This window comes from Methylobacterium sp. NPDC097929 (genome assembly GCF_049543375.1).
In the GTDB taxonomy this organism is placed as follows: domain Bacteria; phylum Pseudomonadota; class Alphaproteobacteria; order Rhizobiales; family Beijerinckiaceae; genus Methylobacterium.
In genome coordinates, this window is record NZ_JBMVEP010000014.1 from 57378 (window position 1) to 99535 (window position 42158).

Sequence of the window (42158 nt, forward strand, 5' to 3'; positions counted from 1 at the left end):
CGCGGCGGGCGCGGCCAACATCGACCCGGACGAACTGACTCCGATCGGCCCGCAGATCGCCGAGGCACGCGGCCCCCGCCTCGTGCTCGGACCCGGCACCGGCTTCGGCGCCGCCGCCCTGATTCCCTACGAGGACCGCCTCGCCATCGTCTCGACCGAGGCCGGGCACACCGATCTCGGCCCCATCGACGCGGAGGAGGCCGCGTTCTGGTCCGCCGTGGAGCGCGTGGAGGGCCGGGTGACGGTGGAGACGCTGCTCTCCGGCTCGGGGCTCGCGCGGCTGCACGCGGCGATCCGGCGAGGAGCGGGCGACGACGGCGCGCTGCACGACCCGGCCGAGATCACCGGCAACGGGCTGTCCGGCGCCGACCCGCACGCGCGGACGGCGCTGACCCTGTTCGGCAAGCTGCTGGGCCGCGTCTGCGGGGATCTGGCCCTGACGTTTCTGGCCACCGGCGGCGTCTATATCGGCGGCGGCATCGCCCCGCGCATCGTGCCGGTGTTGCGGGAGGGCGCCTTCCGCGAGGCCTTCGAACGCAAGGCCCCCTTCGCCGCGCAGATGCGCGACATCCCCACCAGCGTCATCACCGTGAAGGACCCGGCCTTCGGCGGCCTCGCGGCGCTGGCGAGCGAGGGCGTGCGCTTCGTCTATCACGGGCAGACTTGGACGCCGTGAGGGCGGGACCGAGGCGACGCCCCCCTGGCGCGGGCCGAACGGTCTGTTAACCATGGCAGGCGCTAAGCTTCCCCGTCCCGTCCGCCTCGTCCCGAGCGGCGCGGGAGCGTGGAGCCTCCCAGAGTCCAGACCATGCGCGCCAAGCCCCTTCTTCGCGCCCGCCCCCTCCTCGCCGGGACCGCCGCCGGCACCGTGGCCGGCCTCCTGGCTCTGACAGCCGCTCAGGCCGGGCCGCGGGCCCACAGGGTCAAGGCGGCGCCCGCGGGCGTGGCGGTCGATTACAGCGTCAATCTCGCCGGCATCCCGATCGGCACCGCCCAGCTCACGGGCGCCTTCGAGGGCGCGCGCTACCGCATGGACGTCTCGGCGGTGCTGACCGGCCTCGTCGGCGCGGTGACCGGCGGACAGGGCTCGGCCCGCTCCTCGGGCAACCTCGCCGCGAGCCCGGTGCCGAGCGCCTTCGCCATCGCCACCCGCACCAGCAATTCCGGCATCGCCGTGCGCATGGCGCTGGCGGGCGGCAACGTCACCCAATCCGAGGTCACCCCGCCGCTCCTCGACACCGGCGACCGAGTGCCGGTCACGGCCGCGGCCAAGCGCGGCGTGATCGATCCGGCCAGCGCCCTGATGATGCCGGCCCGCGCCCGGGCCGATCTCACCGATCCGGAGAATTGCAACCGCACGCTTCCCGTCTTCGACGGCGCGACCCGCTTCAACGTGGTCCTGAGCTACGGCGAGACACGGGCTGTGGAGAAGCCCGGCTATAGCGGTCCGGTGCTGGTCTGCAACGCCCGCTACGTCGCCATCGCCGGCCACCGGCCCGACCGGCCCGGGGTGAAGTTCATGGAAGACAACCGCGACATGTCGGTCTGGCTCGCGCCCGTCGAGGGCACGCGGGTTCTGGTGCCGATGCGGATCGCCGTGCGCACGACTTTGGGCACCAACATCATCGAGGCGACCCGCTGGACCCGGACCGGAACCGCGACCGCCACGAGCGGCGAGGCGCAGCCGGGTGCCACCGCGACGGTTGCCGAGGCGAGCCTTTCGGGGCGGTAGTTTTCCGGACCGGGATTCGGCTCGTCCATCCCGCCCCCGCCCTCATCCTGAGGTGCCGACGCGAAGCGGCGGCCTCGAAGGATCCTCCAGAGATCGTGCGGGATCTGGAGGATCCTTCGAGGCCCGCTGGCGCGGGCACCTCAGGATGAGGATTTTGGGCTGGACACATGAATCCGAGCGGGTCCGAAGGTGGTCAGAGGGTTTTCCATGCTTCGATGCACGCCTCCCACGACCCGCAAGCCCCCCTTCCGCCTCCTCTGCCTCGCCCTGGCGCTCCTCACGCCCGTCCACGCTTGGGCCGGCGAATCCCTCTCGACCGGCCCCGATTGCGGCGGGGACGCGTTCTCCTCCGCACAGGTGATCGAGCGCCGCCCGCCCCGGCGCGGCCCGCTGACGGCGATGCCCGACACCCTCTGCACCGATCTCGTGCCGCAGCAGCCTCAGCCCCGGATCGACATCTTCGCCTATCCGAGCCTGGGCGCGCCCGCTGGCACAGCGCCCGCCGACAACCCATATGGAGGAAGGCCGCCGCGGATCGCCCCGTCCCGCTAGCGGCTCTTCCCGATGCAGGGCCTGCCGGCCCGGCTGCCTTTTCCCCTCCGACGGCCCGCAGCGCCGAAGGGATCGCCGCCCCCGCATGACGCTCCGCACCCTTCACCGCGAGGCCCGCGCGCGCGGGGTCATGGCGGTGCTCGGCCCGACCAACACGGGCAAGACGCATCTGGCCATCGAGCGGATGCTCCTGCACCCGACCGGCATGATCGGCCTGCCCCTGCGGCTCCTCGCCCGCGAGGTGTATCTGCGCGTCGTCGCCAAGGTCGGCTCCGAGAACGTCGCCCTCGTCACGGGCGAGGAGAAGATCAAGCCGGACCGGCCGCGCTACTGGATCTGCACCATCGAGGCGATGCCGCGCGACCTCGAGGTGGCCTTCGTGGCGATCGACGAGATCCAGCTCGCCGCCGACATGGATCGCGGCCACGTCTTCACCGACCGCCTGCTCTACCGGCGCGGGCGCGAGGAGACGCTGCTGATCGGCTCCTCGACCATGCTGCCGCTGGTGCAGGCGCTGATCCCCGGCGTGCAGACCACGACGCGCCCCCGCCTCTCCAGCCTGACCTTCGCGGGCGAGAAGAAGATCTCGCGGCTGCCGCACCGCACCGCCATCGTCGCCTTCTCGGCGGAGGAGGTCTACGCCATCGCCGAGTTGATCCGGCGCCAGCGCGGCGGGGCGGCGGTGGTGCTCGGCGCGCTCTCGCCCCGCACCCGCAACGCCCAGGTCGAACTCTACCAGTCCGGCGAGGTCGATTACCTGGTGGCCACCGATGCGGTCGGCATGGGGCTCAACCTCGACGTCGATCACGTGGCCTTCGCCGCCAACTGGAAATACGACGGCACCCGCTTCCGCAAGCTGACGCCCGCCGAGATGGGCCAGATCGCGGGACGCGCCGGGCGCCACGTCGCCGACGGCACCTTCGGCTCCACCGGGCGCTGCCCGCCCTTCGAGCCCGAGATGGTGGAGGCGCTGGAGACGCACGATTTCGAGCCCGTGCGCATGCTGCAATGGCGCAACCCCGATCTCGACTTCGCCTCCCTGGAAAAGCTGCAGGCGAGCCTCGACGAGCACCCGCACGAGCAGGGACTCACCCGCGCGCCCATGGGCGAGGACCAGCAGGCGCTGGAAATCCTGATGCGCGAGGAGGACATCCGCGACATGGCCAAGGGCCCGGCCGCGGTCCGGCGCCTCTGGGACACCTGCGGCGTGCCGGATTACCGCAAGGTCCATCCCCAGACCCATGCCGACCTCGTGGCCCAGCTCTACCGTTTCCTGATGCGCGGCATGGCGGGGCGCATCCCCAACGACTGGTTCGCCCGCCACGTGGCGATGATCGACCGCACCGACGGCGACATCGACGCCCTGTCCCAGCGGATCGCCCAAGGGAGGACCTGGACCTTCGTGGCGAACAGGCCGGACTGGTTGCTCGATCCTCTGCATTGGCAGGGCGAGACGCGTCGGGTAGAGGACAGACTGTCCGACGCCCTGCACGAGCGCCTCGCGAGCCGCTTCGTCGACAGGCGCACCAGCGTCCTGATGCGGCGCCTGAGAGAGAAGACGATGCTGGAAGCCGAAATCACCCCCGGCGGTGACGTCACCGTCGAGGGTCAACATGTGGGCCGACTTCACGGCTTCCAATTCGTGCCCGACCCGCAAGCCGAGGGCCACGAAGCCAAGACCCTGCGCTCGGCCGCCGAGAAGGCGCTGGCCGGCGAGATCGAGGCGCGGGCCGACCGCTTCGCCTCGGCCGCCGACGCAGCCCTGGTGCTCTCGCATGACGGCATCATCCGCTGGACCGGCGACCCGGTCGCCAAGCTGACGCCGGGCGACAAGCTGTTCGAGCCCGGCATCCGCCTCATCGCCGACGACAGCCTCGCCGGCGCCTCGCGCGAGAAGGTCGAGACGCGGTTGGCCGCGTGGCTGCGCGCCCACGTGGTGCGCCTGCTCGGGCCGCTGATGGAGATCGAGTCGGCAGCCGACCTCACCGGGCTCGCCCGGGGCATCGGCTACCAGGTGGTCGAGGCGCTCGGCGTGCTGGAGCGGGCCAAGGTGGCGCACGAGATGCGCAGCCTCGATCAGGACGGCCGGGCGAATCTCCGCCGCCACGGCGTCCGCTTCGGCGCCTACCACATCTTCCTGCCGGCCCTGCTGAAGCCGGCGCCGCGCACCCTCGCCGCCCAGCTCTGGGCGCTCAAGAGCGGCGGGCTCGAGCAGCCGGGCCTCGACGAGATCGCGCATCTGGCCGGCTCCGGCCGCACCTCGATCAAGGTCGATCCGGCCATCGCCAAGGGCCTCTACCGGGCCGCGGGGTTTCGCGTCTGCGGCGAGCGGGCGGTGCGCGTCGACATCCTGGAGCGGCTCGCGGATCTCATCCGCCCGGCCATCGCCTACCGCCCCGGCACGACGCCGGGTGAGCCCCCGGCCGGCAGCGCCGACGGCGACGGCTTCGTGGCCACCGTCAACATGACCTCGCTGGTCGGCTGCTCGGGCGAGGATTTCGCCTCGATCCTGAAGTCGCTCGGCTACGTGGCGCAGACCCGCCCCGGCCCGGCCATCACCGTGCCGCTGGTCGCGGCCGCCCCGACCGTGCCCGCCGCCCGGCCCGCCGAGGCCGCGCCGCAGGACACGGTTCAGGACGCGACGCCTTCGGACGGCGCGACCGACGACGCGGCGCAGGAGACCGCGCCGGTATCGGCCGAGGCCGAGCCGGTCGCCGAGGACGCGGGCGAGACTCCCGCCGAGGCGACGCAGGACGGCAGCGCGGATGCGCCGGCCGAAGCGACGGCGTCCGAGGCCGAGCCCGCCGCGGTGGAAACCGCCGAGCCGGTCGCTGAAGAAACCGCCGAAGAGGCCGCCGAAGCCGCGCAGCCGGCCGAGGCTGCGACGGACGATGCGGCTCCCGAAGCCGCCGCCCCGATGCCGACGGCGACGGCGCAGGCCGCGCAGGCCGCTGCGGCGACCGGAGAGGTCGAGGCGGTGGACGCGGCCGATTCGGCCGTTCCCGCCGACGAGCCCGCGCCCGAGATGGCTTCCGAGACGGCTTCCGAGGAAGCCGGCGCCGAGCCGGCCGAGCCGGCGGCCCCCGAGACCGTCGAGGTCTGGCACCTGCACCGGCCTCAGCGCCACACCGGACCGCGCCAGGGCCGCGGTCAGGGACGGCAGGACGGGCGGCAGGAAGGCGGCCGGCAAGAGGGCGGTCGGCAGGAAGCCCGCCAGGATGGTCGTCCCGGCGAGCGGCGGAACGACGGCCCGCGCCGTCCCCGCGAGGATCGTCCGGAGGGCGGTCGTCCGCCGCGCCCCGAGGCGCGGGGCGAGGGACGCGGGGAGGGACGCGGCGACGGCGGTCCGCGCCGCGACCATCCGGGCAACCGCAACCGGCCCGATCGCCGCGACGAGAACCGGCGCCCGAACACCGAGCAGCGCCCGCCGCGCCGCGAGCGCCAGCCCGATCCCGACTCGCCCTTCGCCGCGCTCGCCGCGCTGAAGGCGAAGCTCGAATCCGACGGGGGCAAGCGCTGAGGGCGCCGCCCCCGAGAGCGGAATGAGCGCGGGGCGCCAGCGCCTCGACAAGTGGCTGTGGTTCGCGCGCTTCGCCCGGACCCGGTCGATGGCGGCCCGGCTCGTGACCGACGGGCATGTCCGCATCAACGGCACCCGCGCCGACGCGCCGGCCAAGGCGGTCCATTGCGGCGACGTTCTCACCGTCGCCGCCCCGCACGGGACCATGCTGGTGCGGGTGCTCGATCTCGGCGAGCGCCGCGGCGGCGCTCCCGAGGCGCAGCGGCTCTACGAGGCGGTCGGCGAGGACCCTTCGTGAGGCGCTAGGGGAGCGGGCAGAGCATTCGAAGGCAGAGCGCGAGGCCGGCCGAGGGCAGGCTTCGCCTCCCGCCGGTCCGCTGCCGCGGGCGGCAATCTTCCTTCCCGGCAAACCTGCCGCTTGATCATCGCCGCGCGAGCCTCTAAGCGGTCCGCGCCTTTACGTCCGGCATTGGCCGACGTGTCCGCGATAGGAATGCACGATGGGCAAGGAAAAGTTCTCCCGTACCAAGCCGCACTGCAACATCGGCACGATCGGGCACGTCGATCACGGCAAGACCTCGCTGACGGCGGCGATCACCAAGGTACTGGCCGAGTCGGGCGGCGCCACCTTCACCGCCTACGACCAGATCGACAAGGCGCCGGAAGAGAAGGCGCGCGGCATCACGATCTCGACCGCCCACGTCGAGTACGAGACCACCAACCGCCACTACGCCCACGTCGACTGCCCCGGCCACGCCGACTACGTGAAGAACATGATCACCGGGGCCGCCCAGATGGACGGCGCGATCCTGGTCGTGTCCGCCGCCGACGGCCCGATGCCCCAGACCCGCGAGCACATCCTGCTCGCCCGCCAGGTCGGCGTGCCGGCGCTGGTGGTGTTCCTCAACAAGGTCGACATGGTCGATGACGAGGAACTGCTCGAGCTAGTCGAGCTGGAGGTGCGCGAGCTGCTCTCCAAGTACGACTTCCCCGGCGACGACATCCCGATCACCAAGGGCTCGGCCCTGATGGCGCTCGAGGACAAGGAGCCCAAGATCGGCAAGGAGGCCGTCCTGGCGCTGATGGCGACCGTGGACAGCTACATCCCGCAGCCGGAGCGTCCGATCGACCTGCCGTTCCTGATGCCGATCGAGGACGTGTTCTCGATCTCGGGCCGCGGCACGGTGGTGACGGGTCGCGTCGAGCGCGGCATCGTCAAGGTGGGCGAGACGGTGGAGATCGTCGGCATCCGCCCGACCACGACGACGACGGTGACCGGCGTCGAGATGTTCCGCAAGCTGCTCGACCAGGGTCAGGCGGGCGACAACGTCGGCGTTCTTCTGCGCGGCACGAAGCGCGAGGACGTGGAGCGGGGCCAGGTGGTGTGCAAGCCGGGTTCGGTGAAGCCGCACTCGAAGTTCAAGGCCGAGGCCTACATCCTGACGAAGGAGGAGGGCGGGCGCCACACGCCGTTCTTCACCAACTACCGTCCGCAGTTCTACTTCCGCACGACCGACGTGACGGGCGTGTGCACGCTGCCCGAGGGCACCGAGATGGTGATGCCGGGCGACAACGTGACCATGGACGTGGTGCTGATCGTGCCGGTGGCCATGGAAGAGAAGCTGCGCTTCGCCATCCGCGAGGGCGGACGCACCGTCGGTGCCGGCGTCGTCGCTGCCATCAACGACTGATTTTTTCCGGAGGCCGCCGCCCGGGTTTGCCCGGGCGGCGGTTCTCGACAGGCGACACAAAAAGGGCCGGCGCGCTGCGCCGGCCCTTTTCGCATTCCTGTTTCCCGCTCATCGCGAGCGGACGCGAAGCGATCCCGCGCGTGCCCTCTCCTCCGAAGACGGACGTGCCCCGGACGGCTCCGCCTCGCCATGACGCGCCAGCGCCATCGAGCGGACGCCGTACGCAGCGGTTTCATACCGACTTCGGTCGATTGCCTCGACCTTTGCCCCGCTCCGTCATCGCGAGGCGGAGCCGAAGCGACCCAGGGCACGACCGATCCGGACAATGCGGAGCCCTGGATTGCTTTCGCTGAGCCTCGCAAGGACGAAGGAAGAGACCGCGGCGAGCAACCCGAAGCCATGTTGGAATGGCCCAGAGCCTGTCCCGGTTTCCGGGACCCGGCTCCGCGTCAGGCCCGAACGGCGCGCGCGCGGGCCAGCGCCCGGACGGCGGTGAAGGGGAGAAGCAGCGTCTTCACCGTCGCGGTGAAGGCGAGGACGGCAAGGATCGGCAGGATCGCGACGCAGATACCGCTCACACGCATCGGATGCTCCTTGAGGCTGCTGAATCGGCGGATTCGTTTCGCCGGGTTGAGGACAGTTCGCCACCCAATCGCGGCGAGACCAAGGTAAACGAGAGCCGGCCCGCCATTTACTGCGAGCCCGCGGACGCTTCATCCCGGAGATCACCCCCGGGCGCGTCGATAGAGACACCCCGCGGACCGAGCGCGGGAGGCCGCGCCGGAAGCGGTCGCACCCGGCCGGCGCGCGGATGGGCCTCCTCGAAGGCGCTCATCAGGCGGGCGGCATCGACCTTAGTGTAGATCTGCGTGGTCGAGAGCGAGGCGTGACCCAGCAATTCCTGGATCGCCCGCAGTTCGCCCCGGCGCGCGAGCAGGTGCGTCGCGAAAGAGTGGCGCAGGGCGTGGGGCGTCGCGCTCTCGGGCAGGCCGAGGGCACCGCGCAGGGCGGCGACGGCGTACTGGACGACGCGCGGCGAGAGCGGACCGCCCTTCACGCCGACGAAGAGCGGTCCCTCCGGGTCGAGGGAATACGGACATTGCGCGAGATAAGTCGCGACCGCCTCGGCGACCGCGGGCAGAACCGGCACGGCGCGGACCTTGCCGCCCTTGCCCGTCACCCGCACCTCGTCGATGCCCGGCACGGGCGCGTCGCGGGCGGCGAGGCCCAGGGCTTCGGAGATGCGCAGGCCGGAGCCATAGAGCAAGGCGATCACCGCCGCATCCCGGGCGAGCACCCAGGGCTCGCGGGCATCGTCCGGGCGGCTCTCCGGCGCGGTCATGGCGATCGCCGAGGGCACGGGCAGGGGGCGGGGCAGGCGCCGCTCGACCTTGGGCGAGCGCACCGCGCCGAGCGCGGCCACGCTGGCGTGCCCCTCGCGTTCGAGGAAGCGGGCGAAGGAGCGCAGGCCCGCCAGCATCCGCATCAGGCTGCGCCCGCCGACGCCCTCGGCGCGGCGCCTCGCCATGAAGGCGCGCAGGTCCCGGGGTTTGAGCGCGATCAGCCCCGCGATGGTCGGCGTACCGGAGCGGGCGGTGCGATCCTTCAGGAATTGGCGCAGGTCGCGCTCGTAGGCCTCGACCGTGTTGCGGGCCATCCGGCGCTCCCGCAGCAGCGCCTCGCGCCAGCCGAGCACCGCCGCGCGCAGGGCGGCGTCGCCGGGCGGCAGAAGGGCGTCGGCGGCGTGCGGGTCGATGTCCTGGGGCGCGGCTCGCGTCATCGAGCGTCAGCAAGCATCGCTTAAGGTTGACGAAGACTTAACCGGCCGAGGCCTTTCCGGGCGGCGGGCGCCGCGCCAGATGGCGGGCGAGATCCGTCACCCGAGACAGCCGCGAGAGAGCCGATGGCCAAGCCCGTCCACACTATGATCCGCGTCCGCGACGAGGCGCGCTCGCGCGACTACTACGCCCGCGCCTTCGGCCTGGAGCCGGCCGACCGCTTCGACTTTCCGGACTTCACCCTGCTCTATCTGCGCGACCCGTCCTCGCCCTTCGAGCTGGAGCTGACGGTCAACAAGGAGCGCTCCGAGCCCTACGATCTCGGCGACGGCTACGGCCATCTCGCCTTCGTGGTGGAGGATGCGGAAGGTGAGCACGCCCGCTTCGAGCGCGAGGGCTTCCCGGTCACTCCGGTCAAGACGCTCAAGCACGGCGAGACCGCGCTCGCGACCTTCTTCTTCGCCACCGATCCGGACGGCTACAAGATCGAGGTGATCCAGCGCGGCGGCCGCTTCGCCTGAGCCGGCGCCTCCGGGTTACGGCGCCTTTTCCAGGCGTTCGAGGGCGGCCAGCGCCCGCTCGCAGGCGGCCGGGGAGGGCGCCGGCAGGCTCGTCTCCAGGCGCATGGCGTCGTCGAGCGCCAGGACGTAGCGCTCCTCCGTGAGCGCCCGGCCGACGGCGGCCAGCATGCGCGCGCGGCCCTCCCGCAGCACCCGTTCGACCCGCTCGCGCTCGGTGCCGCAGGCGAGCGCCCGGCCCAAGATCTTGCCCTGGCGCTCGCCCTCGACCTGGGGGATGACGAGCGGCCGGGCGCCAGGCATCTCGGCGGGGGCCTGCGCCCGCGCCCCGTCGGCGGCGAGGACGGCGAGCACGAGCCCGCAGATGCGGCTGGCCGCTGAACGCATCGAACCGTCTCCTCCCCGCTTCCCCGAAGCCGTCAGGGCGGCCGGCGCCGGCGAACCCGCCGCGCTTGGCGGGGCGCGTGCGCTGCCTCACGCTCTCGGGAGCGAATCTCGGTCACGGTCAAGCCCGAGGCGACAGGGGGCGACAATGAGTCCTTCGGAGATCGGTGCGGCGGCGGATTCCGCCGCGGCCGGGACGGCAGGTGGCGGGCGGATGGCCGGGAGCGGGCGTGTGCCCCTGGGCCTCAAGCTCGCCTACACGGCCTTCATGGCGGTGCTGGTCCCGGTCTATCTGACCTTCTACGGGCCGACGAACTTCCTGTATTTCTGCGATGTCGCCCTGATCCTGACCCTCGTCGGCATCTGGACGAACAGTGCCCTGCTCATCTCGATCTGCGCGGTCGGCATCCTCGCGCCCCAGCTGCTCTGGGCCGTCGATTTCGCGGCGCAGGCCGCGGGCTTTCCGCTCACGGGGATGACCGCCTACATGTTCAACGGGGAGACCTCGGCCTTCCTGCGGGGCCTGTCGCTGTTCCACGGCTGGCTGCCGTTCCTGCTCGTGTTCCTCGTCTGGCGCCTCGGCTACGACCGGCGTGCCTGGGCCGCTTGGTCGGCGCTGGCGGTCGTGATCCTGTTCGTCTGCTTCTTCCTGATGCCGGCGCCGCGGCCCGATCCGGGGCTGACGCCGGTCAACATCAACTACGTCTGGGGCATGAGCGACCACGCCGCCCAGACGCAGATGCCGGCCTGGGCGTGGTTCGCGGGCCTCGTCGTCGCCTTCCCGCTGCTGATCTGCTGGCCGACCCACCGGCTCCTGATCCGGCTGATGCCCGAGGTTCCCGCCACCTCGCCCGTCACGTCCCCCGCGGCTTGGCCCGCCGGGTCGGCGCCTCGCTGAGCGGGTCCTCCGGCCAGGGATGGCGCGGGTAGCGGCCCCGCATCTCCGAGCGGACCGCGGCCCAGGAGCCGCGCCAGAAGCCCGGCAGGTCGCGGGTGATCTGGATCGGCCGGTGGGCCGGCGAGAGCAGGTGGAGCACCAGCGGCACGCGCCCGCCGCCGAGGGTCGGGTGCCGGTCGAGGCCGAACAGCTCCTGCACCCGCACCGCCAGCACCGGCTCAGGGCCGGCCTCGTAGTCGACCGGGATGCGCGAGCCCGTCGGCACCTCGACATGGCTCGGCGCCTCCGCCTCCAGGCGATGGCGCAGGGTCCAGGGCAGGAGGCCGTGCAGGGCCTGCCCCAGGTCGTCGGCGGTGATCGCCGCGAGCGAGGCGCGCCCGACGAGGCTCGGCGCCAGCCATTCCTCGACGCTCTGCGCCAGCGCTTCGTCGGACAGGTCCGGCCATTCGCCGCCCTCCGCCGCACCGTCCGCTCCGTGAAGGAAGCGGATGCGGGCGCGCCACTGAGCCAGGGCGGGCGTCCAGGGCAGGCGGTCGAGGCCGAGCCCGGCAATGCCGCGGGCCAGCACCCGCGCCGCCTCCTCGTCGGCGGGAACGGGAAGGGTGCGCTCGTCGAGCGTCACGGCGCCGAGCCGCCGGCCCTCGCGGGCGCGCAGGGCGCGGGCCTGCCCGTCGAAACTGACGCTGCGCACCCTGGCGATCCGGTCGCCGAACAGCGCGTCGATGGACGCGGGCGCGATCGCGGCCGCCGACAGGATGCGGGCGGAGGCCGCGGCACCGGTCAGGTCGGCGACGACGATGAAGGGCTCGCGGGCCAGCGCGCTCGCCGGGTCGAGGAGGCCGGCGCGGCCATTGGCCATCAGGAAGGCGCCCTCGCGGCCCCGCGCCCGCGCCACCCGGTCGGGATAGGCGAGCGCCAGCAGGGCGCCGGGCTCGGCGAGGCTCGGATCGGGCTCGGCGCGACCGCCCGCAGCCCGCTCCGCCTGCCGCGCCCAGCCCTCGGCGAGGCGGCGCATGTCGCCCGCGCGCCCGCCGCGGTCGCGGGTGAAGCGGTCGAGGCGCTCGGCCAGATCCACCGCGTCCCCGCCGAGCCCGCGCTCGACCAGCACCGCGGCCAGATCGGCGGCCGTGCGGGCATGGCCGGCTTGCGCCGCGCGGGCGACCATCCGGGCGAGCCGGGGCGGCAGCGGCAGGCTGCGCAGGGTTCGGCCGACGGTCGTGAGCCGCCCGTCGGCGTCGAGGGCGCCGAGATCGGTCAGCATCGCCCGCGCCTCGGCGAGCGCCGGCGCGGGCGGCGGATCGAGGAAGGGCAGGGCGGTCGGGTCGGTGACGCCCCAGGCGGCGCAGTCGAGGGTGAGCCCGGAGAGGTCCGCCGACAGGATCTCGGGCCGGGCGAAGGGTTCGAGCGCGGCGGTCGCCGCCTCCGGCCAGAGCCGCCAGCAGACGCCCGGCTCGGTGCGCCCGGCCCGGCCCCGGCGCTGGTCGACCGAGGCGCGCGAGGCCCGGGCGGTGACGAGGCGGGTCATGCCGTTGCCGGGCTCGTAGAGCGGCACCCGGGCGAGCCCGGAATCGACGACGATGCGCACGCCCTCGATCGTCAGGGAGGTCTCGGCGATGGCGGTCGCCAGCACCACCTTGCGCCGGCCGGACGGGGCGGGGGCCACGGCGCGGTCCTGCTCGCGCTGAGCCAGCGCGCCGTAGAGGGGCGCCAGTTCGGTGTCGTCGGGCAGGCGGCCCTCCAGCCGCTCGGCGGTGCGGCGGATCTCCGCCTGCCCCGGCAGGAAAGCGAGCACCGAGCCGGGGTCCGCCCGCAGCGCCCGCAGGATCGCGGCGGCCATCGCATCCTCGATCCGCTCGCCGCCGTCGCGGTCGAGATGGCGGGTCTCGACCGGATAGGCCCGGCCCTCCGACGCCACGACGGGCGCATTCCCGAGCAGCCCCGCCACGCGGGCGCCGTCGAGGGTCGCCGACATGACGAGGATGCGCAGATCCTCGCGCAGCGCCCCCTGCGCGTCGAGGGCGAGGCCGAGGCCGAGATCGGCATCGAGGGAGCGCTCGTGGAACTCGTCGAACAGCACCGCGCCGATGCCGGTCAGTTCCGGATCGTCGAGGATCATGCGGGTGAACACGCCCTCGGTGACGACCTCGATGCGGGTGCGGGCCGAGATCCTAGAGCCGAGCCGGACCCGCAGGCCCACCGTGTCGCCGACCCGCTCGCCGAGGGTCGCGGCCATGCGCTCGGCCGCGCCGCGGGCCGCGACCCGGCGGGGTTCGAGGAGGATGATCTTCCGCTGGTTCAGCCAGGGCTCGTCGAGAAGCGCCAGGGGCACCCGGGTCGTCTTGCCGGCGCCGGGCGGGGCCACGAGCACGGCGGAGGCGCCCGCGGACAGGGCGGTGCGCAGGGCGGGGAGGGCGGCCTCGATCGGAAGCGGAGCGCCGGCGAGCATGGGGGAGGAGGGCATGGCCGGCAGGTGACGCGCTTCGGCCCCGCGTGCAACCAGCGAACAGAAGGGAAAGGCCGCAGAATTCGCTCCCATCCAGCATGGTTCTGCATGTCACGACGGCCCGGCCGCGCGATGATGCAGCACACACAAAGATTTGTTAAGTTTGTAACGCATCGTACCGGAACGGACGGATTAGTCGCGACTTGAGCGCTGGACGTGCGGCCCTCGCACGGGACGGAGACCTGACGACGATGCGCCTTGCCCTGACCCTCGCAGCCGGCGTGCTGCTCACCAGCCTCGGGATGGGCGCGGCATCGGCCGCCCCCGCCATGCCCGCCCCCGGCCTGATCGCCGGCGACACGGTGGAGACCGTGGGGCAGCGCCACCGTGCTCACCGCAGCGTCCTCGGCCACCGCCACTCGACCAAGGCCCAGCGCCGGGCCCGCCGCCTGAACACGCATCGCCACGGCAACCCGAACGCCCGCAACCCGGAGCGTCCCGGCTATCAGCAGCAGCTCGGCACCACCACCGGCGGTCCGCGCTACTGAGCGCGCCGCACGGCTGACGGATCGGAGGGCCCGTCCGGCGTGATGCCGGGCGGGTCCTCTCGCGTTCTGCGCCGTCGCTTGCGGAGGCTGGGGAGAGCGCACACTTGTCCACGGACTTCACTCCGTGCGGCCGGTGCCGGCCCGGAGCGGGGCTGCTAGCCTCTCCCTCATGCGTTCCAGACCGTTGCGACCCCAGCCCCTCGAACGACGCGCCAAGGCAGCGGATGCGGTGACCTCTTCGCCCCTCGACATCCCCGGCGCCACGCCGATGATGGCGCAGTACATCGAGATCAAGGCCGCCAATCCGGACTGCCTGCTGTTCTACCGGATGGGCGACTTCTACGAGCTGTTCTTCGAGGATGCGGAGATCGCGTCCCGGGCGCTCGGGATCGTGCTGACCAAGCGCGGCAAGCACGGCGGGGCCGACATCCCGATGTGCGGCGTGCCCCTCGAGCGCTCCGACGATTACCTGCACCGGCTGATCGCGCTCGGCCACCGGGTCGCGGTCTGCCAGCAGACCGAGGATGCGGCCGAGGCCAAGAAGCGGGGTCCGAAATCGGTGGTGCGGCGCGAGGTGATCCGCCTCGTCACGCCGGGCACGCTGACCGAGGATCGCCTGCTCGATCCGACCCGGGCCAACCTGCTGCTCGCTATCGGCCGGCGCAAGGTCTCGGACAGCCGCGAGGCCTACGGGCTTGCCGCCCTCGACATCTCGACCGGTCGCTTCTCCTTGAGCGAGGTGGAGGGTTCGGAACTCGCCGCCGCGATCGCCCGGCACGAGCCGCGCGAGATCGTGCTCTCGGAAGTCATCCACGCCGATCCGGCTCTGGCCAAGCTGTGGCGGGAGACCTGCGCGGCGGTGGTGCCGCTGGCGCAGGGCGAGCTGGAGCCGGCGGCGGCCGAGCGGCGCCTCCGCGAGCAGTTCGGCGTGAAGACGCTCGACGGCTTCGGACAGTTCAGCCGGGCGGAGATCGCCGCGGCCGGGGCGGCCCTGCTCTACCTCGAGCGCACGCAGCTCGGCACGCGGGTGCCGCTCTCCGCGCCGAGCCGCGAGGCGACCGGGGCGACGCTCTCCATCGACGCGGCCACCCGGGCCAACCTGGAACTGACCCGCACCCTCTCGGGCGAGCGCAAGGGCAGCCTGCTCGACGCCATCGACCGCACCGTCTCGGCGGGTGGCGCCCGGCTGCTCGCCGAACACCTCGCCGGCCCGCTGACGGACCTCCAAAACATCGCCCGCCGGCACGACGCCGTCGCCTTCCTGGCGCAGGACGGGCCCTTGCGCGGGCAGCTGCGCGACGCCCTGCGCGCCGCGCCCGACATCGCCCGCGCGCTCTCCCGCATCGGCCTCAACCGCGCCGGTCCGCGCGATCTGGCCGCCCTGCGCGACGGGCTCGACGCCGCCACGGCGATCCGTGAACGGCTCTCGGCCGAGGCGCTGCCGGACGGGCTCGCCCGTCTCTGCCGCCGCCTCGACAAGGCCGACCGGGCGCTCGCGGAGGAACTCGGCCGGGCGCTCGCCGACGACCTGCCGCTCAACCGGCGCGACGGCAACTTCGTGCGCGCGGGCTACGACGCGGAGATCGACGAGGGCCGCCTGCTCGGCCAGGATTCGCGCAAGGTCGTCGCCGCGCTCCAGGCGCGCTACGCCGAGGCCACGGGCTGCCGCACCCTGCGGATCAAGCACAACAACGTGCTCGGCTACTACATCGAGGTGCCGCAGGCGGTGGGCGAGGCCTGCCTGAAGGGCTTGATGCAGGACTTCGTGCATCGCCAGACCATGGTCGACGCGATGCGCTTCACCAGCGTCGAACTCGGCGAACTCGAATCGAAGATCGCGGGCGCCTCCGACCGGGTGCTCGCCCTCGAAGCGGCGGTGTTCGACCGGCTCAGCACCGAGGTGAGCGCGCAGGCGGAGGCCATCGCCGACATCGCCGAGGCGCTGTCGGGCCTCGACGTGGCGGCGAGCCACGCCGAACTCGCCGTCGAACTCGAATGGACCCGCCCCGTCATCGACGCGAGCCTTGCCTTCGCGGTCGAGGGCGGGCGCCACCCCGTGGTGGAGGCCGCGCTCGTCAGGGCGGGCGAGCCCTTCATCGCCAACCACTGCGACCTGTCAGGGGACGATGCCGGACGCATCCGCCTCGTGACCGGCCCGAACATGGGCGGCAAGTCGACCTTCCTGCGCCAGAACGCGCTGATCGCCGTGCTCGCGCAGATGGGCGCCTTCGTGCCGGCGGCCTCGGCCCGGATCGGCGCGGTCGACCGCCTGTTCTCCCGCGTCGGCGCCGCCGACGACCTCGCCCGGGGCCACTCGACCTTCATGGTCGAGATGGTCGAGACCGCCGCGATCCTGAATCAGGCGACGCGCCGCTCGCTGGTCGTGCTCGACGAGATCGGCCGCGGCACCGCCACCTTCGACGGCCTCTCCATCGCCTGGGCCTGCCTGGAGCACCTGCACGAGAAGAACGGCTGCCGGGCGCTGTTCGCGACCCATTTCCACGAATTGACGGCCCTGAGCCAGCGCCTGCCCCGCCTCGACAACGCGACGCTGAAGGTGGCCGAGGACCGCGGCGACGTGGTCTTCCTGCACGAGGTGGTGCCGGGCGTGGCCGAGCGCTCCTACGGGCTCCAGGTCGCCCGCCTCGCGGGCCTGCCCCCGAGCGTGGTGGCGCGGGCGGGCGCGATCCTCAAGGGTCTGGAGAGCTCGGAGCGCGAGCGCCCCACCCGCCGCCGGATCGAGGACCTGCCGCTGTTCGCCAGCCTCGCCGCCGCACCGCCCCCGCCGCCGGAGCCGGTGGCCGCCGAGCCCGACGACCGGCTCGGCCGCCTGATCGACGCCATCGACCCCGACGCGCTGACGCCGCGCGAGGCGCTCGACGCGCTCTACCGGCTGAAGAAGGAGCGGGCGGGCGGCTGATCGAAGGCGTCGTCTCGACGGCGTCTTCGCGCGGGGCGGGCCCGTTACCTGTCAGATTCCATCCCCGGCCCAGGCGCCGCCACCGGCGGCCGGGGCGAGATGGAAGCCGTCGAGCCCGTCGCTGGACGGCGCGCGGCCGGCGCGAAGCCGGGTCACGTAGTCGAGCGCACTCGCCACGACGCGCTCGGAATAAGGCTTGGCGATCACCCCCAGCGCGCCGGCGAAATCGGGTGGGATGCGCTTGGCGTTGGCGGTCATGAACACCACCGTGATGCGCGGGTCGGCGCTGAGCTGGCGGGCCACCTCCACGCCGGTCGGACCGTCGATGAGGTGGATGTCGACCAGCGCGAGATCCGGGGCCGTGCTGCGGCCGAGTGAAACCGCGTCCGCCGCGTTGCCCGCCACGCCGACGCTGACATGGCCGAGATCCTCGAGGAGGCATTCGAGTTCGAGGGCGATCAGCACCTCGTCCTCGACGACGAGGATGCGCAGCGGCGTCTCGCTCACCTCCGACATCGCGGCCCTCCCGGCGCCCCTCGTGCCAGCCGCAGCCAGCTCTTCGCACATTCTCGGGAGAGGGAAACGGGCACGGGCACCCGGGCAGTTCCTTTCCGGTGAATCGTCGCGTTCCGGCCGTCCGCGCCCATCAAAGCGCGGCCTCGGCGAGCGGGATGGTGATCGCGATCCGGGTACCGGGGCCGGCATCCGACCATTCGAGCCGCCCGCGCAACTGGCGCACCACCATCTCGACCAGGGTCCGGCCGAAGCCGGAGGGGTTCGGCGTCGCGGCCTCGACCCCGATGCCGTCATCCTCGATGACGAGGCGCATGCCGTCCTCGCAGCGGTGCGCCTCGATCGCGACCCGGCCGTGGCGCTCCTCGGGGAAGGCGTGGCGCAGGGCGTTGGTGGCCAGTTCGTGGATCAGGAGCGCCAGCGGCGCGGCCATGGCGGCGGAGAGCGCCAGCGCCTCGATCTCGGTCTCGATCCGCGTGCGGTCCCCGTCGAGGCCGGCGGCGAGGTCGGCGATCAGGTCGGCGGTGAACTCACGGAAATCGAAGCGGGACACGTCGCCCTCGGAATAGAGCATCCGGTGCGCCGTCGAGAGAGCGCCGATGCGATCGGCCATGCCCTGGAGCGCGTCGCGGGCCTCGCCCACGGGCGTGCGGCGGGCCTTCAGCAGCATCAGCGAGGAGATGACCTGGAGGTTGTTCTTGACCCGGTGATCGACCTCGTGGAGCAGGGCCGTCTTCTCTTCGAGGGCGGATCGAAGGTCGGCCGTGCGCTCGCCGACGAGCCGCTCCAGGGCATCGTTGGCGTCGCGCATCGCCACTTCCAGGCGGTGCTTGTCGGTCATGTCGGCCTGGGCCGAGAAGAAGAACAGCACGGCGCCGGTCTGGTCGCGCACGGGGGTGATCGTCATGCCGTTCCAGAACGGCGTGCCGTCCTTGCGGTAGTTGAACACTTCCCCCTCGAAGGGCTGTTCCGCCGCGAGTGCCTCCCGCATCGCCCGCGACACGGCCGGATCGGTGCGAGGCCCCTGCAGCATGCGGCAGTTGCGGCCGTAGATCTCCTCGCGCGCGTAGCCCGTCAGCGCCAGGAAGGCGCCGTTCACCCAGACGACCGGATTGTCGTCCCGCCGTGGGTCCGTAACGACCATGGGCGTCGGGCTGGCCTCGAAGGCCGCCGCGAAGACATCCACCGTCATGCCCGAGGGCAGGGTCGCGCCGTTTGGAAAACCCGTCATCATTACGCCAACACAGACACGCCGCGCGAAGAGGGGCATGCGATCCGGAGTCACCCGACGCGCCCCGCTGCGTCCGGCTCCGCGACTCCAACGGTCCCGCCCTGCCGCCGTTCCGTGCGGGTGCAGCGGGTCCCGGCCGGACTGTGAGGCCTCGGCGGAGCCGATTTGGGCTGGCGGGCGCAAGGCCGCCATGTTTTCTGCCGATTCAAGACCCCGCGAGCGCGGATGCGACCGGCATCGCGCGGCGCAAGCCCAGGCCCACGAACACCCCGCGCCCCGACCGGGTCCGGGGCTCCAAGGAGTTCCACGCGATGGCGGCGGATGCAGCGGCCCCGAAGGCGCAACCGCGCAAGTTTCGCCTGAAGGACATCACCGAGGACCGCCGCGTCGCCCTGATGCTCGCGCTCGGCTTCGCCTGCGGCCTGCCGATCCTGCTCGTGTTCTCGACGCTCTCGGCGTGGCTCGCCACCGCCGGCATCCAGCGCACCAGCATCGGCCTGCTCTCCTACGTCTCCTTCGCCTACTCGCTGAAGTTCCTGTGGGCCCCGGTGATCGACCGCTTCGATCTGCCTTTCCTGGCGCGCCGGCTCGGCCGTCGCCGCGCCTGGATGGTGGCGGCGCAGATCGCGGTGGCGCTGGGCCTCATCGGCATGAGCCAGGGCGATCCGGCCGCCTCCTTGAGCTTCATGGTGATCTGCGCCCTTCTCACCGCCTTCGCCTCGGCGACGCAGGACATCGTCGTCGATTCCTGGCGCATCGACGCGGCCCCGACGGAGCGGCAGGGCGTGATGCTCGCCGCCTACCAGCTCGGCTACGCCGTCGCCCGCGCCTTCGCCGGGGCCGGCGCGCTCTACCTCGCGCAGGGGGCGGGCTGGAGCCTTGCCTACGGGGCGATGGCGGCGCTGATGCTGGTCGGGCTGGTCGCCGCCGGGCTCGCCCCGCGTCAGGACCCGGTGACGGTGCCCGGCGAGCGCCGCTCGGTCGCCACGACCCTGCGCGTCGCCGTGGTCGATCCCTTCTCCGACCTCGTGCGGCGCAAAGGCGCCCGGCTGATCCTGATCCTGGCGCTGATCATGTTCTACCGCCTGCCCGACATCATCTCGGGCGTGATGGCCCAGCCCTTCTACATCGAGAAATGCTTCTCCCTCACCGAGATCGCCAACGTCACCAAGATCTACGGCGTCATCGTCGGCATCCTGGGCGCCTTCGTCGGCGGGCTCTCCGTCATCCGCCTCGGCCTGAACTGGACGCTGCTCATCGGCGGCATCATCGGCGCCGCCTCGAACCTGATGTTCACCTGGCTCGCGCTGGCCGGACCGGAGCGGGGCGCGATGCCCTTCTTCTGGATCGCCAACGGGGCCGTCGACACGACCGACCTGATGCTGCTGCTCCAGGCCAAGAGCGGGGCGGGCGGCGGCGTCATTCCCTGGATCCCCGAGCGGGCGCCGCTGTCGCTGTTCGTGCTCAGCATCTCGATCGACAATTTCGCGGGCAACTTCGCGGGCACCGCGCTGATCGCCTACATGTCGAGCCTGACCTCGCCCGCCTTCGTGGCGACGCAGTACGCGCTCCTCTCCTCGCTCTACGCCCTGCCGGGCAAGTTCGTCGGCGGCTTCTCGGGCTACATGGTCGATGCGATGGGCTATCCCGTCTTCTTCGCCGCCTCGGCCGGGATCGGCATTCCGGTGGCCTTGCTCTGCATCGTCCTGATGGCCCTGCGCGAGGGTCGGGAGGAGCCGGTGCCGGAGCCCGTCCCCGAGGCGGAGGCGATCGCCATGAAGGCGTGATCGACGCGTCAGGAAGCTTCGGGGTCGGCTTGGGCTGAGCTCAGCGGACCCTCGGAAAACGGAACCAAGCCCGCGGCCCCGCGCTTGCTGTGTCCGATGTCACTGAGGTGCGATGACGGGATACGAACCGTGAGCGACTTGACCCTCGTCGGGCAGACCCTGCCGGTTCCGGTGGAGGCGCCCCCCTCGGTGCCTTTGTCGGAGGCGGACCGTGCGGCCCTGCGCCGGGCGGTGAGCGTGCTGGAGAAGCCGGGACTGGCCGCCCGGCTCTCGGCGGCGGCGGGCGCCCCGCTCGACATGATCGGCCGGGCCCTGCCCGCACCCTTGACCGAAACCGTGGCGAGCGCGACGGAGGGCGCGATGCGCACGGCCCTGCGGGTCGCGCTGGCGACCCTGCCCGACAAGTCCGTCAAACCCGCCGGCACGGCTCTGGAGCGGGTCGAGACGGAAGCCGGCGGGCGCCTGAGCCGCCTTCTCGGATCGAGCGATGCCCGCCACAAGGCGCTCGCGGCGGTGACCGGCGCCGTGGGCGGCGTGTTCGGGCTCGCGACCGTGGCGGTCGAATTGCCGATCTCCACGACGCTCATGCTGCGCTCGATTGCCGAGATCGCCCGCGAGGAGGGCGAGGACCTCGCCGACCCGGAGGCGGCTTTGGCCTGCGTACAGGTCTTCGCCCTGGGCGGACGCGGTGGCGCCGAGTCCACGGTGGCCGATAGCGGCTACTTCGCCGTGCGCGCGGCGCTGGCCAAGACCATGTCGGAGGCCGCCCGCTACGCCGCGCACCGCTCGCTGCTCGATGCCGGCGCCCCGCCGCTGGTGCGGCTCACCGCGCAGATCGCCTCCCGCTTCGGCCTCGTCGTCTCGCAGAAGGTCGCGGCCCAGGCCGTGCCGGTGATCGGCGCACTCGGCGGGGCGGCCGTCAACGCCGCCTTCATGGATCATTTCCAGTCCATGGGTCGCGCCCATTTCACCGTGCGCCGGCTGGAGCGCGCCTACGGCAAGGAGGCGGTCCGCGCCGCCTATGGGGAGGAGAAGGCGGCGCTCGGCTTCGGCTGAGGGCCCTCAGGGCCAGACCTTGATCGCCACCGGCCGGCGTACGAGATCGCGGTCGGAGGTGATGGTGCAGCCCTCCGTGCGCAGGGTCGCGTAGGTGAGGAGCGCGCCCGCACCCACGTCGTCGAAGTTGCGCCCTTCCGCCTGCGGATCGAGCAGGGAGGGGTAGGCGATGAGCCGGCCCTTGGCCTTGCAGGGATCGTCGTAGAGCGTCGTGCCCGCCAGAAGCAGCCGCGGCGCGTCCCAGGTCACGAGGTCGCGCGACGAGCTCCAGTAGAAGCCGGATTCCGGGAAGCGTCCGCCGGCCGAGGCCATGAACACCGCGATCCAGGCGCCCGTGCCGCGATGGCGCACCACCGCTCCGACCGGCGCGGGAAAGGGCTCGACCGGCTTGCAGGTGTCCGCGAGCTTGAACGTCTTGCGGTAGGGATCGGGAAAGGCGGCGGTGAAGCCGGTGCCGGTCCAGGCGCGCCAGCTCGCCGGGTCCTCCGGGCGGTCGGTGCGGAACAGGCAGACGCCCGCATGCTGGTCGCTGCCGGGCCGGTCCCAGCCCGTGGTCGAGGCGAAGAAGTAGCGCCAGCGCCCCTCCGCGACGATGTTGGAGGGGTTGAAGAAGCCCCGGTGGCGGCCCTGGCCCTCCTCCTGGCGGAAGGGCGCGCCCGCCACCACGGCCGGCGGCGCCGCGCGGGAAAAGCTCGCGCCCCCGTCGCGGGAGAAGGCCGCGGTCACCGTGTTGTACCAGCACTCCATGTAGACCTTGGAGCGGCAGCGGCCGGGATGCTCGTTCGCTTGATACTCGTGGTGCAGCAGCGCGGCGACGCTTCGCCCGTCCTCGGTCCAGGTGGCGGTGATCCAGGAACGGTCGTCGTAGAGGGCCGGGTCGGGCTTCTCGCCGGAATCGAGCACCACGCGGCAATCGATCGTGAGGCGGTCGAGGTCGGGCCCGCGCAGGGCCCGGTTGCGGTAGTGCAGCCCGTAGAGGGCGATGGCGCCCGAGGCGTCGCGGAAGGCGCGGGCGGGCGCGTCGGGCACGTCGGCCCCGTCGCAGGCGTCCCGGGTCGCGGAGAAGAGCGTGCGCTCCGGCCCCGTCAGGGTCAGCGCGGAGAGCGGCGGCTCGGAGGCCGCGCCGGTCGGCGGCGCGAGGCCGCAGGCGGCCGCGAGCAGGGCGGCGAGAGGGCGGAGCAGTCTGGACATCGCCTAAGGATTGCGTTTTGAACCGTTACAGGGAGCTTGTCCGCATCCGCCGGAGCGAGCGCCGTCCACAGGCTGCCCCATGCTCGTTCTGATCCTCGGCCTCGTGCTGTTCCTCGGCACGCACGCCTTCTCCATGGCCCGCGGGCCGCGCGCCGCGGTGATCGACCGCTACGGCGAGGGGCGGTTCAAGCTCGGCTACACGCTGCTCTCGGCCCTGGGCCTCGCCCTGACGGTCTACGGCTACGGGCTCTACCGGCAGGAGGGCATGATCCCGGTCTGGTCGCCGCCGCTCTGGACCCGGCATCTGGCGGTGCTGCTGACGCTCTTCGCCTTCATCAGCCTGGCCGCGACGTACCTCCCCGGGCAAATCCGCACGAGGCTCAAGCACCCGATGCTGCTGGCCGTGAAGATCTGGGCCACCGCCCACCTCCTGGCCAACGGCGATCTCGGTTCGATCCTGCTGTTCGGCTCGTTCCTCGCCTGGGCCGTGGCCGCGCGCATCAGCGCCAAGCGCCGGAGCCGGACGCTGACGGCGGGGCAGGTAGCGCAGCAGCACGGCGGGCAGGCCGCCCCGGCGGGCTGGCGCAACGACGCCATCGCCGTGGTGGTCGGCGTCGTGGCGTGGTTCGTGTTCGGCAAGTACCTGCACCCGCTCCTCATCGGCGTCGCCGCCTGGCCGGGACAGGCGTGAGGGCGAAAGCGCGCGTAGTCGCCAAAGCGGGGGCGCTGTGCTAGGCGCCCTCGCGAGAGACGACAGGCGAGGCGAGCGCGCTTTCCGCGAGGGGCGCCCGGATTGGTGATGGCCGAGAACAACGAGTTCATCCGCGAGGTCGACGAGGATTACCGCCGCGACCAGGTCGCCCGGATCTGGAAGCGCTACAACGCGCTCATCATCACTGCCGCGATCCTGCTCGTCGCCGCCGTGGGCGGCTACAATTATTGGCGCCATGCCGAGCGCGCCCGCGCCGAACTCGCCTCCGAGCGCTTCGACAAGGCAAGCCGGCTGGCCAAGGACGGCAAGGGGGAGGAGGCGGACCGCGACTTCGCGGCGATCCAGGCCGAGGGTCCGGGCGGCTACGCCCTGCTCGCCCGCTTCCGCCTCGCCGCCGAGACGGGCAAGCGCGATGCGAGCGCCGGCGCACAGGCCTACGACACGCTCGCCGCCGATTCCGGCATCGGCGACACCCTGCGCGACCTCGCCCGCCTGCGCGCCGCGCTGCTGCGCCTCGACGGACCCGACCCGGCCGGCGCGCTGACGAGCCTGCAGGGGCTCGCCGCGCCGGCCAACGCCTTCCGCCACACCGCCCGCGAGATGCTCGGCCTCACCGCGCTCAAGCGCGGCGACATCGAGGGCGCCGGCCGCTGGTTCGATCAGATCGCCGCCGATGGCGAGACGCCCCAGGGCCTGCGCCAGCGCGTCGAGATCTATCAGGCCCTCGTGGCCGGCGGCCCGGTCACCGTGACCGAGGCCAAGCCCGAGAACGCCGCCCCGCCGCCGATCACCCGCTGACGGCGCAGGCCGAACGGCGTACGCTTCGACACACCGAACACTGCGCCGCGGGCCTGTCAGCCCGCGTGCCCGACGAGACTGTTGTTTCCCATGGATCTGCCGACCGTCGCGATCGTCGGACGCCCGAATGTCGGCAAGTCGACGCTCTTCAACCGGCTGGTCGGGCGCAAGCTCGCCCTCGTGGACGACCGCCCCGGCGTGACCCGCGACCGCCGCGAGGGCGAGGGCTTCATCGGCGACGTCGCCTTCCGCGTCATCGACACCGCCGGCCTCGAGGAAGCGGACGCCGACTCGCTTCTCGGCCGCATGCGGGCCCAGACCGAGGCCGCGATCCTCGAAGCCGACGCGGTGCTCTTCGTCATCGACGCCCGGGCCGGCGTGCTGCCGGCCGACCGGCCCTTCGCCGAACTGGTGCGCCGCTCCGGCTGCCCCGTCATCCTCATCGCCAACAAGGCGGAGGGCGGCGCCGGCATGTCCGGCGCCTACGAGGCCTTCTCGCTGGGCCTGGGCGACCCGATTCCCTTCTCCGCCGAGCACGGCGAGGGCCTGGGCTCGCTGCAGGATGCCTTGCGCGAGGTTCTGCCCGAGCCCGACGAGGAGGACGCGGACGAGGAGGGCGGCAAGGGCCTGCGCGTCGCCATCGTCGGCCGCCCGAACGCGGGCAAGTCCACCCTCATCAACCGGATGATCGGCGAGGACCGGCTCCTCGTCGGCCCCGAGGCCGGCATCACCCGCGATTCGATCTCCCTCGACTGGGAGTGGCGCGGGCGCCGGATCAAGCTCCACGACACCGCCGGCATGCGCCGCCGGGCACGCATCGACGACAAGCTGGAGAAGCTCGCGGTCTCCGACGGCCTGCGCGCCGTGCGCTTCGCCGAGGTCGTGGTCGTGCTCCTCGACGCGACGATCCCCTTCGAGAAGCAGGATCTCACCATCGTCGATCTCGTCGAGAGCGAGGGCCGCGCCCTGGTGATCGGCCTCAACAAGTGGGACCTCGTGGCCGACCAGCCGGGCCTGCTCAAGACCCTCAGGGAAGACTGCACCCGCCTGCTGCCGCAGGTGCGCGGCGTCTCGGTGGTGCCGCTCTCGGGCTTGGCCGGCGACGGCATCGACCGGCTGATGCAGGCGGTGGTCGATGCCTCCGAGGTGTGGAGCCGGCGCGTCTCGACGGCGCGCATCAACGCGTGGCTCACCGACGCGACGCAGCGCAATCCGCCCCCGGCCGTCTCGGGGAGGCGCATCAAGATCCGCTACGCCACCCAGGTGAAGAGCCGCCCGCCGCACTTCGCCCTGTTCGGCAACCAGCTCGACGCCCTGCCGAAATCCTACACCCGCTACCTCGTCAACGGCCTGCGCGAGGCCTTCGAACTGCCCGGCTCGCCGATCCGGCTCTCGCTTCGCACGACGAAGAACCCGTTCGACAAGGGCTGATCGGTCTCCCAACCGGGGCTGGCGGAACCGGCGCTTCGCTTTCCGCTTGCAACGTCAGGCTGCGCGCAGCAATCATCGACGGTCTGCGTCGAAGATCGGCCGCCATGACGTCGAGACCGCACCGCCGCCTCGTGCTGTTCCTGGACGGAACCTGGAACAAGGACGACGATGCGCATCCGCCGACCAACATCGTGCGGATGCGCGAGATCCTGAAGATCGGCGTCGACGAGGCGCTGGCGAAGAATCCCCCGCAATCCGACAATGCAGGCGGCTCGCGGGCGACCGGCTCGATCATCGAAGAGAACGGCCGTTTCATCGAGTACGTGGTCTTTTACGATCGCGGCGTCGGAACGGGCGCGTGGCTCGACCCCCTCAAGGGCGGCGCGTTCGGCAAAGGTCTCGACCGGAACATCCGGCAGGCCTACCGCTTCCTCAGCGAACACTACGCCGAGGGCGACGAAATCTACGTCTTCGGCTTCTCGCGCGGCGCCTTCACCGCGCGCACGCTCGTGGGCTTCCTGTCCGCGGTCGGGCTGCTGAAGCCGCGCTCCTGCACGCCGGAGACCGAGCGCCGTGCGTGGCGCCACTACCGCCGCAAGCCGCAGGACCGCTACTGCGCCGAGTGGTTCGCCCTCGAACCGCACGTGTTCGACCGCAAAGCCCTCCGGGTCGCCTGCCTCGGCGTGTTCGACACCGTCGGCGCCCTGGGCGTGCCGCTCGACGGCTTCCGCGCGGCGAATGCGGAGACGTACGCCTTCCACAACACCGAACTCTCCTCCATCGTCGATGTCAGCCTGCACGCCGTGGCCATCGACGAGCGCCGCCGCTCCTTCGAGGCCGCCCTCTGGCAGAAGCCGAAGTTCAAGCGCCATGTCGGGGCCGTGATCGAGCAGGTCTGGTTTCCCGGCGCCCACGCCGATATCGGCGGCGGCTATGCCGACTGGACCCGCGAGGGGCCCGTCCGGCAGGGGCGCGAGGAACTCGCCCTGGCCTGGATGATCGCCCGGGTGAAGGCGCTGACGCCGGGCCTCCACTTCGCGGATTTCGAGGACAGGGGGCGCAGGCCGCTCCGGATCGATCTATCGGCAGCGGCCGCGGCGACGATCCATCGGCCCTGGCTCCGCATCACGCGCCACCGCCGGGCCGCGCGCTGCATCAACCAGATTCCGCCGCTCGCGGAGAAGGGCACCCGGGCCGTCGGCGCGATGCCGCACGCCGAACCGATCAACGAGGCGGTCCATATCGGCGCGCTCGAACTGCTCCACCGATCCCAGGGCGTCGTCTTCGAGGGCGAGGGACGGCCCGTGCCCTATCGGCCGCGCAACCTCGTCGCGGCCCTGCCCGCCATCGCCGCGACCTACGGCGCGGCCAGTCCGGCCATCCGGGGGCGTTGGGAGCCGTTCGCCCGCACGCTGCCAGATGGCGCCGTCTCCGAGCCCGAACTCTGCGTGGTCGACTGGAACGGGGAGCGCATTCCCCGCAGCACGTCGGAGGGCGACCCGTGCGGCCTCGCCGTGCTCAGGCTCCTGCCCGACGACCCGGCGGCGCTGGGGCTGACCTTGCGCGGCCGTCCGCAGCCCGGCCTGTCGCGGATCGATCCCATCTGCCCATCCGCCGACACCGATCCCGCCGGAACGGGGACGGACAGCCCGACGAACGGGGGCGATGGAGATTTCGGCCACGGGCCGCGTTGATCCTCGGAAGCGCGAAGCCTCGCCTCGTCCCGGCAGGCTCCGCGCTCGGCTCGCATCCGCACGGACCGCCTCCGATGGCCGACACGCCCTCCGCCGCCGCGCGGCCGACGAAGTTCGGCCCGCCGCGCGCGATCATCCTCGCGGCGCTCGCCGCCCTGGCCCTGATCGTCATCGCCACGGCGCCGCTGCTCCTGCGCGTCCTGGGCGGCGAGGGAGCGCCCCACGCCGTGGCCGAAGGCCTGTCGAGCCGCGGCTTCTGGACCGCCGTCGCGGTCGGCCTTGCCGCGCAGACCGTCGATGGGGCGCTGGGCATGGCCTACGGCATCACCTCCACGACCTTCCTGCTCTCGACCGGCGTGCCGCCGGCCGCCGCCTCGGCTTCGGTCCACGTGGCGGAGATCTTCACCACCGCCTTTTCCGGCCTGTCGCACTGGCGCCTCGGCAACGTGGACGGCGCGCTGTTCCGGCGCCTGCTGATCCCCGGCGTGATCGGCGCGGTGGCGGGCGCGACGCTGCTGACCTCGATCGACGGCGACACGATCAAGCCCTTCGTCGCGGTCTACCTGCTCTTGATGGGGCTCTACGTGCTCTCGAAGGCGTTCCGCACCCTGAAGGTCCGGCGCGAACCGCCCCGGGCGGTGGTGCCGCTGGCGCTCGGCGGCGGCTTCGTCGATGCCGTCGGCGGGGGCGGGTGGGGGCCGGTGGTGACGACCACCCTGGTCGGCGGCGGGCAGGATCCGCGTACCTCCATCGGCTCGGTCAACGCGGCGGAGTTCTTCGTGGCGCTGGCGAGCGGGCTGTCCTTCACCCTGCTCGGCGGCCTGACCCACTGGACCACCATCGCCGGCCTCGTTCTCGGCGGGTTGTTCGCGGCGCCCATCGCCGCCCTGCTCGTGCGGGTGATCCCGGCGCGGGCGCTGATGGTCGTCGTGGGGCTGCTGATCGCGGGCCTGAGCCTCGTCAACCTCGCCGGGCTGTTCGGCTGAGGCGTCAGCCCGCCCGAGTCGTCTCGGCGAGCCAATCCACCACCGCGTCGAGGGCCTGACGGTTGCTGGTGTCGCCGCCGCGGGCTTGCTCGAAGGCCGCGATCTGCCGGTCGGCGCTGGTGCCCTCCCGCACGATCCGGCGGGCATCGTCCACCTCGGCCGTGCAGCCGAGCGCCTCCGCATCCTCGGCGATCAGCGAGAGCAGGGTGTCGAGCGCCTCGGGGAAGGGGAAGGCCTGCTCGGCGGTCTCGTCGATCAGTTCCGCCTCCACGCCGCTGCGCTGGGCTCGCCACAGGTTCTCCGCGGCGATCGCCCGGGAGACGCCGGTGAGCCCCGCATGGATGTCGGGCCGGCGCTCCACCAGCCGCACGAGGCAGCGGAACAAGGCGGCGATCACGATGGCATCGGCGAGCCGGGTGCAGGAATCGGCGATGCGCAGTTCGAGCGTCGGGAACTTCGCGGAGGGGCGCAGGCTCCACCACAGGAAGCTCGCATCCTGGATCGAGCCGGCATTGGTCATGATGCGCACGTAGCGCTCGTAGGCCGCCGTGTCGCCCATCAGGTCCGGCAGGCCGGTGCGGGGCAGTTCGCCGAAGGCGCTGAGGCGGTAGGCGGACAGGCCCGTGGGCTTGCCCTGCCAGAAGGGCGAGGAGGCGGTCAGCGCGAGGAGCAGCGGCTGGAACGGCAGCAGCCGGTCCATCAGCGCGACGCGCCCGCCGGGATCGGCCACCTCCACGTGGACATGCATGCCGCAGATCAGGCTGCGCCGCCCGGCAAGCCCGACATCGCGCAGGATGCCGCGATAGCGGTCGCCCTTGGTCGGCAATTGCCGCGCCCATTCGGCGATGGGGTGGGTGCCCGCCGCGAAGACGAGGAGCCCGTGTTCCTGCGCCAGTTCGGCGAGCGCGCGCCGCTGGCGCAGGAGCGAGGCGTGGGCTTCGGGAAACGTCTCGGAGGGCGGGGTGCAGACCTCGACCTGGCACTGGAGCAGTTCGCGCCCGATCTCGGGCAGGCGCTCGCCGGCCGCCTGATGGAACGGCGCCACGGAGCGGCGCGGCGTGCCGCGGGTCTCGGCATCGGCGAGGAAGTACTCCTCCTCGATTCCGAACCGGTACGAATGGGCACTCATTCCCTTGCGTCTCCGAAAACGCTGACGCGCCGCCGGACCGGCGGCCGCGAAGAACCGGTTTGCGCGAAAAGACTTGAAAAGGACTTGGCAGTGAGCAAGCCGTTTGCCCGCCCCGGGGTTCCGCCGCGCGGCCCGGCCCGCGACACCGTGGCGGCCGGGCGACACCCGCCGGGGCTCGCGCGGGGGCCGGGGAGGGGGCTACAGAACGTCCGATCCCGCGAGATGCTTCGACACAAGCCACCATGCCCGAGCTGCCCGAAGTCGAGACCGTGCGCCGGGGCCTTGCCCCCGCGATGGTCGGCGCGCGCTTCGCCCGCGTGACCCTGCGCCGGCCGAACTTGCGCTTCCCCTTCCCCGAGCGCTTCGCCGAGCGGCTGGAGGGCACGACCGTGCTCGACCTCGCGCGGCGGGCGAAATACCTCACGGCCTCGCTCGATTCCGGCGAGAGCCTGATCCTGCATCTGGGCATGAGCGGGCGCTTCGACGTGCGCCTGCCCGACGGCTCGAACCTCTCGCCCGGGGACTTCTACCTCGAGGGGGCGCTGGGCAGCCCCAAGCACGACCACGTGGTGATGGCGCTCAACAACGGGGCGAGCGTCACCTACAACGACGTGCGCCGCTTCGGCTTCATGGACCTCGTGGCCACCGACGGGCTCGAGACCTGCCGCCACTTCGCCGGGATGGGCGTCGAACCGCTCTCGGACGCGCTCGACGCGGCCCGGCTCGCGCGCCTGTTCGCGAAGAAGATCACGCCGCTGAAGGCCGCCCTGCTCGACCAGCGCCTGATCGCGGGCTTGGGCAACATCTACGTCTGCGAGGCCCTGCACCGGGCGGGCCTCCACCCGGCGCTTGCCGCGGGCGCGCTGGCGAAACCCGACGGCGCCCCGACGCCCAAGGCGAAGAAGCTCGTCGGCGAGATCAAGGCGGTGCTCACCGAGGCGGTGGCGGCCGGGGGCTCGACCCTGCGCGACTATGCCCGGCCGGACGGGGAGCGGGGCGCCTTCCAGCACGGCTTTCGCGTCTACGACCGCGTCGGCCATGCCTGCCCGACGCGGGGTTGCACGGGGCGCGTCGGACGGATCGTGCAGGGCGGCCGCTCGACCTTCTTCTGCGAAACCTGCCAGGTGCTGCCTGCCCGCTGAAACCGCCGCAGCGTTTTCATCCCGCTGATATTTTCGCGAAATCGGCCCGCTGCTGCCCGTTTCCTGGGCACGCGGGCGCTGACGGCCGGAACGGTTCCGCACGGCTTTGTGTTTCAGCTTTGCCACAGACGGCAAAGCCCGTTCTCGATCTCCGGTTGCGCCACCCCATCGGCGGCACGCCGGAGGCACAACGATACGGAGAAACACCCATGCGTGCCATGAAGCTCCTCCCGGTCCTCGGCCTGCTCGCGCTCGGCCTCGCCGCCTGCAAGGACGAGAAGAAGGACACCACCGGCACGACCACGCCGCCGGCCAGCAACACGACCACCGCGCCCGCCTCGCCGCCCGCGACCCCGCCGGCCGGCGGCGCGACGACGGCCCCCACCAATCCGCCCGCCACGGCCCCGGCCAACAAGCCCGCCGGCCAGTAACCGTTTCGGAGACGGGCGCGTCCGGCGAAAAGCCGGGCGACGCGCCGAGGAAGGCCCGCCCCTCCGGCGGGCCTTTTTCGTTGCGGATGACACGCCTCCGAAGGTCCGGCTCAGCCGTTCCACCGGTCGCGACGGCTGAAGCGGCGCGCTTGACAGGCCGCGTCTCATGAAACATGAGAAGTTACATGAGACGCGACAGCAAGCTTTCGGGCGTCCTCCACGTCCTCCTGCACATGGCCGAGATGGAGGGGCCGGTGACCTCCGAACGCCTCGCGGGCGTGATGGGGACCAATCCGGTCGTCGTTCGCCGCATCATGGCCGGCCTACGCGACAGGGGCTACGTCTGCTCGGAGAAGGGGCATGGCGGCGGCTGGCGGATCGCCTGCGACCTTCGAACCGTGACCCTGCGCGACATCTATCAGGCGCTCGGCGCCCCCGAGGTCTTCGCCATGGGCCACCGCACGGAGGCGCCCGGCTGCCTCGTCGAGCAGGCGGTCAACGCGGCGATGGACGAGACCTTCCGCGAGGCCGAGGCGCTGCTGATGGCCCAGTTCGGCCGCATCACGCTGGCCGCCCTCAGCGCCGACTTCCATGCCCGCCTCGCCGCGCGCGGCGGCGCGGTCAACCCGGAGACGACCCATGCGCTATGATGCGGTGATCCTCGGCGGCAGCTTCGCCGGCCTGTCGGCGGCGCTCTACGTCGCCCGCGCCCGCCGCAGGGTCTGCGTGGTCGATGCCGGCGCCCCGCGCAACCGCTTCGCGGCGGCCTCGCACGGCTTCTTCGCGCAGGATGGGCAGAACCCGCTCGCGATGATCGCAACGGCCCGCGCGCAGCTCGCGGCCTATCCGAACGCCAGCCTCGTCACGGGCGCGGCGAGCGCGGCGCAGGTGCAGGGCGACGGCTTCCGCGTCACGCTCGCGAGCGGGGAACACCTCACGGCAGCCAAGCTCGTCCTGGCCTTCGGCATCGCGGACATCCTGCCCGAACTGCCCGGGCTGGCGGAGCGCTGGGGCACGAGCGTGCTGCACTGTCCCTATTGCCACGGCTTCGAGTTCGCCGGCCGCCGTCTCGGCGTGCTGTACGCCGCCCCGATCTCGCTGCATCAGGCGGCGCTGGTCGCCGAATGGGGACCGACCACGCTCTTCCTCGACGGAAATCCGATGCCCGAGGCGGACGCTTGCGCGCGCCTCGCGGCCCGCGGCGTCGGGATCGAGCCCGGTCCCGTCCGGGCACTCGCGGGCGACGGCCCGGCCCTGGCCGCCGCGCTCATGGCCGACGGCCGCAGCCTCGCCCTGGACGCGCTGTTCGTCGGCCCCCGCCACCGCCTGAACAGCCCGATCGCCGAAGGCCTCGGCTGCGCGGTGGACGAGGGGCTGCACGGGCCGGTGATCCGCACCGACGCCGCGAAGGAGACCACGGTCCCGGGCGTCTACGCCGCGGGCGATATAGCCCGCTCCCCGCACAGCGTGGCCTGGGCCTCGGCCGACGGCGTCACGGCCGGGGTCTCGCTGCACCAGTCGCTGGTGTTTCCGCGCCTGGCGGCGTGAGGGGGACAGGGCCGATCGGAAACGATCCTGCCCTTGGACCCTGTTGCCGGGTGAGCCTTCCCGACCCGATCGCGCCGAGGCGCGACCAGGGTCTGCGTGCCGGCTCCCCATCATGGATATCCGCCGCCCCGTTCTTGTCTTCGTCTGAAGAGGATCCGTACCGGCCCGCCCCCGACGGGCGATCGGTGCTCATCCATCGAGATGACCGTAGATCAGGGTGATTGTCCCCTATCCCGTCGATTAGTTTCGGGTTGCCACCGGGTAGCGCGGCGATAGGCTCGGTTGCGGACGCGGTGCGATTCTCTTCACCCGGTCCTTCCTCGATGGGATCGAAGATCAGATGCAGCGGCTTCGATCGCGTCGGCTCGTCGCACAGGCCTGCCTGATGCTCGGCGTCGTCTGGGGCGGCCAGGGAAGCGCCTTCGGCCAGAGCCTCACCCGCGCGCAGGTCGAGGCGAAGCTGCCGGCCCTCGACGCGCTGGCGCAACAAGCCATCGACGCGGGCGACGTCCCCGGCCTCGCGATTGCGGTGGTCTACGGCGACGAGACGCTCTTCCTGAAAGGCTTCGGTCTCAGGGAGGTCGGGAAGCCCGACCGGGTCGGGCCGGATACGGTCTTCCAGATCGCGTCCTTGTCCAAGCCCGTGACCTCGACCGTCGTGGCGGCTCTCGTGAGCGAGGGTGTCGTCGACTGGGATTCCCGCGTCGCCGATCTCGATCCCACCTTTCAGCTTCACGAGCCCTACCCGACCTCGCAGGTCACTGTGCGGGACTTTCTCAATCATCGCAGCGGCTTGCCGGGGCGGGCCGGAGATGACCTGGAAGATATCGGCTACGATCGTGACGAGATCCTTCGCAGGCTGCGCCTCGTGCGACCGTCCTCCAGCTTCCGGGCGGGCTACGCCTACAGCAATTTCGGCTTCACGGAGGGCGCCGTCGCCGCCGCGCGGCCAACCGGCCGGTCCTGGGACGCCGTGGCGCGCGAAAAGCTCTTCGATCCTCTGGGCATGACGTCCACGAGCACGACGCATGACGGTTTCCTGATGCGCGTCGATCGTGCGGCGCTTCATGTCAGCCTCGATGGCGCGTGGACCGCCGGGGTCGGACGGAATCCCGACGCGCAGGCCCCGGCCGGCGGCGTCAGCTCCACCATCCGCGATCTCGCCCGCTGGATGCGGCTCGAGATCGGCAAGGGTCGTTTCGAGCGCAGGCAACTCGTTTCCGAGGCGGCGCTCGCGCAGACGCATGCGCCGCTCACGGCACGCGGCACCAATCCCGTGACCGGGGGCGCCTCGTTCTACGGCCTGGGCTGGAATGTCGAGTACGGCCGCCACGGTCTCGTCTGGGGCCACGCCGGCGCCTTCAGCGTCGGCGCGCAGACCCTCGTCTCGATCCATCCGGAGGCGAAGCTCGGCCTCGTCTTGCTGACGAACGCTTTCCCCTCGGGCGTCCCGGAAGGCCTTGCCGACAGCTTCGCGGACCTCGTCTTCGATGGCCGGATCCGCAAGGACTGGCTGAAGGAATGGGGCACGGCCTACACGAGCATGTTCGCGCCGAGCGTGGCGGCGAACCGTGCCGTCTACGAGCGGCCTCCCGCGAATGCGTCGGCCGCGCTGCCCCTGTCGGCCTATGCGGGCCGTTACGCCAACGCGTATGTCGGCGACGCCGAGGTGGCGGAATTCGACGGCCGCCTGACCCTGACGCTCGGGCCCGGCGGCGCGCGGACCTATCCGTTGCGGCACTTCGATCGCGATGTCTTCCTCTGCTTCCCGGATGCGGAGGCCCCCGACAATCCGTCCGCGATCCGCTTCGCCGTCGGAAGCGGCGGGAAGGCCACCGCCGTGACGGTGGATGCGCTGAATGCGAACGGTCTCGGCACGCTCGATCGGCCGGGCGAGTGAGCGCTTCTGCGCGGGGCCGAGCCGGCGGCCGGGCTCCCTCCTCGGGGCGGTCCCTCGGGACGGGCTGCCGAGCGTCGGGCTTGCGCCGCTAGAGCATCGTTCCGAAAGGTGGCCGCCGGCTTTCGGAAAAGACGATGCGAAACAAGAGGCTAGACCATCGTCTCGCGCTTCGCCCGCCGCCCCGCCGTCTCCTGCAGCACCCGCGCCAGCTCCGCCGCCGAGTAGGGCTTGCGCAGCAATTCGAAGCCGTGGGCGTCGTCCTGGGCCAGAACGTGGCTGTAGCCGGAGGTGAGCACCACCGGCAGGGTCGGATAGCGCTCGCGCAGGAGGCGGGCCAGGGCGATACCGCCCATGCCGGGCATCACCACGTCGGAGAAGACGGCGTCGAAAGCGGCGTCGGCGCGTTCCAGCACCGCCAGGGCGGCCTCGGCGTTCTCGGCCCAGACCGGGCGGTGGCCGAGTTCCTCCAGGATCTGCGTGCAGAAGCGGCCGACTTCGAGGTTGTCCTCGACCACGAGGATCGCGAGGCGCACCGTCTCGCCCGTCTCCGGCCTCGGTTCGGCGAGGGCGGGGGCCTGCGCGGGCGCGGCGACCTGGGGCAGGAAGAGGGTGAAGCGCGTGCCCTCGCCCGCGCGGCTCCGCACGTCCACGTCCCCGCCCGACTGCTTGGCAAAACCGATCACCTGCGAGAGGCCGAGCCCCGTGCCCTTGCCCACCTCCTTCGTGGTGAAGAACGGCTCGAAGATGCGCCCGAGATCCGCCGCGGCGATGCCGGTGCCGGTATCGGAGACCGAGACCGCGACGAAGGGGCCTCGCGCCCCGGCATGGCCGCGGATCGGCGGCATCGGCGCGCCGCCGTCGAGATGCAGGGTGAGGCGCCCCTCGCCGTCCATGGCATCGCGGGCGTTGACGGCCATGTTGACGAGCGCGGTCTCGAACTGGCTCGCATCGGCCCGGACGTAGCAGGGCTCGCCGGGCAGGTCGGTCACGACGCGGATGCGGGCGCCGGTCACGGAATCGAGCATCTCGCAGATGCTGCGCAGCCGCTCGCACACGTCGAAGGTCTCGGGCTTGAGCGCCTGGCGCCGGGCGAAGGCGAGGAGCTGGCCGGTGAGCTTGGCCGCCCGGTCCACGGTGTCGGAAACCGCGTCGAGGTAGCGGCCCTTGCGCTCCGGGGCGAGGTCCGGCCGGCGCAGGAACTCCACCGAGGAGCGGATGATGGTGAGCAGGTTGTTGAAGTCGTGGGCCACGCCCCCGGTGAGCTGGCCCACCGCCTCCAGCTTCTGCGACTGGCGCAGGGCATCCTCGGCCAGCCGCTGCTCGGTGATGTCGCGGCCGAAGCCGTAGAGCAGGCCGTCGGCGGGCACGAAGGTCCAGAGCACCCGGCGGGCGCCGCCCTCCTTGGTCAGGCAGCTCAGTTCGAGATCGGCCGAAGCGCCCGCCACGAGCCGCTCCAGCGTGCGGCCTGCCGTCTCGCGCTCCTCGGGAGCGAAGAATTCGGGGACGAACCGTCCGACCGTCTCCTCCGGCGACCAGCCCAGAGCCCGGCTCCACGAGGGGTTCACGGCCTCGATCCGTCCGTCGGGCAGGGCCACGACCTTGAGGACCGGCGAAAGCGTCCAGACCCGGTCGCGGTCGCGCCGCTGCGCCACCACCTCCGCCTCCAAGTCGGCGGTCTTGGAATGGAGCAGGTGCTCGACGCGGCGCCGGGCGGTGATGTCCTGGAACAGCACCGCCACCTGCCGCCGCTCGGGCGGCTCGATGCGGAAGGCGGCGAGTTCGAGGTAGCGGCCGGTGGCGACGAGTTCGCGCTGGAAGCGGATCGGCCGGCCGGTGCGCAGCACGCCGCCGTAGAGTTCGACCCAGCCGTCGGCCTCGTCGCCGACCATCGCGCGCACCCGCTGCCCGACCACGTGGTCGATGCCGGCATGCTGCGCGTAGGCGCGGTTGGCCTCCACGTGGACGTAGTCGCTCAGCGGCCCGTGGGGACCATCGAGGAACTCGATGACGCAATAGCCCTCGTCCATCTGCTCGAACAGCGTGCGGTAGTGCTGCTCGCTCTCGGCCAGGGCCGTGCGCTGGGCGCGCTGCTCGGTCACGTCCCGCACCACGCCCGCGATCCGCACCGGCCGGCCGTCGGCGTCGCGCTCGACCTCGACGGTGCGGGCGAGCCAGCGGACCCCGCCGGTGGCGCGATTGCGCACGCGGTAGATCACCTCCTGCGCCGCCGGCTCCTCGGGCGAGGGCAGGGCCGCGGCATCCTCCGCCGCGATCCGCTGCGCGAAGACCGCGAAGGGATGGCTCTCGCACGCGTCCAGGCCGTGCAGGCGGCAGAAGGCGGGGCTCGGATGCAGCACGCCCGTGCGCAGATCGAGGGTGAACATGCCGATCCCGGCGGCGTCCTGCGCCCGGGCGAGATGGTCCTGCGCCGCGCGGAAAGCGTCACGAGCCGCGTCGGCAGAGGTTTCGCCCGCTCGCAGGCGCACCAGCTCGGCTTCCAGCTCCTCGATGCGGCGATACGGGCTCTCGGTCATGCTCACAGTCGGGAGTGTAACACGCCACGGGACGGCGCAAGCGCGACCGTTTAACCGAACCGTCGCTTTTCCGCTGCACCCGCCACCTTACGATGACGCACGGTCGAGCTCCGGATAGTGCCGGAAGATGCCCTGCTCATCGAAGGGCAGGCGCCGCTCGCTGGCGCGGTAGGCCGCGATCCGCGGCAGCGCCCCGACCCGGGCCGCGTGGGCGGCGACCCGCGGCGTCCGCTCCAGGGCGCGGCCGGCGGCCTTCGGGAAGGCGTAGCGCAGGCCCTCGACGAGGTGGAACAGGGAGGTGTCGGCGTAGCTCAGCGCGGCGCCGACCAGATGCTCCGGCCCCGCCGGGTTGCGGGCGAGCACCCGCTCGAACCAGCCCAGGAACTTCGGCATGCGGCTCTCGCAGACATCGCCCGCGCGCCGCCGCGCCTCCGCCCGCTGCTCCTCGTAGGTGAGGCTCGCCGCGATCGGATGGTGGGTGTCGTGGGCCTCCGCCACCATGTCGGCGATCGTCAGCTGGATCTGGTGCGTCCAGATCCGGTCGGCCTCGCTCGCGCCGACGAGGCCGAGGCGGGGCCCGAGATAGAGCAGGATCGCCGCGGTTTGTCCGATGACGAGATCGCCGTCCCTGAGGAAGGGCGGCGCGAAGGGCGGGCGCAGCGGCTCGTCCTCCAGCCGGTCCATCATGGCCTCGATGCCGCCGCCCTCCGCCTCGGGCAGGCGGGCGACATCGACGTAATCCGCGCCGGCCTGTTCGAGGGCAAGCCGCACGAGCTCGCCGCGCCCGGGGATCATCGGCCAGTAGTGGAGTTCGTAGGCCATGGCGCCGTCCTGCCGCAACCGGCTCTACCAGCCGCCGCGTTCCGCGCGGTCCGGGGCGCGTCCCTGGGGCGTCAGGGCGTCGATCACGCCGGGCAGGGCCTGGGCGAGCTGAGCCAGCAGATCCTCGCGCTTCAGGCCGGTCTCGCGGCTGAGATCGTCCACCGTGCCGGAGCCGAGGGCGTCGGCGAGGCGGTTCGGAGCGATCTCCCGGTTGGGACCTTGAGCGATCCAGGAGCCGATCACGTCGCCGAGCCCGCTGCGCTCGAAGCTCTGGATCAGACCGTCGAGCCCGCCCGCCACGGGGCCGCCCCCGTCCTCCGGCTCCCGGTCGAGGCCGGCATAGGGGCCGTCTCCCGGCGACCGGCCGCCGGACGCACCGCCGGGCCCGTCGAGCATGCCGGCGAGGTCGCTGAAGTCGCCGCCGGACAGGTCGTCCCGCGCCGACGGTTCGCCGCGCCGGCCCTGGCCGAACCCGCCGAGATCGCCGTCATCCGCACCCGGGCCGGGGAGGGGGTGCCCCTCGGGCTCGTCCCGTCCGCGCCCGAGGATGTCGCCGAGCCCGCCGCTCGCGCCCTTCGCCAGCAGCAGCATGAGCAGCGCCTTGACCACGGGCGAGGCCAGCGCCCCGCCGCGCCCGCCCCCCAGAACCTGTCCCACGACGCCGCCGATGACCTGATCCAGCAGACCCATGCCCGTTCTCCCGCAGCTCTCGCTCGATCGCCCGGCGGCGCGGGCCCGAGACGGTTTCCATGCGTTCCGTCTCCCGTGATCCGGGGATCACAGGATGCGGCCGAGAGCATCGTCCCGAAAGGTGGCCGCCGGCTTTCGGAAAAAGACGATGCGAAACAAGAGGCTCGAACATCGTGCCGGATACGATGTCCGGCACGAGTTTCTAGTTCTCCAGGCTCGAGCGGAAGGACTTGGAGAGGTGGTCGCTCGGATTGGTGCGGGTGGTCTTGCCGCTCATCCTCTTGCCGTCCCCCCTCTTGCCGTCCGCCACCACCGAGGTCGTGGACCGGATCGCGCTCGGCGGCGAGACGTTGGCGGTCGGACGCTCGGCGGCGCGGTCGTTGCCCCGCACGGTGTCCGTCCCCGAGGGCAGGGTGCCGGCGGTGGGCTGGTCGTTGGGATTGGCCACGCTCTGGGCGAGGGCGGGCGCCGCGCTCGCCGACAGGATCAGCCCGCCGAGAAGGGCGCCCGCGGCGGCGCGGCGGCGTGAGGACAGGACTCGCATGGCTTCGGCTCCGTCGGCTGCGCCGCCGCCGCGCGGGTGCGCGGGCGGAAAGCGGGATCTGAGGAGCCAATCCCCGTCCAGCGGCCGAGGTTCCGCAATGCAGGCGGTCGTACCCCCCGGCTCAGCCGCGCTTGCGCCCGCCACCGCCCTTGTAGCGGGGCTTCTGGCCGCCGAGCCCCTGCGTCGAGCGGGCCTTGGGCCGCTCCTGCCAGGGCACGGCCCCGGCCGGCAGCTCGCGGTCGGTGCCCGGGCCCATATTGTCGAGGGTGGGCTTCGCGATGCGGCTGCCCTTCTGCCCGTAGCGCCCGGCCTCGCGCTCCACGTCGGCCTGACGGGCCATGGGGTCGTCGGAGACCATCAGCTCCGTGGCCTGGAGACGCTTCAGCTCGTCGCGCAACCGCGCGGCCTCCTCGAAGTCGAGGTCGGCGGCCGCCGCGCGCATCCGCTTCTCGAGGTCGGCCATCACGGCCTTGAGATTGTGGCCGACGGTGATCGCGTCCTTGGCCAACCCCGTATCGACGCGGACGTGGTCGCGCTCGTAGACGCTCTCCAGAATGTCGGCGATGCCGCGCTTGACCGATTGCGGCGTGATGCCGTGCTCCGCGTTGTAGGCGAGCTGCTTCTGGCGGCGCCGCTCGGTCTCGGCCATCGCCCGCTCCATCGAGCCGGTGATGTTGTCCGCGTAGAGGATGCAGCGGGCCTCCGCGTTGCGGGCCGCGCGGCCGATGGTCTGGATCAGCGAGGTCTCGGAGCGCAGAAAGCCTTCCTTGTCGGCATCGAGAATGGCGACGAGCGCGCATTCTGGGATGTCGAGGCCCTCGCGCAGGAGGTTGATGCCGATGAGGACATCGAACGCACCCAATCTCAAATCGCGAATGATCTCGATGCGCTCCAGGGTGTCGATGTCGGAGTGCATGTAGCGCACCCGCACCGCGTTCTCGTGCAGGTACTCGGTCAGATCCTCGGCCATGCGCTTGGTCAGGGTGGTGACCAGCGTGCGGTATCCCGCCTGGGCCACGGCGCGGACCTCGCCCAGCAGGTCGTCGACCTGGGAGCGGGCCGGGCGGATCTCGATCACCGGATCGACGAGGCCGGTGGGGCGGATCACCTGCTCGGCGAAGACGCCGGCCGTGCGCTCCATCTCCCACTTGGCCGGGGTCGCCGAGACGTGGACCGATTGCGGGCGCATCGCGTCCCATTCCTCGAACCGCAGGGGGCGGTTGTCGAGGCAGGAGGGCAGGCGGAAGCCGTACTCGGCCAGCGTCGCCTTGCGCCGGAAGTCGCCCTTGTACATGCCGCCGATCTGCGGAACCGTGACGTGGCTCTCGTCGGTGAAGACGAGGGCGTTGTCGGGCAGGTACTCGAACAGGGTCGGCGGCGGCTCGCCGGGCTTGCGGCCGGTGAGGTAGCGCGAATAGTTCTCGATGCCGTTGCAGGCACCCGTCGCCTCGATCATCTCGATGTCGAAGGTGCAGCGCTGCTCCAGTCGCTGCGCCTCGATGAGGCGGCCCATCCGGGTCAGCTCCTCGACGCGGAGCTTCAGCTCCGTCTTGATGCCCTTGATCGCCTGTTGCAGCGTCGGGCGCGGCGTGACGTAGTGCGAGTTCGCGTAGACTTTGACGAACTTCAGCTCGTTGAGCTTCTTGCCGGTCAGGGGATCGAACTCGACGATGGATTCGATCTCGTCGCCGAACAGGCCGATGCGCCAGCCGCGATCCTCCAAGTGGGCCGGCCACAGCTCGATCACGTCGCCGCGCACCCGGAAGGTGCCGCGGGCGAAGTCCGACTGGATGCGCTTGTACTGGAGCGCCACGAGGTCGGCGATGAGCTGGCGCTGCTCGATCCGCTCGCCGAGCGACACCGTGAACGACATCGCCGTGTAGGTCTCGACCGAGCCGATACCGTAGATGCACGAGACCGAGGCGACGATGATGACGTCGTCCCGCTCCAACAGGGCGCGGGTGGCCGAGTGGCGCATCCGGTCGATCTGCTCGTTGATCGAGGATTCCTTCTCGATGAAGGTGTCCGAGCGCGGGACGTAGGCTTCGGGCTGGTAATAATCGTAGTACGAGACGAAATACTCGACCGCGTTATCGGGAAAGAAGCTTTTGAACTCGCCGTAGAGCTGCGCGGCCAGCGTCTTGTTGGGTGCCAGGATCAGGGCCGGGCGCTGGGTCTCCTCGATGACCTTGGCCATCGTGAAGGTTTTTCCGGAGCCCGTGACGCCGAGCAGCACCTGATCGCGCTCGGCCGTCTTCACGCCCTCGACCAGGGCGGCGATCGCGGTGGGCTGATCGCCGGCGGGCGTGAACTCGGATTTCAGCGTGAACTTGACCCCGCCCTCGGACTTGGCCGGCCGCTCCGGACGGTGCGGCACCCAGGCCTCGCCGTTCTTGAACAGCGGGTTGCCCTCGGTCAGGAGCCGTTCCAGCGCCTCGACGGTGGCGGAAACCCCCTCGGTGGCGAGCGAGGGCGTGTCGTCCTGCGGCGCGGCTTCGGGCGCCGGGCCGTCATCGGGCGGGATCAGGCCGAGCGCCTGGGCCAGCCGCGGATCGACATCGGCGGCGTCCCCGATGGCGAAGCCCGCCTGCGGCGCCTCGGCGAAGCCATCCTGCGCGATTGTCTTGTAGGCCTTCGCCGCACCCTTCTGTCCGCGTCCCTTCCGGGGCGGCTCCGGTACGGGCTCGACCGCCTTCGGGCGGTTGCGGTTGAGGGCCGGGTTGAGCAGCGCGGCGAGATGTTCGTCGAGCGGCATCAGTTCGGGCCGGTCGGCCTTCGCCGCCGTCTTCGAAATCGTCTTCGGGGTCGCCTCGGCCGATGCTTTGGCCGGGCTCACGCGCGGTGTCTTGGGTGCGGGCATGGCGGCAATATGGGCTCGTCGGGCGGTCTCCGGAAGAGTCCGAACGGCCCGAGATTGTCCCGGCTTGCGGCCGTTTTGGGCCCGGACTAGGGCCTGTCGTCGCGTGAACGGACTGCGAGATCTGGCGTTTTCTCGTTTTCCGGTGAGGAGGCGTGATGCTGTCAGACGCGCAGTG

General features: G+C 71.9%; 35 protein-coding genes (1 of these 35 only partly in view). 22 read left to right on the forward strand and 13 right to left on the reverse strand.

Going from position 1 to position 42158, the window contains the following annotated elements:
* From ACPCJR_RS22750 to tuf, 6 genes are all read left to right on the forward strand, one after another.
* Positions 1-676, forward strand: the 3' portion of a protein-coding gene (locus ACPCJR_RS22750) for a glucokinase (protein ID WP_391515813.1). The gene continues 317 nt to the left of window position 1, outside the view; only the last 676 of its 993 coding nucleotides appear in the window; its start codon lies beyond the left edge, outside the window; its stop codon occupies positions 674-676.
* 132 nt (positions 677-808) lie between these two features.
* Positions 809-1732, forward strand: coding sequence for a DUF3108 domain-containing protein (locus ACPCJR_RS22755; RefSeq protein WP_391515814.1), 924 nt, complete (start codon positions 809-811; stop codon positions 1730-1732).
* 207 nt (positions 1733-1939) lie between these two features.
* Entirely contained in the window at positions 1940-2284 is a 345-nt protein-coding gene (locus ACPCJR_RS22760) for a hypothetical protein (protein WP_391515816.1), read from the forward strand.
* Between the two features lie 85 nt (positions 2285-2369).
* Positions 2370-5804 carry a helicase-related protein gene (locus ACPCJR_RS22765; protein ID WP_391515817.1) on the forward strand — a complete coding sequence of 1145 codons (3435 nt, stop codon included), beginning with the start codon at positions 2370-2372 and terminating at the stop codon, positions 5802-5804.
* A 22-nt stretch (positions 5805-5826) separates the two neighbouring features.
* Positions 5827-6102, forward strand: coding sequence for an RNA-binding S4 domain-containing protein (locus tag ACPCJR_RS22770; protein WP_391515819.1), 276 nt, complete (start codon positions 5827-5829; stop codon positions 6100-6102).
* Positions 6103-6304: 202 nt separating this feature from the next.
* Positions 6305-7495 (forward strand): elongation factor Tu, encoded by a 1191-nt coding sequence (gene tuf / locus ACPCJR_RS22775; protein WP_423479147.1) that lies wholly within the window; start codon positions 6305-6307, stop codon positions 7493-7495.
* 449 nt (positions 7496-7944) lie between these two features.
* On the opposite strand, the gene ACPCJR_RS22780 is transcribed toward tuf, so the two are convergent.
* Both ACPCJR_RS22780 and ACPCJR_RS22785 read right to left on the reverse strand, forming a co-directional pair.
* Complete coding sequence (locus tag ACPCJR_RS22780) at positions 7945-8079, reverse strand: hypothetical protein (RefSeq protein ID WP_280952913.1); 135 nt, start codon at positions 8077-8079, stop codon at positions 7945-7947.
* A 107-nt stretch (positions 8080-8186) separates the two neighbouring features.
* A complete protein-coding gene (locus tag ACPCJR_RS22785) occupies positions 8187-9275 on the reverse strand; it encodes a tyrosine recombinase XerC (RefSeq protein WP_391516249.1) in 1089 nt (362 codons plus the stop codon).
* Positions 9276-9398: 123 nt separating this feature from the next.
* Between ACPCJR_RS22785 and ACPCJR_RS22790 the strand changes: the two genes are divergently transcribed.
* Positions 9399-9794, forward strand: coding sequence for a VOC family protein (locus ACPCJR_RS22790; RefSeq protein ID WP_391516247.1), 396 nt, complete (start codon positions 9399-9401; stop codon positions 9792-9794).
* 15 nt (positions 9795-9809) lie between these two features.
* On the opposite strand, the gene ACPCJR_RS22795 is transcribed toward ACPCJR_RS22790, so the two are convergent.
* The gene (locus ACPCJR_RS22795; protein WP_391516245.1) at positions 9810-10178 is read right to left on the reverse strand and encodes a hypothetical protein; all 369 of its coding nucleotides are present in this window, start codon (positions 10176-10178) and stop codon (positions 9810-9812) included.
* 211 nt (positions 10179-10389) lie between these two features.
* Here ACPCJR_RS22795 and ACPCJR_RS22800 point away from each other — a divergent pair, with 211 nt between their 5' ends.
* On the forward strand, positions 10390-11073 hold the full coding sequence (locus tag ACPCJR_RS22800; RefSeq protein WP_391516255.1) for a hypothetical protein: 684 nt from the start codon (positions 10390-10392) through the stop codon (positions 11071-11073).
* On the opposite strand, the gene hrpB is transcribed toward ACPCJR_RS22800, so the two are convergent.
* Positions 11030-13519: an ATP-dependent helicase HrpB gene (gene hrpB, locus ACPCJR_RS22805; protein ID WP_391516253.1), complete on the reverse strand. Its 2490-nt coding sequence runs from the start codon at positions 13517-13519 to the stop codon at positions 11030-11032. The genes ACPCJR_RS22800 and hrpB overlap by 44 nt on opposite strands.
* A 248-nt stretch (positions 13520-13767) precedes the next feature.
* Between hrpB and ACPCJR_RS22810 the strand changes: the two genes are divergently transcribed.
* Positions 13768-14064, forward strand: coding sequence for a hypothetical protein (locus ACPCJR_RS22810; RefSeq protein ID WP_391516251.1), 297 nt, complete (start codon positions 13768-13770; stop codon positions 14062-14064).
* A gap of 169 nt (positions 14065-14233) precedes the next feature.
* The gene (gene mutS, locus ACPCJR_RS22815; protein ID WP_391516243.1) at positions 14234-16984 is read left to right on the forward strand and encodes a DNA mismatch repair protein MutS; all 2751 of its coding nucleotides are present in this window, start codon (positions 14234-14236) and stop codon (positions 16982-16984) included.
* Positions 16985-17035: 51 nt separating this feature from the next.
* Here the strand turns inward: mutS and ACPCJR_RS22820 are convergent, their stop codons facing one another.
* Together ACPCJR_RS22820 and ACPCJR_RS22825 are read right to left on the reverse strand one after the other, a co-directional pair.
* A complete protein-coding gene (locus ACPCJR_RS22820) occupies positions 17036-17500 on the reverse strand; it encodes a response regulator (protein ID WP_391516241.1) in 465 nt (154 codons plus the stop codon).
* A gap of 130 nt (positions 17501-17630) precedes the next feature.
* On the reverse strand, positions 17631-18728 hold the full coding sequence (locus ACPCJR_RS22825; RefSeq protein ID WP_391516239.1) for a PAS domain-containing protein: 1098 nt from the start codon (positions 18726-18728) through the stop codon (positions 17631-17633).
* Positions 18729-19039: 311 nt separating this feature from the next.
* Here ACPCJR_RS22825 and ACPCJR_RS22830 point away from each other — a divergent pair, with 311 nt between their 5' ends.
* Positions 19040-20515: an AmpG family muropeptide MFS transporter gene (locus ACPCJR_RS22830; protein ID WP_391516237.1), complete on the forward strand. Its 1476-nt coding sequence runs from the start codon at positions 19040-19042 to the stop codon at positions 20513-20515.
* Positions 20516-20644: 129 nt separating this feature from the next.
* A complete protein-coding gene (locus ACPCJR_RS22835) occupies positions 20645-21571 on the forward strand; it encodes an EcsC family protein (RefSeq protein WP_391516235.1) in 927 nt (308 codons plus the stop codon).
* A 6-nt stretch (positions 21572-21577) separates the two neighbouring features.
* Here the strand turns inward: ACPCJR_RS22835 and ACPCJR_RS22840 are convergent, their stop codons facing one another.
* Positions 21578-22762, reverse strand: coding sequence for a hypothetical protein (locus ACPCJR_RS22840; protein WP_391516233.1), 1185 nt, complete (start codon positions 22760-22762; stop codon positions 21578-21580).
* A gap of 79 nt (positions 22763-22841) precedes the next feature.
* On the opposite strand from ACPCJR_RS22840, the gene ACPCJR_RS22845 reads away from it, so the two are divergent.
* The 5 genes from ACPCJR_RS22845 to ACPCJR_RS22865 all read left to right on the forward strand — a co-directional run bounded on the left by ACPCJR_RS22845 (position 22842) and on the right by ACPCJR_RS22865 (position 28383).
* The gene (locus tag ACPCJR_RS22845; RefSeq protein ID WP_391516231.1) at positions 22842-23453 is read left to right on the forward strand and encodes an NnrU family protein; all 612 of its coding nucleotides are present in this window, start codon (positions 22842-22844) and stop codon (positions 23451-23453) included.
* 108 nt (positions 23454-23561) lie between these two features.
* Entirely contained in the window at positions 23562-24272 is a 711-nt protein-coding gene (locus ACPCJR_RS22850) for a tetratricopeptide repeat protein (RefSeq protein ID WP_391516229.1), read from the forward strand.
* A gap of 90 nt (positions 24273-24362) precedes the next feature.
* Complete coding sequence (gene der, locus ACPCJR_RS22855; protein ID WP_391516227.1) at positions 24363-25703, forward strand: ribosome biogenesis GTPase Der; 1341 nt, start codon at positions 24363-24365, stop codon at positions 25701-25703.
* 104 nt (positions 25704-25807) lie between these two features.
* Positions 25808-27397, forward strand: a complete 1590-nt coding sequence (locus ACPCJR_RS22860; protein WP_391516225.1) for a DUF2235 domain-containing protein — start codon at positions 25808-25810, stop codon at positions 27395-27397.
* A 74-nt stretch (positions 27398-27471) separates the two neighbouring features.
* Positions 27472-28383, forward strand: a complete 912-nt coding sequence (locus ACPCJR_RS22865; RefSeq protein ID WP_391516223.1) for a sulfite exporter TauE/SafE family protein — start codon at positions 27472-27474, stop codon at positions 28381-28383.
* A gap of 4 nt (positions 28384-28387) precedes the next feature.
* Here ACPCJR_RS22865 and ACPCJR_RS22870 read toward each other — a convergent pair whose 3' ends face one another.
* Positions 28388-29512, reverse strand: a complete 1125-nt coding sequence (locus tag ACPCJR_RS22870) for a carboxylate-amine ligase (RefSeq protein ID WP_391516221.1) — start codon at positions 29510-29512, stop codon at positions 28388-28390.
* Positions 29513-29754: 242 nt separating this feature from the next.
* Between ACPCJR_RS22870 and mutM the strand changes: the two genes are divergently transcribed.
* The 5 genes from mutM (at position 29755) to ACPCJR_RS22895 (ending at position 34533) form a co-directional block, all read left to right on the forward strand.
* Positions 29755-30654, forward strand: coding sequence for a bifunctional DNA-formamidopyrimidine glycosylase/DNA-(apurinic or apyrimidinic site) lyase (gene mutM / locus ACPCJR_RS22875; protein WP_391516219.1), 900 nt, complete (start codon positions 29755-29757; stop codon positions 30652-30654).
* 209 nt (positions 30655-30863) lie between these two features.
* On the forward strand, positions 30864-31085 hold the full coding sequence (locus tag ACPCJR_RS22880; RefSeq protein ID WP_391516217.1) for a hypothetical protein: 222 nt from the start codon (positions 30864-30866) through the stop codon (positions 31083-31085).
* Positions 31086-31270: 185 nt separating this feature from the next.
* Entirely contained in the window at positions 31271-31735 is a 465-nt protein-coding gene (locus ACPCJR_RS22885; RefSeq protein ID WP_391516215.1) for an Rrf2 family transcriptional regulator, read from the forward strand.
* Positions 31725-32633 (forward strand): NAD(P)/FAD-dependent oxidoreductase, encoded by a 909-nt coding sequence (locus ACPCJR_RS22890; protein ID WP_391516213.1) that lies wholly within the window; start codon positions 31725-31727, stop codon positions 32631-32633. The genes ACPCJR_RS22885 and ACPCJR_RS22890 overlap by 11 nt, the downstream gene beginning before the upstream one ends.
* Positions 32634-32973: 340 nt before the next feature.
* Positions 32974-34533, forward strand: a complete 1560-nt coding sequence (locus ACPCJR_RS22895) for a serine hydrolase (RefSeq protein ID WP_391516211.1) — start codon at positions 32974-32976, stop codon at positions 34531-34533.
* A 149-nt stretch (positions 34534-34682) separates the two neighbouring features.
* Here the strand turns inward: ACPCJR_RS22895 and ACPCJR_RS22900 are convergent, their stop codons facing one another.
* The 5 genes from ACPCJR_RS22900 to uvrB all read right to left on the reverse strand — a co-directional run bounded on the left by ACPCJR_RS22900 (position 34683) and on the right by uvrB (position 41983).
* On the reverse strand, positions 34683-37067 hold the full coding sequence (locus ACPCJR_RS22900) for a hybrid sensor histidine kinase/response regulator (protein ID WP_391516209.1): 2385 nt from the start codon (positions 37065-37067) through the stop codon (positions 34683-34685).
* An 87-nt stretch (positions 37068-37154) separates the two neighbouring features.
* Complete coding sequence (locus ACPCJR_RS22905) at positions 37155-37889, reverse strand: glutathione S-transferase (RefSeq protein ID WP_391516207.1); 735 nt, start codon at positions 37887-37889, stop codon at positions 37155-37157.
* A 24-nt stretch (positions 37890-37913) separates the two neighbouring features.
* Positions 37914-38579, reverse strand: a complete 666-nt coding sequence (locus ACPCJR_RS22910; protein WP_391516205.1) for a YidB family protein — start codon at positions 38577-38579, stop codon at positions 37914-37916.
* Between the two features lie 202 nt (positions 38580-38781).
* The gene (locus ACPCJR_RS22915; RefSeq protein ID WP_391516204.1) at positions 38782-39123 is read right to left on the reverse strand and encodes a hypothetical protein; all 342 of its coding nucleotides are present in this window, start codon (positions 39121-39123) and stop codon (positions 38782-38784) included.
* A gap of 121 nt (positions 39124-39244) precedes the next feature.
* Entirely contained in the window at positions 39245-41983 is a 2739-nt protein-coding gene (gene uvrB, locus ACPCJR_RS22920; RefSeq protein WP_391516202.1) for an excinuclease ABC subunit UvrB, read from the reverse strand.
* Positions 41984-42158: the final 175 nt, after the last annotated feature.

What these genes read in the sequence shown, in the direction of transcription:
- ACPCJR_RS22755 (WP_391515814.1), top strand. Translation starts at nt 809, where the DNA reads ATGCGCGCCAAGCCCCTTCTTCGCGCCCGCCCCCTCCTCGCCGGGACC.
- ACPCJR_RS22760 (WP_391515816.1), top strand. Translation starts at nt 1,940, where the DNA reads ATGCTTCGATGCACGCCTCCCACGACCCGCAAGCCCCCCTTCCGCCTC.
- ACPCJR_RS22765 (WP_391515817.1), top strand. Translation starts at nt 2,370, where the DNA reads ATGACGCTCCGCACCCTTCACCGCGAGGCCCGCGCGCGCGGGGTCATG.
- ACPCJR_RS22770 (WP_391515819.1), top strand. Translation starts at nt 5,827, where the DNA reads ATGAGCGCGGGGCGCCAGCGCCTCGACAAGTGGCTGTGGTTCGCGCGC.
- tuf (WP_423479147.1), top strand. Translation starts at nt 6,305, where the DNA reads ATGGGCAAGGAAAAGTTCTCCCGTACCAAGCCGCACTGCAACATCGGC.
- ACPCJR_RS22780 (WP_280952913.1), bottom strand. Translation starts at nt 8,079, where the DNA reads ATGCGTGTGAGCGGTATCTGCGTCGCGATCCTGCCGATCCTTGCCGTC.
- ACPCJR_RS22785 (WP_391516249.1), bottom strand. Translation starts at nt 9,275, where the DNA reads ATGACGCGAGCCGCGCCCCAGGACATCGACCCGCACGCCGCCGACGCC.
- ACPCJR_RS22790 (WP_391516247.1), top strand. Translation starts at nt 9,399, where the DNA reads ATGGCCAAGCCCGTCCACACTATGATCCGCGTCCGCGACGAGGCGCGC.
- ACPCJR_RS22795 (WP_391516245.1), bottom strand. Translation starts at nt 10,178, where the DNA reads ATGCGTTCAGCGGCCAGCCGCATCTGCGGGCTCGTGCTCGCCGTCCTC.
- ACPCJR_RS22800 (WP_391516255.1), top strand. Translation starts at nt 10,390, where the DNA reads ATGGCCGGGAGCGGGCGTGTGCCCCTGGGCCTCAAGCTCGCCTACACG.
- hrpB (WP_391516253.1), bottom strand. Translation starts at nt 13,519, where the DNA reads ATGCTCGCCGGCGCTCCGCTTCCGATCGAGGCCGCCCTCCCCGCCCTG.
- ACPCJR_RS22810 (WP_391516251.1), top strand. Translation starts at nt 13,768, where the DNA reads ATGCGCCTTGCCCTGACCCTCGCAGCCGGCGTGCTGCTCACCAGCCTC.
- mutS (WP_391516243.1), top strand. Translation starts at nt 14,234, where the DNA reads ATGCGTTCCAGACCGTTGCGACCCCAGCCCCTCGAACGACGCGCCAAG.
- ACPCJR_RS22820 (WP_391516241.1), bottom strand. Translation starts at nt 17,500, where the DNA reads ATGTCGGAGGTGAGCGAGACGCCGCTGCGCATCCTCGTCGTCGAGGAC.
- ACPCJR_RS22825 (WP_391516239.1), bottom strand. Translation starts at nt 18,728, where the DNA reads ATGACGGGTTTTCCAAACGGCGCGACCCTGCCCTCGGGCATGACGGTG.
- ACPCJR_RS22830 (WP_391516237.1), top strand. Translation starts at nt 19,040, where the DNA reads ATGGCGGCGGATGCAGCGGCCCCGAAGGCGCAACCGCGCAAGTTTCGC.
- ACPCJR_RS22840 (WP_391516233.1), bottom strand. Translation starts at nt 22,762, where the DNA reads ATGTCCAGACTGCTCCGCCCTCTCGCCGCCCTGCTCGCGGCCGCCTGC.
- ACPCJR_RS22845 (WP_391516231.1), top strand. Translation starts at nt 22,842, where the DNA reads ATGCTCGTTCTGATCCTCGGCCTCGTGCTGTTCCTCGGCACGCACGCC.
- ACPCJR_RS22850 (WP_391516229.1), top strand. Translation starts at nt 23,562, where the DNA reads ATGGCCGAGAACAACGAGTTCATCCGCGAGGTCGACGAGGATTACCGC.
- der (WP_391516227.1), top strand. Translation starts at nt 24,363, where the DNA reads ATGGATCTGCCGACCGTCGCGATCGTCGGACGCCCGAATGTCGGCAAG.
- ACPCJR_RS22860 (WP_391516225.1), top strand. Translation starts at nt 25,808, where the DNA reads ATGACGTCGAGACCGCACCGCCGCCTCGTGCTGTTCCTGGACGGAACC.
- ACPCJR_RS22865 (WP_391516223.1), top strand. Translation starts at nt 27,472, where the DNA reads ATGGCCGACACGCCCTCCGCCGCCGCGCGGCCGACGAAGTTCGGCCCG.
- ACPCJR_RS22870 (WP_391516221.1), bottom strand. Translation starts at nt 29,512, where the DNA reads ATGAGTGCCCATTCGTACCGGTTCGGAATCGAGGAGGAGTACTTCCTC.
- mutM (WP_391516219.1), top strand. Translation starts at nt 29,755, where the DNA reads ATGCCCGAGCTGCCCGAAGTCGAGACCGTGCGCCGGGGCCTTGCCCCC.
- ACPCJR_RS22880 (WP_391516217.1), top strand. Translation starts at nt 30,864, where the DNA reads ATGCGTGCCATGAAGCTCCTCCCGGTCCTCGGCCTGCTCGCGCTCGGC.
- ACPCJR_RS22885 (WP_391516215.1), top strand. Translation starts at nt 31,271, where the DNA reads ATGAGACGCGACAGCAAGCTTTCGGGCGTCCTCCACGTCCTCCTGCAC.
- ACPCJR_RS22890 (WP_391516213.1), top strand. Translation starts at nt 31,725, where the DNA reads ATGCGCTATGATGCGGTGATCCTCGGCGGCAGCTTCGCCGGCCTGTCG.
- ACPCJR_RS22895 (WP_391516211.1), top strand. Translation starts at nt 32,974, where the DNA reads ATGCAGCGGCTTCGATCGCGTCGGCTCGTCGCACAGGCCTGCCTGATG.
- ACPCJR_RS22900 (WP_391516209.1), bottom strand. Translation starts at nt 37,067, where the DNA reads ATGACCGAGAGCCCGTATCGCCGCATCGAGGAGCTGGAAGCCGAGCTG.
- ACPCJR_RS22905 (WP_391516207.1), bottom strand. Translation starts at nt 37,889, where the DNA reads ATGGCCTACGAACTCCACTACTGGCCGATGATCCCCGGGCGCGGCGAG.
- ACPCJR_RS22910 (WP_391516205.1), bottom strand. Translation starts at nt 38,579, where the DNA reads ATGGGTCTGCTGGATCAGGTCATCGGCGGCGTCGTGGGACAGGTTCTG.
- ACPCJR_RS22915 (WP_391516204.1), bottom strand. Translation starts at nt 39,123, where the DNA reads ATGCGAGTCCTGTCCTCACGCCGCCGCGCCGCCGCGGGCGCCCTTCTC.
- uvrB (WP_391516202.1), bottom strand. Translation starts at nt 41,983, where the DNA reads ATGCCCGCACCCAAGACACCGCGCGTGAGCCCGGCCAAAGCATCGGCC.